Source organism: Lysinibacillus sp. GbtcB16, from assembly GCF_019091145.1.
Lineage (GTDB): Bacteria > Bacillota > Bacilli > Bacillales_A > Planococcaceae > Lysinibacillus > Lysinibacillus fusiformis.
On sequence record NZ_JAGXJV010000001.1, the window covers coordinates 288358 to 346028 of the forward strand.

63 protein-coding genes (2 of these 63 only partly in view) are annotated in these 57671 nt (G+C 37.8%); 43 read left to right on the forward strand and 20 right to left on the reverse strand.

From position 1 onward, the window contains the following. The 5 genes from pdhA to KVT27_RS01425 form a co-directional block, all read left to right on the forward strand. Positions 1-463: the final stretch of a pyruvate dehydrogenase (acetyl-transferring) E1 component subunit alpha gene (pdhA, locus tag KVT27_RS01405; protein WP_036123664.1), read on the forward strand. 653 nt of this gene lie to the left of the window's left edge; only the last 463 of its 1116 coding nucleotides appear in the window; its start codon lies off the left edge, out of view; its stop codon occupies positions 461-463. Positions 464-466: 3 nt separating this feature from the next. Further along, positions 467-1444 (forward strand): alpha-ketoacid dehydrogenase subunit beta, encoded by a 978-nt coding sequence (locus KVT27_RS01410; protein WP_008174017.1) that lies wholly within the window; start codon positions 467-469, stop codon positions 1442-1444. Positions 1445-1491: 47 nt separating this feature from the next. After that, positions 1492-2829, forward strand: a complete 1338-nt coding sequence (locus tag KVT27_RS01415; protein WP_036123666.1) for a dihydrolipoamide acetyltransferase family protein — start codon at positions 1492-1494, stop codon at positions 2827-2829. 4 nt (positions 2830-2833) lie between these two features. After that, positions 2834-4249, forward strand: coding sequence for a dihydrolipoyl dehydrogenase (lpdA, locus tag KVT27_RS01420; protein ID WP_036123668.1), 1416 nt, complete (start codon positions 2834-2836; stop codon positions 4247-4249). A 122-nt stretch (positions 4250-4371) separates the two neighbouring features. Then, positions 4372-5154: an SDR family NAD(P)-dependent oxidoreductase gene (locus tag KVT27_RS01425; RefSeq protein ID WP_036123669.1), complete on the forward strand. Its 783-nt coding sequence runs from the start codon at positions 4372-4374 to the stop codon at positions 5152-5154. 50 nt (positions 5155-5204) lie between these two features. Here KVT27_RS01425 and KVT27_RS01430 read toward each other — a convergent pair whose 3' ends face one another. The 5 genes from KVT27_RS01430 to KVT27_RS01450 form a co-directional block, all read right to left on the reverse strand. Next, positions 5205-6731, reverse strand: a complete 1527-nt coding sequence (locus KVT27_RS01430) for a tripartite tricarboxylate transporter permease (RefSeq protein WP_150908060.1) — start codon at positions 6729-6731, stop codon at positions 5205-5207. Between the two features lie 17 nt (positions 6732-6748). Further along, entirely contained in the window at positions 6749-7225 is a 477-nt protein-coding gene (locus KVT27_RS01435) for a tripartite tricarboxylate transporter TctB family protein (protein ID WP_217580544.1), read from the reverse strand. 93 nt (positions 7226-7318) lie between these two features. Continuing rightward, positions 7319-8338: a Bug family tripartite tricarboxylate transporter substrate binding protein gene (locus tag KVT27_RS01440; RefSeq protein WP_036226269.1), complete on the reverse strand. Its 1020-nt coding sequence runs from the start codon at positions 8336-8338 to the stop codon at positions 7319-7321. Positions 8339-8463: 125 nt separating this feature from the next. Continuing rightward, positions 8464-9153, reverse strand: coding sequence for a response regulator (locus tag KVT27_RS01445; RefSeq protein WP_217580547.1), 690 nt, complete (start codon positions 9151-9153; stop codon positions 8464-8466). Beyond that, positions 9146-10768, reverse strand: coding sequence for an ATP-binding protein (locus KVT27_RS01450; protein ID WP_217580549.1), 1623 nt, complete (start codon positions 10766-10768; stop codon positions 9146-9148). The genes KVT27_RS01445 and KVT27_RS01450 overlap by 8 nt, the downstream gene beginning before the upstream one ends. Positions 10769-11106: 338 nt before the next feature. Here KVT27_RS01450 and KVT27_RS01455 point away from each other — a divergent pair, with 338 nt between their 5' ends. Together KVT27_RS01455 and KVT27_RS01460 are read left to right on the forward strand one after the other, a co-directional pair. Beyond that, positions 11107-11553: a CidA/LrgA family protein gene (locus tag KVT27_RS01455; RefSeq protein ID WP_052059810.1), complete on the forward strand. Its 447-nt coding sequence runs from the start codon at positions 11107-11109 to the stop codon at positions 11551-11553. Further along, a complete protein-coding gene (locus KVT27_RS01460) occupies positions 11546-12223 on the forward strand; it encodes an LrgB family protein (protein ID WP_036123681.1) in 678 nt (225 codons plus the stop codon). Before KVT27_RS01455 ends, KVT27_RS01460 begins: the two co-directional genes overlap by 8 nt. 46 nt (positions 12224-12269) lie before the next feature. Here the strand turns inward: KVT27_RS01460 and KVT27_RS01465 are convergent, their stop codons facing one another. Together KVT27_RS01465 and KVT27_RS01470 are read right to left on the reverse strand one after the other, a co-directional pair. Then, a complete protein-coding gene (locus KVT27_RS01465) occupies positions 12270-12866 on the reverse strand; it encodes a class I SAM-dependent methyltransferase (protein ID WP_036123685.1) in 597 nt (198 codons plus the stop codon). A 436-nt stretch (positions 12867-13302) separates the two neighbouring features. Next, the gene (locus tag KVT27_RS01470) at positions 13303-14772 is read right to left on the reverse strand and encodes an aminotransferase class I/II-fold pyridoxal phosphate-dependent enzyme (RefSeq protein WP_036123694.1); all 1470 of its coding nucleotides are present in this window, start codon (positions 14770-14772) and stop codon (positions 13303-13305) included. Positions 14773-14916: 144 nt separating this feature from the next. Between KVT27_RS01470 and KVT27_RS01475 the strand changes: the two genes are divergently transcribed. Both KVT27_RS01475 and KVT27_RS01480 read left to right on the forward strand, forming a co-directional pair. Continuing rightward, a complete protein-coding gene (locus KVT27_RS01475) occupies positions 14917-15876 on the forward strand; it encodes an NAD(P)H-dependent flavin oxidoreductase (protein ID WP_036123697.1) in 960 nt (319 codons plus the stop codon). A 20-nt stretch (positions 15877-15896) separates the two neighbouring features. Then, entirely contained in the window at positions 15897-16184 is a 288-nt protein-coding gene (locus tag KVT27_RS01480) for a UPF0223 family protein (protein WP_036123700.1), read from the forward strand. A gap of 101 nt (positions 16185-16285) precedes the next feature. Here the strand turns inward: KVT27_RS01480 and KVT27_RS01485 are convergent, their stop codons facing one another. After that, positions 16286-16921 carry a YktB family protein gene (locus tag KVT27_RS01485; protein WP_217580551.1) on the reverse strand — a complete coding sequence of 212 codons (636 nt, stop codon included), beginning with the start codon at positions 16919-16921 and terminating at the stop codon, positions 16286-16288. A 125-nt stretch (positions 16922-17046) separates the two neighbouring features. On the opposite strand from KVT27_RS01485, the gene KVT27_RS01490 reads away from it, so the two are divergent. Continuing rightward, positions 17047-17244, forward strand: coding sequence for a hypothetical protein (locus tag KVT27_RS01490; protein ID WP_008173987.1), 198 nt, complete (start codon positions 17047-17049; stop codon positions 17242-17244). Positions 17245-17471: 227 nt separating this feature from the next. Beyond that, entirely contained in the window at positions 17472-18266 is a 795-nt protein-coding gene (locus KVT27_RS01495) for an inositol monophosphatase family protein (protein WP_008173986.1), read from the forward strand. 39 nt (positions 18267-18305) lie between these two features. On the opposite strand, the gene KVT27_RS01500 is transcribed toward KVT27_RS01495, so the two are convergent. Next, the gene (locus tag KVT27_RS01500; RefSeq protein ID WP_008173985.1) at positions 18306-18491 is read right to left on the reverse strand and encodes a DUF5325 family protein; all 186 of its coding nucleotides are present in this window, start codon (positions 18489-18491) and stop codon (positions 18306-18308) included. Between the two features lie 138 nt (positions 18492-18629). Between KVT27_RS01500 and typA the strand changes: the two genes are divergently transcribed. From typA to KVT27_RS01525, 5 genes are all read left to right on the forward strand, one after another. Continuing rightward, complete coding sequence (typA, locus tag KVT27_RS01505; RefSeq protein WP_036123708.1) at positions 18630-20474, forward strand: translational GTPase TypA; 1845 nt, start codon at positions 18630-18632, stop codon at positions 20472-20474. Between the two features lie 29 nt (positions 20475-20503). Then, a complete protein-coding gene (locus KVT27_RS01510) occupies positions 20504-20902 on the forward strand; it encodes a YlaH-like family protein (protein ID WP_025113802.1) in 399 nt (132 codons plus the stop codon). Between the two features lie 233 nt (positions 20903-21135). After that, positions 21136-22128, forward strand: coding sequence for an ABC transporter substrate-binding protein (locus KVT27_RS01515; protein WP_217580553.1), 993 nt, complete (start codon positions 21136-21138; stop codon positions 22126-22128). Between the two features lies 1 nt (position 22129). Then, entirely contained in the window at positions 22130-22897 is a 768-nt protein-coding gene (locus KVT27_RS01520) for an ABC transporter ATP-binding protein (protein ID WP_036123714.1), read from the forward strand. Next, positions 22890-23684 carry an ABC transporter permease gene (locus KVT27_RS01525; RefSeq protein ID WP_036123716.1) on the forward strand — a complete coding sequence of 265 codons (795 nt, stop codon included), beginning with the start codon at positions 22890-22892 and terminating at the stop codon, positions 23682-23684. Before KVT27_RS01520 ends, KVT27_RS01525 begins: the two co-directional genes overlap by 8 nt. Positions 23685-23737: 53 nt before the next feature. Here KVT27_RS01525 and KVT27_RS01530 read toward each other — a convergent pair whose 3' ends face one another. Both KVT27_RS01530 and KVT27_RS01535 read right to left on the reverse strand, forming a co-directional pair. After that, a complete protein-coding gene (locus tag KVT27_RS01530; protein WP_008173973.1) occupies positions 23738-23941 on the reverse strand; it encodes a YlaI family protein in 204 nt (67 codons plus the stop codon). An 11-nt stretch (positions 23942-23952) separates the two neighbouring features. Then, positions 23953-24453 carry a molybdopterin-binding protein gene (locus KVT27_RS01535; RefSeq protein WP_008173970.1) on the reverse strand — a complete coding sequence of 167 codons (501 nt, stop codon included), beginning with the start codon at positions 24451-24453 and terminating at the stop codon, positions 23953-23955. 182 nt (positions 24454-24635) lie between these two features. On the opposite strand from KVT27_RS01535, the gene KVT27_RS01540 reads away from it, so the two are divergent. The 5 genes from KVT27_RS01540 to KVT27_RS01560 all read left to right on the forward strand — a co-directional run bounded on the left by KVT27_RS01540 (position 24636) and on the right by KVT27_RS01560 (position 30542). After that, positions 24636-24917: an Fpa/YlaN family protein gene (locus KVT27_RS01540; protein ID WP_004224778.1), complete on the forward strand. Its 282-nt coding sequence runs from the start codon at positions 24636-24638 to the stop codon at positions 24915-24917. Between the two features lie 61 nt (positions 24918-24978). Beyond that, a complete protein-coding gene (locus tag KVT27_RS01545) occupies positions 24979-26160 on the forward strand; it encodes an FtsW/RodA/SpoVE family cell cycle protein (protein WP_008173966.1) in 1182 nt (393 codons plus the stop codon). A 12-nt stretch (positions 26161-26172) separates the two neighbouring features. Continuing rightward, a complete protein-coding gene (gene pyc / locus KVT27_RS01550; protein ID WP_036147346.1) occupies positions 26173-29607 on the forward strand; it encodes a pyruvate carboxylase in 3435 nt (1144 codons plus the stop codon). A gap of 133 nt (positions 29608-29740) precedes the next feature. Further along, positions 29741-30361: a TetR/AcrR family transcriptional regulator gene (locus tag KVT27_RS01555; protein ID WP_150908057.1), complete on the forward strand. Its 621-nt coding sequence runs from the start codon at positions 29741-29743 to the stop codon at positions 30359-30361. Further along, on the forward strand, positions 30354-30542 hold the full coding sequence (locus KVT27_RS01560) for a hypothetical protein (protein ID WP_036123725.1): 189 nt from the start codon (positions 30354-30356) through the stop codon (positions 30540-30542). Before KVT27_RS01555 ends, KVT27_RS01560 begins: the two co-directional genes overlap by 8 nt. A gap of 48 nt (positions 30543-30590) precedes the next feature. Here KVT27_RS01560 and KVT27_RS01565 read toward each other — a convergent pair whose 3' ends face one another. Continuing rightward, a complete protein-coding gene (locus tag KVT27_RS01565) occupies positions 30591-31514 on the reverse strand; it encodes a COX15/CtaA family protein (RefSeq protein ID WP_036123727.1) in 924 nt (307 codons plus the stop codon). Positions 31515-31850: 336 nt separating this feature from the next. Between KVT27_RS01565 and cyoE the strand changes: the two genes are divergently transcribed. The 7 genes from cyoE to KVT27_RS01600 all read left to right on the forward strand — a co-directional run bounded on the left by cyoE (position 31851) and on the right by KVT27_RS01600 (position 38460). After that, the gene (cyoE, locus tag KVT27_RS01570) at positions 31851-32768 is read left to right on the forward strand and encodes a heme o synthase (protein WP_150908056.1); all 918 of its coding nucleotides are present in this window, start codon (positions 31851-31853) and stop codon (positions 32766-32768) included. Between the two features lie 100 nt (positions 32769-32868). Beyond that, on the forward strand, positions 32869-33957 hold the full coding sequence (coxB, locus tag KVT27_RS01575) for a cytochrome c oxidase subunit II (protein ID WP_036123730.1): 1089 nt from the start codon (positions 32869-32871) through the stop codon (positions 33955-33957). Between the two features lie 41 nt (positions 33958-33998). After that, positions 33999-35882 (forward strand): cytochrome c oxidase subunit I, encoded by a 1884-nt coding sequence (gene ctaD, locus KVT27_RS01580; RefSeq protein ID WP_008173953.1) that lies wholly within the window; start codon positions 33999-34001, stop codon positions 35880-35882. After that, the gene (locus KVT27_RS01585) at positions 35882-36508 is read left to right on the forward strand and encodes a cytochrome c oxidase subunit 3 (RefSeq protein ID WP_008173951.1); all 627 of its coding nucleotides are present in this window, start codon (positions 35882-35884) and stop codon (positions 36506-36508) included. The genes ctaD and KVT27_RS01585 overlap by 1 nt, the downstream gene beginning before the upstream one ends. Further along, on the forward strand, positions 36508-36852 hold the full coding sequence (locus KVT27_RS01590) for a cytochrome C oxidase subunit IV family protein (protein ID WP_012293127.1): 345 nt from the start codon (positions 36508-36510) through the stop codon (positions 36850-36852). The genes KVT27_RS01585 and KVT27_RS01590 overlap by 1 nt, the downstream gene beginning before the upstream one ends. Before the next feature lie 182 nt (positions 36853-37034). Further along, positions 37035-37958: a cytochrome c oxidase assembly factor CtaG gene (gene ctaG, locus KVT27_RS01595; protein ID WP_036123734.1), complete on the forward strand. Its 924-nt coding sequence runs from the start codon at positions 37035-37037 to the stop codon at positions 37956-37958. A 40-nt stretch (positions 37959-37998) separates the two neighbouring features. Next, positions 37999-38460, forward strand: coding sequence for a DUF420 domain-containing protein (locus KVT27_RS01600; RefSeq protein WP_008173945.1), 462 nt, complete (start codon positions 37999-38001; stop codon positions 38458-38460). A gap of 15 nt (positions 38461-38475) precedes the next feature. Here KVT27_RS01600 and ytvI read toward each other — a convergent pair whose 3' ends face one another. Next, the gene (gene ytvI / locus KVT27_RS01605) at positions 38476-39534 is read right to left on the reverse strand and encodes a sporulation integral membrane protein YtvI (RefSeq protein WP_225316250.1); all 1059 of its coding nucleotides are present in this window, start codon (positions 39532-39534) and stop codon (positions 38476-38478) included. Between the two features lie 151 nt (positions 39535-39685). Beyond that, positions 39686-40087, reverse strand: a complete 402-nt coding sequence (locus KVT27_RS01610) for a YugN family protein (protein WP_042737480.1) — start codon at positions 40085-40087, stop codon at positions 39686-39688. A 146-nt stretch (positions 40088-40233) separates the two neighbouring features. Between KVT27_RS01610 and KVT27_RS01615 the strand changes: the two genes are divergently transcribed. Then, positions 40234-41373, forward strand: coding sequence for a CAP domain-containing protein (locus KVT27_RS01615; protein ID WP_036123736.1), 1140 nt, complete (start codon positions 40234-40236; stop codon positions 41371-41373). 149 nt (positions 41374-41522) lie between these two features. Further along, positions 41523-42992, forward strand: coding sequence for a UDP-N-acetylmuramoyl-L-alanyl-D-glutamate--2,6-diaminopimelate ligase (locus KVT27_RS01620; RefSeq protein WP_036147351.1), 1470 nt, complete (start codon positions 41523-41525; stop codon positions 42990-42992). Here the strand turns inward: KVT27_RS01620 and KVT27_RS01625 are convergent. Then, positions 42976-43470: a PaaI family thioesterase gene (locus tag KVT27_RS01625; protein ID WP_191967770.1), complete on the reverse strand. Its 495-nt coding sequence runs from the start codon at positions 43468-43470 to the stop codon at positions 42976-42978. The genes KVT27_RS01620 and KVT27_RS01625 overlap by 17 nt on opposite strands. A 91-nt stretch (positions 43471-43561) precedes the next feature. On the opposite strand from KVT27_RS01625, the gene KVT27_RS01630 reads away from it, so the two are divergent. Beyond that, positions 43562-44008 carry a YlbF/YmcA family competence regulator gene (locus KVT27_RS01630; RefSeq protein WP_025113823.1) on the forward strand — a complete coding sequence of 149 codons (447 nt, stop codon included), beginning with the start codon at positions 43562-43564 and terminating at the stop codon, positions 44006-44008. A 129-nt stretch (positions 44009-44137) separates the two neighbouring features. Here KVT27_RS01630 and KVT27_RS01635 read toward each other — a convergent pair whose 3' ends face one another. Together KVT27_RS01635 and KVT27_RS01640 are read right to left on the reverse strand one after the other, a co-directional pair. Then, positions 44138-44560, reverse strand: a complete 423-nt coding sequence (locus tag KVT27_RS01635) for a helix-turn-helix domain-containing protein (protein WP_042737479.1) — start codon at positions 44558-44560, stop codon at positions 44138-44140. Between the two features lie 107 nt (positions 44561-44667). Continuing rightward, on the reverse strand, positions 44668-45576 hold the full coding sequence (locus KVT27_RS01640) for a glycerophosphodiester phosphodiesterase family protein (protein WP_036123748.1): 909 nt from the start codon (positions 45574-45576) through the stop codon (positions 44668-44670). 363 nt (positions 45577-45939) lie between these two features. On the opposite strand from KVT27_RS01640, the gene KVT27_RS01645 reads away from it, so the two are divergent. Beyond that, positions 45940-46212, forward strand: a complete 273-nt coding sequence (locus tag KVT27_RS01645) for a YlbG family protein (RefSeq protein ID WP_036123750.1) — start codon at positions 45940-45942, stop codon at positions 46210-46212. Between the two features lie 2 nt (positions 46213-46214). Here the strand turns inward: KVT27_RS01645 and KVT27_RS01650 are convergent, their stop codons facing one another. Beyond that, complete coding sequence (locus tag KVT27_RS01650; protein ID WP_036123752.1) at positions 46215-46604, reverse strand: DUF7147 family protein; 390 nt, start codon at positions 46602-46604, stop codon at positions 46215-46217. Between the two features lie 56 nt (positions 46605-46660). Between KVT27_RS01650 and KVT27_RS01655 the strand changes: the two genes are divergently transcribed. From KVT27_RS01655 to coaD, 3 genes are all read left to right on the forward strand, one after another. Further along, positions 46661-48082 carry an RNA polymerase II gene (locus KVT27_RS01655; protein WP_208704607.1) on the forward strand — a complete coding sequence of 474 codons (1422 nt, stop codon included), beginning with the start codon at positions 46661-46663 and terminating at the stop codon, positions 48080-48082. A gap of 71 nt (positions 48083-48153) precedes the next feature. Beyond that, complete coding sequence (gene rsmD, locus KVT27_RS01660) at positions 48154-48720, forward strand: 16S rRNA (guanine(966)-N(2))-methyltransferase RsmD (RefSeq protein ID WP_036127671.1); 567 nt, start codon at positions 48154-48156, stop codon at positions 48718-48720. Position 48721: 1 nt separating this feature from the next. Then, entirely contained in the window at positions 48722-49213 is a 492-nt protein-coding gene (gene coaD / locus KVT27_RS01665; RefSeq protein ID WP_036123757.1) for a pantetheine-phosphate adenylyltransferase, read from the forward strand. A gap of 61 nt (positions 49214-49274) precedes the next feature. On the opposite strand, the gene KVT27_RS01670 is transcribed toward coaD, so the two are convergent. Beyond that, positions 49275-50174, reverse strand: coding sequence for a hypothetical protein (locus KVT27_RS01670; RefSeq protein WP_230584838.1), 900 nt, complete (start codon positions 50172-50174; stop codon positions 49275-49277). Between the two features lie 119 nt (positions 50175-50293). On the opposite strand from KVT27_RS01670, the gene KVT27_RS01675 reads away from it, so the two are divergent. Then, positions 50294-51340 (forward strand): SepM family pheromone-processing serine protease, encoded by a 1047-nt coding sequence (locus KVT27_RS01675; protein WP_217580555.1) that lies wholly within the window; start codon positions 50294-50296, stop codon positions 51338-51340. A gap of 48 nt (positions 51341-51388) precedes the next feature. Here the strand turns inward: KVT27_RS01675 and KVT27_RS01680 are convergent, their stop codons facing one another. Further along, complete coding sequence (locus KVT27_RS01680) at positions 51389-52600, reverse strand: nucleotidyltransferase (RefSeq protein ID WP_217580557.1); 1212 nt, start codon at positions 52598-52600, stop codon at positions 51389-51391. A gap of 166 nt (positions 52601-52766) precedes the next feature. On the opposite strand from KVT27_RS01680, the gene KVT27_RS01685 reads away from it, so the two are divergent. The 7 genes from KVT27_RS01685 to bshC form a co-directional block, all read left to right on the forward strand. After that, a complete protein-coding gene (locus tag KVT27_RS01685; RefSeq protein WP_008173911.1) occupies positions 52767-53300 on the forward strand; it encodes a YceD family protein in 534 nt (177 codons plus the stop codon). A 24-nt stretch (positions 53301-53324) separates the two neighbouring features. Next, positions 53325-53498: a 50S ribosomal protein L32 gene (rpmF, locus tag KVT27_RS01690; RefSeq protein WP_004224819.1), complete on the forward strand. Its 174-nt coding sequence runs from the start codon at positions 53325-53327 to the stop codon at positions 53496-53498. Between the two features lie 163 nt (positions 53499-53661). Then, positions 53662-54429, forward strand: coding sequence for an enoyl-CoA hydratase/isomerase family protein (locus KVT27_RS01695; RefSeq protein ID WP_036123765.1), 768 nt, complete (start codon positions 53662-53664; stop codon positions 54427-54429). 110 nt (positions 54430-54539) lie between these two features. Then, on the forward strand, positions 54540-54917 hold the full coding sequence (locus KVT27_RS01700) for a transcriptional regulator (protein ID WP_036123766.1): 378 nt from the start codon (positions 54540-54542) through the stop codon (positions 54915-54917). A 186-nt stretch (positions 54918-55103) separates the two neighbouring features. Beyond that, positions 55104-56009, forward strand: a complete 906-nt coding sequence (locus tag KVT27_RS01705; protein ID WP_082011569.1) for a ketopantoate reductase family protein — start codon at positions 55104-55106, stop codon at positions 56007-56009. Further along, on the forward strand, positions 56006-56401 hold the full coding sequence (locus KVT27_RS01710; protein WP_217580559.1) for a DUF3397 domain-containing protein: 396 nt from the start codon (positions 56006-56008) through the stop codon (positions 56399-56401). Before KVT27_RS01705 ends, KVT27_RS01710 begins: the two co-directional genes overlap by 4 nt. Positions 56402-56675: 274 nt before the next feature. Next, positions 56676-57671, forward strand: the 5' portion of a protein-coding gene (gene bshC, locus KVT27_RS01715) for a bacillithiol biosynthesis cysteine-adding enzyme BshC (protein WP_036123770.1). The gene runs 621 nt beyond the window's last position; only the first 996 of its 1617 coding nucleotides appear in the window; the start codon lies at positions 56676-56678; its stop codon lies off the right edge, out of view.

The window sequence follows — 57671 nt, forward strand, 5'->3', positions numbered from 1 at the left end:
AAAAACAATCGCTCAAAAAGGTGTAGCAGCAGGTTTACCAAGTATTTTAGTAGATGGAATGGATGCGCTTGCAGTTTACGTAGCAACTCGTGATGCACGTGAGCGAGCTGTTAATGGTGAAGGTCCAACGTTAATTGAAACAATGTGTTACCGTTATGGCCCACATACAATGGCTGGGGATGACCCAACGCGTTACCGTACTTCTGATACAGATACTGAATGGGCTCAAAAAGACCCTCTTGTTCGCTTCCGTAAATACCTAGAAGCAAAAGGCTTATGGGATGAGAAGAAAGAAGAAGCAGTCATTGAGCGTGCTAAAGAAGAAATTAAAGAAGCCATCAAAAAAGCTGATGCTGCTCCAAAACAAAAAGTAACAGAGCTGATGGAAAACATGTATAAAGGCGAAATGCCATCTAATTTAAAAGAACAGTATGAAATCTATAAAGAGAAGGAGTCGAAATAACCTATGGCACAAATGACGATGATTCAAGCAATTACAGATGCACTTCGCACAGAATTAAAGAATGATGAAAACGTTCTTGTATTCGGGGAAGATGTAGGTGTCAACGGTGGGGTATTCCGCGCGACAGAAGGCCTACAAAAAGAATTCGGAGTTGACCGCGTTTTTGATACGCCGTTAGCAGAATCAGGTATTGGTGGCTTAGCAATCGGTCTTTCTCTACAAGGATTCCGTCCAGTTCCTGAAATTCAATTCTTCGGCTTCGTTTATGAAGTAATGGATTCAATCAGTGGTCAATTAGCACGTATGAGCTACCGTAGTGGCGGCGTATACAACGCACCAGTAACAATCCGTTCACCATTCGGTGGTGGAGTGCATACTCCTGAGATGCACTCAGATAGCTTAGAAAGCCTAATGACTGCACAACCAGGTTTAACGGTAGTTGTACCATCAACACCTTACGATGCAAAAGGTTTACTAATTTCATCTATTCGCAACGACAACCCAGTTATTTTCTTAGAACATTTAAAACTTTACCGTTCGTTCCGTGAAGAAGTACCAGAAGAAGCATACGAAATTCCACTAGGAAAAGCGGATGTAAAACGTGAAGGTAAAGATTTAACAATTGTTGCTTACGGTTTAATGGTTCATGAAAGCTTAAAGGCTGCAGAAGAACTTGAAAAAGAAGGCCACTCTGTTGAAGTAATTGATTTACGTACAATTCAACCAATTGATATCGAAACAATTATTGCGTCTGTAGAAAAAACAGGTCGTGCAATCGTTGTACAAGAAGCACAAAAACAAGCAGGTATCGCGGCAAATGTAGTAGCAGAAATTACTGAGCGCGCAATTTTAAGCTTAGAAGCACCTGTACTTCGTGTGGCTGCACCAGATACTGTGTACCCATTCCCACAAGCTGAAGGTGTTTGGTTACCAAACTACAAAGATGTAATGGAAACAGCGAAAAAAGTTTTAACATTCTAATGAAGCTTCTAAACTTGAACATCAGTAAATAGAAAGGATGGGTACACATGGCATTTGAATTCAGATTACCGGATATTGGCGAGGGAATTCACGAAGGCGAAATCGTGAAATGGTTCGTCAAGGCTGGAGATACAGTAAAAGAAGACGATATTCTTTGTGAAGTACAAAATGATAAAGCAGTAGTAGAAATTCCTTCACCAGTTGAAGGAACAGTAGAGGAAGTTTTAGTAGGAGAAGGAACAGTTGCCGTTGTAGGCGATGTTTTAATCCGATTGGATGCACCTGGCTATGAAGACTTAAAGCTAAAAGGTGATAGTCACGCTGAAGAGAAAACTGAAGCACAAGTTCAAGCAACTGCTGAATCTGGTCAGAGCGTAGAAAAAGCTCCTGTAAAAGAGGAGAAAGCGCCCGAGCAAGCACCTGAAAAAGCTGAAACAGTTGTTGATGAAACAAAACGTGTGATTGCGATGCCTTCTGTCCGCAAATTTGCACGCGATAACGACGTAAACATCCGTGAAGTAAAAGGTTCAGGCAAAAATGGTCGTATTTTGAAAGAAGATATTACAAACTTCTTAAATGGTGGAGGAACTGTTGACACTGAATCAGCAACTGGAGTGACAGTTGAAGAAGCGGTTCAACAAGAAACGACTACATCAGCAGCACCAGTTGTTCTTGAAGGGGAATTCCCAGAAACTCGTGAGAAAATGTCTGGTATTCGAAAAGCGATTGCGAAAGCAATGGTACACTCGAAACAAACGGCTCCTCATGTTACACTAATGGATGAAGTCGATGTAACAGCTCTTGTAGCGCATCGAAAAAAATTCAAAGATATCGCAGCTGAAAAAGGTGTTAAATTAACATACTTACCTTATGTAGTGAAAGCACTTATCTCAACATTACGCGAATTCCCAGAATTTAATCGCTCATTAGATGATGCAACACAAGAAATTATCCAAAAGCATTACTACAATATTGGTATTGCAGCGGATACTGAAAAAGGTTTACTTGTCCCAGTTATCAAGCATGCAGATCGCAAGTCTGTATTTGCAGTGTCAAATGAAATCAATGAGTTAGCGACTAAAGCCCGTGAAAGTAAACTTGCGCCACATGAAATGAAAGGTGCATCTATGTCTATTACGAATATTGGTTCTGCAGGAGGTCAATGGTTTACTCCAGTAATTAACCATCCTGAAGTAGCAATTCTAGGTATTGGTCGAATTTCAGAAAAACCTGTAATAAAAAATGGTGAAATTGTAGCCGCACCTGTGTTAGCATTATCATTGAGCTTTGATCATCGTATGATCGATGGAGCCACTGCGCAAAATGCTTTAAATCACTTGAAGCGTTTGTTAAGTGAGCCAGAATTATTATTAATGGAGGCGTAACAAAATGGTAGTAGGAGATTTCCCAATCGAAACAGATACTCTTGTCATTGGTTCAGGTCCTGGAGGATATGTAGCAGCAATTCGTGCAGCTCAAACTGGCCAAAAAGTAACAATCGTTGAAAAAAATGTACTTGGTGGTGTGTGCTTAAACGTAGGTTGTATTCCATCAAAAGCATTAATTTCAGTAGGTCACCGTTTTGAGCAAGCTAAACATTCAGATGACATGGGAATCATCGCTTCTGATGTGAAATTAGACTTCTCAAAAGCACAAGCATTTAAAGACAGCGTTGTTAAAAAATTAACTGGCGGTGTTGAAGGCTTACTTAAAGGGAACAAAGTTGAAATTGTACAAGGTGAAGCTTATTTCGTTGACGCTCATTCAGTGCGTATCATCAATGGTGAATCTGCTCAAACTTACACATTTAACAATGTCATTATTGCAACAGGTTCTCGTCCAGTTGAAATTCCTACATTCAAATTCACTGAGCGCGTACTAAATTCTACTGGTGCACTTTCTTTACAAGAAGTACCTGGTAAATTAGTAGTAATTGGTGGAGGTTACATTGGTACAGAGTTAGGATCTGCTTATGCAAACCTTGGCTCACAAGTAACAATTATTGAAGGCGGAAAAGATATTTTAGCTGGCTTCGAAAAACAAATGACTCAAATCGTGAAAAAAGGCCTTAAAAAGAAAGGCGTTGAAATCGAAGTAAACGCATCTGCAAAAGGCGTTGAAGAAACAGAAAACGGCGTAGTTGTAACTTATGAAGTTGGCGGAGAAGAGAAAAAAGTTGAAGCTGATTATGTATTAGTTACTGTAGGTCGTCGTCCAAATACTGATGAAATGGGCCTTGCTGAAATCGGTGTTGAATTCGGTGAACGCGGTCTAATCAATGTTGATAAACAATGTCGTACAAATATTTCAAATATCTATGCAATCGGTGATATCGTAGCTGGTCCTCAGCTTGCACATAAAGCTTCTTACGAGGGTAAAGTTGCTGCTGAAGCAATTGCTGGTGAAAAATCAGTTGTTGATTATCTTGCTGTACCTGCTGTATGTTTCACAGATCCAGAAATGGCGACAGTTGGTTACAACGAAGAACAAGCAAAAGCAGAAGGTATCGAGTACACTGCAGCGAAATTCCCGTTCGCAGCAAATGGTCGTGCTCTTGCATTAAACCAATCAGAAGGTTTTGTGAAGCTTGTTGCTCGTAAAGAAGATGGCTTACTAATCGGTGCTCAAATTGTAGGTGCTGGTGCATCTGATATGATCGCTGAAATGGGCTTAGCAATTGAAGGCGGAATGACAGCTGAAGACATCGCATTAACAATTCATGCTCACCCAACATTAGGGGAAATTACAATGGAAGCTGCTGAAGTATTACTTGGCAACCCAATTCACATTGTAGCAAAAAAATAATGTAAAACCGTTTAAACGGCTATAAAGCGAAATGCTTTGTAGCCGTTTTTTGTATATTATCTATAATTTTGTTAAAGTAAATATATTGTTACGAATATTCGAAAATATTTGGGGTGATCATAATGGAACTAGGCTTAAAGGGGAAAGTAGCAATTATAACAGGATCGAGTAAAGGCATTGGCTATTATACGGCCATGCAACTTGTTAAAGAGGGTGCACAGGTTGTACTTTGTGCACGTGGAGAAAAACAGCTACAGGTGGCCGCTGGGTGTATTAAAAACGAAACAGGTGTAGATGTTTTAATTGTTCCAACAGATATTACTAAGGAAAAAGATTGTAAGAATCTAATTGAGCGTACGGTCGAACATTTTGGACACGTTGATATTCTCATTAATAATGCTGGGACAGCATCAGCAAATCCTTTTGAATCGGTGAGTAGTGAGCTGTGGCAAGCAGATTTAGATTTAAAGGTATTTGGCGCTATACATTGCTCAAAATATGCAGCACCATATATGCGTAAGGCTGGTGGGGGTGCAATCGTGAATGTGACTGCGGTGATGGCTAAGACGCCTCCTGCTAGCTCGCTTCCTACGACTGTCAGCCGTGCTGCGGGACTTGCTTTGACTAAAGCGATGAGCAAGGATTTAGGAAAGGATAATATCCGCGTAAATTCCGTATGTATTGGGCTTATTCGAAGTGATCAAATCGAAAAGAAATGGAAAAAGGAAGATCCAAGTTTATCGTGGGAAGACTATTCTCGTAAAGTAGGGCAAGCTATTCCACTTGGTCGTGTAGGTGATACGCAAGAAGCGGCCAACGTTATTACATTTTTAGTATCTGATGCAGCAAGTTATGTTACGGGGACTTCATTGAATATTGATGGTGGCTCTGGTCACGCATTATAGAGAAAAATCCACTATACTTCCATTGATAGAATGTGTAGTGGATTTTATGATTATCCTTCTTCATTAATCAGAACATTTTTACCACGCATTTTCATGAGCAGCGGTATAAGTAACCACGAAATAGCAGCTACTAAAAATAGTAATGATAATGGCTTTGCTACAAAAATAGAAAAGTCACCATTGGATATAGTTAATGCACGGCGCATATTATTTTCAATCATTGGCCCTAGCACAAGTGCAAGTACTAAAGGTGCCACTGGATAGTCATTTTTGGCAAATAGATAGCCGAGCACACCACAAGCTAATAACAAAAATAAATCAAAAGTGGCGAATTGTACGGCATACACACCAAAAATTGAAATTGCGACAATAATGGGCAATAAATATTTTTTCGGTGTTTCTATGATTTTTGCAAAAATACGAACGAGAGGCATGTTTAATGCTAATAACATTAAATTTCCTATAAACATACTGGCAATTAATCCCCAAGCGACTTGAGGATGCTCATCAAATAATAATGGACCTGGCTGAATATTATACATAATAAGTGCACCCATTAAAATAGCCGTTGTACCTGAACCGGGAATGCCTAATGTTAGCAAGGGAATCATTGCACCGCCTGATGCAGCATTGTTCGCTGATTCAGGTCCTGCAACACCTGCAATATGACCTTTTCCAAATTTCTCAGGTGTTTTACTGAATTTCTTTTCGGTAATATAAGAAAAGAATGAGGCAAGTGTTGCGCCTGCACCAGGTAATACGCCAATAAAAAATCCTAGTAGTGAACCGCGAGCAATAGGAATAGCGCTTTCCTTTAAATCCTGCTTTGTTGGTAATACACGATTAATCTTTGCTAATTGACCATCTTCTTCATCTCTTTCGAGTATCGTTTTAAATACTTCCCCTAACGCGAATAAACCAACAGCAATTGTTAAAAATTCAATACCCGAGAATAGCATAGGCTGACCAAATGTAAAGCGTTCGATACCAGATACGGCATCGATACCAACTGTCCCGAGCATCAGCCCTAAGGCTGTCATAATTAAAGCTTTTGTAATTGAGCGGCCTGCAAGTCCACTTACTGCAGCAAGCCCTAGTAGCATTAATGAAAAGTATTCTGCTGGTCCAAATTTAAGTGCTAATTTTGATAATGGATTCGCTAATAGTATTAGTCCAAGTAATGCTATAACACCAGCACAAAATGAACCAATGGCTGCAATGGAAAGAGCACTTCCAGCACGGCCTTGCTTAGCCATTTGGTAGCCATCCAATGTTGTAACAACTGATGAGGATTCACCAGGTGTATTTAATAGAATCGAAGTTGTTGAACCGCCATACATGGCTCCGTAATAAACGCCTGCAAGTAAGATAATTGAGCTTGTAGCGGCTGCCTCCGTAGGTAATCCCGCTGTAATGGTTGCTGTTACTGGGATTAATAAAGCAACGCCGCTCATTGGACCTATGCCAGGAAGGACACCAACCGCTGTTCCAATTATGACACCGACAAGAGCGAATAATAGATTTTGCCATTGAAAAGCAATAGCAAATCCATCCGCTAAAAATTGCAATGTCGACATATGTTCACTCCTTTACATTAAAAAGTTGGGAAGCTAGGCAATGAACCGCCTAGTAAACTTGTAAATAAATAATAGACACCAAGTGAAAATCCAGCGGCAATAATAATTGAATAAATAAGCTTTGCTCGTTCCATCGTTTGGAAGCTAATACATAAAAATAAAAACGTTGTGATCACATAGCCTATTTTTTCTAAGAAGAATACATAGGCAATCGCACTACCAAAAATGATTAAAAATTTTTTGAGCTCAGTAGAGGAGGTTTTAGAAGGTGCAGTGGGTCCTCCTGTGATTCTCTCCCTTACAGCATTTTTCCATGATTCATAAAATAATTGAAGACTTAATAAACCTAAAATAATACCTAAACCTAGTGGAAATATTTTAGGGCCGACTGTAGATCCATAAGCACTATCAGAAATTTGCGTTGCTTGAAAGATAAATAAAATGCTAACAGCTAATAGGATAATGCTAAATGTTTTATCAAATATGTAATTCAATCGTTTACACCTCCGTTGATAATAAATGTAGGTTGCACAAGTAGATCTTATAGGAAGGAAATACTTGTGCTCTTTTTCAACACAGTCAATTCTTTATTTTTGCATACCAAGAGCTGTCAGTAGTTCTACGATGATTTTATTTTGATTGTCTAAATATGTTGTAAATTCCTCTGCATTGCGATATTCAGCTTGCCAGCCATTACGTGTCACCTCAGCTTGCCATTCTTCTGATTCAGACATTGCTTGTAATTTTTCGGACCAGTAAGTAACCGCATCTTCACTCATATTTTTGGGGCCAAAAATACCACGCCATATAGTAAATTCTTCATCAATACCAGCCTCTTTAAATGTAGGAACTTCTGCTAACTCACCTTCTAATCGTTCAGAGGAACTTACGGCTAATACGCGCACATCTCCTGATTTAACATAAGTAGCGATTGTGGAAGCATCTGTTGCAATGACATCAGCGTTGCCGCCTAGTAATGCGGTTACAGCTTCACCACCACCATCGTAAGAAACGTATTTAATTGTTTTTAAGTCTATACCGGCTTTATAGGCGGGGATAATCCCTACTAGATGATCCATAGAGCCTGGTGCAGAGCCACCTGCTAACGTAACATCTTTTGGGGAATCTTTTAGGGCCATTAATACATCTTCAAGCGTTTGGAATGGCGAATCCATTTTAACAACGATTGCACCATAGTCACGCGTTAATTGTGCTAAAGGCGTAGTATCCTTGTAGCCAAATTTACTATTTCCTTCAGCTTTTTCATGATTAATAAGAATTGGCGGTGATTTAACCATTAACATATAATTATTACTTGCTTCCTTTGTAGCAAATGTTGCCATAAAGGCAGCGCCACCACCACCAGGCTTGTTTTCGACTTGAATCGATTTATTAATTAAACCTGTATCATTCATTGTTTTTGCTACTGCACGAGCTGTTAAATCCCAACCACCGCCCGCACCTGAAGGAGCAACAATGGTGATATTACTTTTCGGATAATTACTTGCTTGCTTTCCATCAGCTGTTTCTCCATTTGATGAAGAACAACCAACTAAACTAGTAAATAGTAAGCCAGCTATCATAACTTTTGAAATCTTCCTCCACATAAAAATCCCCCTTAAAAATAAAATGATAGCGCTATCAATCGAGCGCTATCATAACTATAACTTATATCAGAATTGTTAAAATATTGTGGTGATATTGTGGATTAACGTCATTTTGTTCATAAAGTTTATGGGAAAATAAAGTATCGTCGTTCAGGGCGACCAACTGTGCCATAAGTTAGCTCAATATAGGCCTGCTTTTGTGTGACTAAAAATTCTAAATAACGGCGAGCAGTGGAACGACTTACACCAATATTTTTCCCTAACAGTTCAGCTGTACTACCACCTTTCATTGTACTTAAATAGTTGATGACATGATTCATCGTTGTTAAATCAATGCCTTTTGGTAATAGTAGCTGTGTATCTTCAGAGATGGATGAAGTCACTTTTGGCCAAAGGTATTGAAGCTTTTCTTGTGTAAATTTCTCATTATTTTGGAGTAGCAGATGTTTGTAACGGAATTTTTCTATACTTTCTTTTAATTGATCAAATGTAAATGGCTTCAAAATATAGTCTGTAACATTTTTCCGATACGCTTTTTGTACAATGTGAGCCTCTGTGGCAGCGGTAATCAAAATAATGCTACTGATTGGACTAATTGTATTGATTTTATCAATTAAATCCACGCCTAATATATCTGGTAAAAATACATCGAGTAATATTAGCTGTGGTGAAAATGATTGTAGCCAATCTAAAGCTTCTTCTCCAGTGTTTGCACAAGCAATTACTGTAAATCCTTCAATTTTATCTAAAAAACGACGATGTACGTCTGCTACACGTACATCGTCTTCAATTACTAGTACTTCAATATTAGTCATTGTTAAAAATCCCCCTTTTACTAATAGATACGATAAATAGGGCACCTCCTAAATCGCCTTCCCCAAGAGCGAGTGTGCCATTTAAATCCTGGATGCTGGAAATTACTTTCCTTAACCCATAGCCTCGATGCTTCCTATCTTTTGTAGAAATATTTTCTGAAAACAATACATCTAGTTTTTCTTGCGCGATGCCATTGCCAGAATCCTCGACCTCAAAAATGATTTCTTCTCCATTATCAAATATAAAAAGCCTTACTATAGGCCGTTGCTCTTTATTTCTTTCGACCTCCTCAAAAGCATTGGTTAGTAAATTACCCATAATCGAAATAATAAGACCTTTTTCTATATTTTCAGGAAAGATATCTAAATAACTATCCTCATCAAATATCAGCTGAACCTTTAATTCACGCGCACGATTAAAAAATCCGATAATTAAACCATTTAAAAATGGGTCTTTAACACGATTTGTAATAAATTGTGTTAAAGAGGAATGTCCTTGTACCTCTTTGTGAATAATTGTTAAAGCCTCATCGGATGCATTTAATTGAATAAGGCCAGAAATGGTATAAAGGATATTATTAAACTCATGTGTTTGTGCACGTAAAGCTTCTGTATATTGTTTAACTTGTGATAATTCAATCGCCATTTGCTCAATTTCTGATTGTAGCCGGAAACTTGCTACAGCACCGACAATTTTACCCTTCACCTTCATAGGAACACGGTTGACAATAATTTCATCACCGTTGACAATCATCAATTTATCAAGCTGTTTTTCACCATTCATCAATACATTCAGTAGATGTGTATTTGGGATATGTTGCTTAATATTCTCGCCAATAATAGAAGCAGCATCGGGTAAATTTAAGATATTGGCGGCGGCGTTGTTTAGCGTTGTAATTTCACCTTTATCATTGACCGTAATAATAGCTTCCCGCACGGATTCTATTAAAGTATTTTTTTCAGTTAATAGATTGGCAATTTCATTTGGCTCCAAATTAAAAATTTGCTTTTTAATATTCCGAGATAAAACAATGGAGCCGATAATACCGATGATGAGTGCAATAATGATCGTATAAAAAATATTATCCAAATATAAAAAATATAAGTTATCTAATTCACTCGTTAAATAACCAATGGACACAACGCCTAAAATGGCTCCATTCGTATCAAAGATAGGCGCTTTCCCACGAATAGATTGTCCCATTGAACCATCGGCAATTGAAACATAAGATTCACCGTTGATCAATGCTTTGTCGTTATCATCACCAACCATCGATTTGCCAATACGATCGGCGAGAGGGTGGGTGTAGCGAATGCCATTTTTATCACCGATTACAACATACGTGGCTTTTGCAGCGTCCATAATCTCATCGCTAATTGTTTGCAGACTTTTTGATGGGTTGTCAGTGTGAAAGGCTTCTATAACGTCGCCCCTACTAGCAGTTGTTTCCGCCAAGTATAGTGCTCGGTTACCAATTTGTGTTTGCAGTGCATCAGAAATGGTTACGTAAAAGAGTAAACCAGCTAAAGTGACGATAAGAAAAATTAAAAAGCTACTGTAATAAGCAAAGCGAGTTTGGAGTTTTAATGTTTTAAGGATAATAGAAGATCCCACCTTATTGTGTATTATGGAAATTATAGTATTATTTGAAAAATGAGTATCTTTTGTAATTTCAGATTATATATAAAATTTCTGAAATTTGCTAGCTAGTGATGAAAAATTTAAAAGCGATAGGTAGTGGATATTCATTTTAGGGAAAGAACGCTATTTGAATAGTCCGAGTGATAAATTACCCTAAATATCGATGAAAACACTATATATGTATACATGTGATTTTTGGGAATATGGAACTTAGCTCTTTTTGATGCTGATTATTATTTTTCTAAAATTACAATAGACAGAAAATTCCTACAGATGTAGAATGAACGATATAGGGGGTGAAAAGTAGCGAAATGTTGAACGAAAATTTTGCTGCACTGTTGTTGCGAGTTGTTCGGATTATTGTTCAAATTGGCATACTGACCATTTTTTATTATATGGGAGTAGGAATTGTTACTTATTTACACATACCGCTTCCAGGGAGTGTCATTGGATTACTGTTACTAGTACTTTCACTCATTTTTAGAATCATTAAGGTTGAATATATTCAAGATGGAGCAAGTTTTTTAATTGGCGTTTTAACGTTGTTTTTCATACCAGCAACAGTGGGCGTTATTGATTACCCAGAACTCATGTCAATTACTGGCTTGCTTATCATTCTAGCCGTTATTGCTAGTACATTAATCTCTATTTATGTCACAGGTTTACTGACGCAACTAATTGAGAAGAAAGAATTAAAGAAAAAGGAAGAAACGGAGTCTATTGTTGAAGAGGGAAAGGGTGAGTTAACGGTTGATTGAAGCAATTGTTGTCCTGAGCACCATCATGATGTTCATATTATTTACGAAGCTTTATCAGCGATTTCCGCATCCTATTATGATTCCTTTAGTCACGACTACTGTTGTTAGTGCAGTGATTTTACTAGTATTTAATATTCCATATTCTACATATATGGTGGGTGGAGAATGGCTTCAGAAAATGCTTGGGCCAGCTGTAGTCGCACTTGCCTATCCTCTTTATAATCAACGAGCTATTATTATCAAATATAAATATTCTATTTTATCAGGACTATTCATCGGCATGGTGACAGGATTAGTGACCATTTTCGTGCTGTTAAAATGGATTGGTGTAAAATCTAGTTGGATGTTGACAGCCTTGCCTAAATCTTTAACGACCCCTGTTGGAATGCAGGTCAGCGAAACAATAGGGGGTATTCCGCCACTAACAGCTGTTTTTGTCATGATAGCAGGGTTTGTAGGAGCTATTATTGGTCCTTTAGTTATTAAGTATGGCAAAATCGACTCGGCCGTTAGTAGAGGAGTGGCAGTGGGCAGTGCCTCGCATGGTGTAGGACTTGTAAAATTAAGGGAATACGGAGAACAGGAATTATCAGTTGGTTCATTATCAATGGGATTAACAGCTATAATAGGGGCATTTTTCTGCCCATTATTTGTGTATTTATTTTTATGAAAATTTTCACTTTAGGAGTTGTCTCAACTGGTTAGAGACAACTCATTTATTTTTTTTCAATAATGAATTGAATGGTATGGGCTAGTCCAGTGTGTAACGCTCCTTCATGGCGTATTTGCTCACCTGTAAAGAAATGGATAATTTTGTGTGACTCACACCATTGCAGGACATCTTTTGGATCATATAAAAAATCAAGCTGCTGTGGACCACCAGACGCATAGGGGAGCTGATAAATAGAATATAATTCCATCATAATCCGTCCGCCTTGCTTCACTGAATCGATAATCTTTTGGATGACTGCCTGCTGTTGTTGCAATGGAAAATGACCAAAAATCATAATAGCCGCATCATATTTCTCCACAGGAAGCTCATCCAGTAGTAAATCGGTTAGCCTAGTTTGAACTGTTACATGCTGTTTCTGGGCTAATTGCTCTGTTTTCGCAAGACCACTTTGTGCATAGTCATAGGCAGTAACAGTATGGCCCCTAGAGGCTAAAAAAACAGCATTGCGCCCTTCACCTTCAGCATAGGCTGCGATATTAGGGCATTCTTTCAAAAAAGATACATATTCTTTAATAAAGGTATTTGGTTGTTCACCATAAACGTATTCAGATTCTAGAAAACGTTGATTCCATGTATTCATGAATCATTCCTCCTTTTCTCTATTGTAGATAATGTGCATTTGTTATTCTAACTTTTAGCTTATAAAATCAACTAATAAATGCTCGTTGCATATTTAATTGCGATCTATTTTGTAATAAATAATACGGATGATTTTGAAAACCGTTTAAAGAAATTAAGGGAACAGCATCACTATACTCAGAATGAAGTGGTAGAGTATTTAAATATTTAACGACAGGCTGTGTCTTAATGGGAATTAGGAAAAGGTTATCCTGATATAGATAATTTCATTAAATGGGAAAGGGAAATTTTCTAAAGTAGCTACGGTTTCCGTTAAAACAGTTGGAGATTTTTTATGGCAATATGGGTAGTTAGCTTTTCCAAATTTATTGATATTAACCTCTGCTTCTTATAAATAATGAAAAAGCTAGCTCTTCAAGAAGAGCTAGCTTTTAAGATTAAATAATAGGTTTTCGTTCTTTAATAACACGAATCGTTTTTAATGTTGAATCCTCTGGTCCCTGAACGGGTAAACCCGCCTCAATATTCATTTGAATATAATGAATATTTTCTTGAGTAATTATTTCCCCGGGAATAAAAATTGGGATTCCAGGAGGATATACCATAATAAATTCTGCACAAATACAGTTATCTGCTTCAGCAAGTGGAACTACCTCAGTATCAGCATAAAATGCATCACGGGGTGACATAGCTAGCGCTGGAATATCTGGGACATTCACGACAGCTTCTGTGATAGCCGCTTCCGAATCAAACGCTTTTGACATACGAGATAATGCATTTACTAAAAGATTAATTTCTTTTTTCGTATCTCCTAATGTCACTAAACATAAAATATTGTAAAGGTCAGACAATTCTACTTCGATATTGGCATTATAACGTAACCATTCCTCAGCTCTATGCCCAGAAATACCCAAATCCTTGACGCTAATAAGAAGTTTTAAAGGGTCCATATCATAAGTAGCGGATGAATGTAGTTTTTCCTTGCCTGCACATTTTAAATGTGGGATTTGGTTGATTCGTTTACGTGCATCCTTTGCTAAACGTAATGCATCGTCAATTAAATCATATCCGTGAATCGCTAATTGACGTCGAGCTGTGTCAAGGGAAGCGAGCAATGGATAAGATGTAGATGTCGTTGTTAGCATAGAAAAAACAGCTTGTACACGTTTTGCTGAAACAAGTCCTTCACGAACATTTAAAATGGATGTTTGTGTCATAGAACCACCAAGCTTATGAACACTTGTAGCAGCCATGTCGGCACCTGCCTCCATTGCTGAATAGGGAAGGTCATCATGGAATTTAATGTGTACACCATGTGCTTCATCTACTACTACAGGAATATCACGGCTATGAGTGATTTCGACAATGCGTTTTAAATCTGCTGTGAAGCCATAATAAGTCGGATTAATAACTAGCACAGCTTTTGTATCAGGATAAGCATTTAATGCTTTTTCGACAGCCTCAGGGGATATGCCATGAGAAATCCCGTATTCACTATCGACTTCAGGATGAATAAAAATTGGAATTGCACCAGCGAAAACTATCGCCGACATAATAGATTTATGGACATTCCGCGGCACTAGAATCTTATCACCTGGACCAACGACGGTCAGAATCATCGTCATGATGGCGCCACTAGTACCTTGAACGGAAAAGAATGTATGATCAGCACCAAAAGCTTCTGCTGCAAGATTTTGCGCTTCTTTAATAGCACCCTTTGGTGAATGTAAATCGTCTAGTGGAGCAATATTAATTAAATCAATTGATAAAACGTTGTCGCCGACGAATTCTCGGAAAGCAGGGTCCATCCCTTGCCCTTTCTTATGGCCTGGAATATGGAACTGAATAGGATGTCTGTTCCGATGTTTAAGTAATACGTCGAACAATGGAGTCTCTAGTTGTGACAACGCAGGTACCACCTCACTTTAAATTATCTAAGAAAACAAATGAATTATAGCACCTAACGACACGAAAAAATAGACTTTTCATAAAAAATAAAAGGATTTTTTAAGGATATCGAGAAATTAATACCGAATGAAAGGGGAGGTATTATGAGTTGGAATACACGGGTGACAGAGCTTTTACAAGTGAAATACCCAATTATTCAAGGCGGTTTAGCGTATTTAGCCTATGCTGATTTAGCGGCGGCTGTGTCGAATGCTGGAGGGTTAGGTCAAATCACAGCTATGAGTTTACGAAACCCTGACTTATTGCGAGCGGAGATTCATAAAGTACGAACATTAACAGATAAGCCTTTTGGCGTAAACTTTGCTATAGGTATGCATGGTACAGGCTATGAGGAAATGGTTCGCGTTGCAGTGGAAGAAGAGGTACCTGTTGTGACGATGACAGGTGGTAATCCTGCACCCATTTTTGATTTATTAGCAGGCACAGATATTAAAAAATTAGTACTTGTAGCTGCACGTAGACAAGCGCAAAAAGCTGAACAGCTTGGAGCAGATGCTGTAATGGTTGTTGGACAAGAGGGTGGCGGACATCTTGGTAGGGATGATGTAGGTACGATGGTGCTCGTCCCACAGGTTGTTGATAGTGTGAAAATCCCAGTGATTGCTTCAGGTGGAATTGGCGATGGCAGAGGCTGGATGGCTGCCCATGCACTGGGAGCTGAAGGAATTGAAATGGGTACTCGTTTTATTGCAACAAAGGAATGTGTTGATGCTTCTGCAGCTTATAAAGAGGCACTAATAGCAAGCACAGAGGCTGATACGACGATCATAAAACGTTCTATCGGTGCACCAGCTCGAGCTTTACGTAATGAGTTTACGGCAAAAATTTTAGAAATTGAAGAAAAAGAGCCATCCTATGAAGCGTTAAAGGAATATATAAGTGGTTCAGCGAATAAGCGTTTTATTTATGATGGTGAACAAGAACAAGGTTTTGGTTGGGCTGGACAAGTGACAGGGATGATTCATGATATTCCTACTGTTGAGGAATTAATCAATCGAATGGTTGCAGAAGCGGAAAGTATCCGGTTAAAATGGGGGCAATAATGTAAAGGTGGTTTTGTCGAATGGAATATTCTTATCCGTTTTCAACAGATTGGTCTACAGAGGAGATTGTGGATGTTGTTCAATTTTTTGAAGGAATTGAACAAGCTCATGAAAAGGGCATCAAGCGTGAGGTCATGATGGCTAAATATCGTCGTTTTAAGGAAATTGTTCCTTCACAAGCAGAGGAAAAAACAATATTTCGTGAATTTGAAGAAGCGAGTGGCTATATAAGCTATCCTGTTGTTAAACAAACAAAAGAAGCCGCAGATGGTACAATGATAAAAATAGCCCCTAAAAAAAATCGATAAAAAAGTGGATGTGAGAACAACTCACATCCGCTTTTTATTTTGTTGTGTTAAAAAACGACATTCTGCATACACTACTTCAACAAATAACATGAGGTTAAAGCTTATTTTAAATCTTTACCAACAATGACGTTGTAAAAAGGTAGTAAGCTGTTGAATGTTTGCTCGGTTAACTGGTGGAATTCACTGGCTGATAATTTTATTGCTTGCTCTTTTGGGATATGACGACCAATTAAAAACTCACCTTTTTTTACATCTCGCAGACGTAAAAGTAGTGCCTCAAGCTTGTCTTCTTTCGATTCTTCAAGTGAAATGGCCTCTGGGGACATATGGTCACCTGACACAATAAAGTCACCAGATAGCTGCTCAAATAAGGATTGATGAGCGAGTAAACGTTCAGCCATCACATTTTTTTGAGGAGCTTCATAAATAATAGCTAAGACGATGAATAAATGTGAGTGCCATAGACCAATCTGAAAGTGAGGCAATGATTTATAACCTCTTTTATATGGTGCAAAGGCAACCCAACTATCTTTTGGAGGGTTGACAGTTCTTCTAGCGTGTTTGGCAACATGAGAGAAGAATTCTTCACCTAGCTGGCTTGAGAAATAGGCAGCAAAATCAACACCAAGCTGATGGAATTTTGGGCGTACATGATCGTTTAATGCATCCATTCTTTGTTCTAAACCGTCTATTTTAAAAACATTAAAATCTTTGTTTGTCCACTTTATTTTTGGCAATTTTATTTTGCTCCTTTCGTTTTATAAGGTTTATTTTACGCTGATTTTGGGAAAAAATCTTATAACAAGAACTTTATCAAATATGAGAAGTTTTTGTAAAAAAAATAAAAAAAGGAAGTGTTTTTATGAAACCAATCGTAAAAATTATACGTAAAGTTGACATTGAAAAGCAATATGAACACATTTTACAATTAGAATTAGATTATGAATTAGCTTCGCTTTTTGCAGCGATGAATGAAAAAAATGATATTGAAATTGAAAAAAGTAAAAAACGTCTTGGAGAAATCCAGATGGAACTTGAAAGCTTCCACGCCTATGCGTAATCAAAATCTTATACCCATTTAAAAAATCACTTGCTGAATATTCCGACAGCAGGTGATTTTTATTGTGACAAAGGGTAAAATAGATACTATATCATAGCGTAAAGAATTTCAGTATTTCTTGAAGTTCATGTTGTATATCGCAATAAAGACAATGGACAAGGTAAAATTTATGAATAAAGCGTGAGGAAAGTAAAGGCTTTTTCTTATATTCGAAGGGTGGGTTTTAATTGGATTTACAACAAATGGATGAATTTGCGAAAAGTATAATCTTTGAAGCTGGAAGGCGTATTCGAGAAGCCTTTTCGTATAATTTAGTGATCGAGACAAAATCAGGTGCCAATGACCTGGTAACAAATATTGACCGAGAGACCGAGTTATTTTTTATCGACCAAATTAAAGCTTTTAATCCAGCCCACAAAATTTTAGGCGAAGAAGGAATGGGGGAAAAGGTAGAGTCATTAGATGGTGTAGTTTGGATTATTGACCCTATAGACGGCACGATGAATTTTGTTAAACAGCATCGTCACTTTATGATTTCTATTGGTATTTTTATTAATGGGGTAGGTAAGTTAGGGTACATATTTGATGTCATGCGCGAGGATTTATTTTATGCGATTGAAGGCCAAGGCGCATGGTATAACGATTCTCCACTGCGGAAGCTTCAATCTGTTACGATGGAGGAATCAGTCATTGGTATCAATGCACATTGGGTAGCTCCTAATCGACATATTCATCACGAAAAGGTCATTGAGATGGTCCGCAAAGTTCGGGGCACACGTTCCTATGGCTCGGCTTGCATGGAAATCGCATTTGTTGTTAGTGGTAAGTTGGATGCCTATGTTTCCATGCGTCTATCACCGTGGGATATAGCAGGTGGTACCATTATTGCTCAAGAGGTCGGGGCCATTGCCACAAACTTGCACGGAGAAGGCTTTGACTTCTTACATCAAGATACTTTTATTATCGCCAATCCTTCCATTCATAAAGAATTATTGGAAAAATATATTGTACCTTATGAATAAAAAGGAGCCGTCTATTTACTAGACAGCTCCTTTTTTTAACTACAGTAACCCTTGCATACGTAGTTTACGCTTCATTTTAAAGGCTGTCATGAAAATGACACAAGTAGCCACAATACCCGCTATTGCACCAAATACACTACTAGCCGCCACAGAATAGCCAATTGAGCACATTGCTAATACAGCTGCTAATGCATAAATAGCCATTACGAATTTTGCACGATTCATAGCCTAGCCTCCTATATAAAAAATTTATAAATGATATATATTTTTTAGAATGATGTAAATTCTAATAAGGACATTTCTATCCTTCTTGTGCTATAATATCACAGTTAAACATTCGAAAAAAGAATATGGAGTGGAATAATGACAAACTTACGTCAAGATCTTCGCAATATCGCAATAATCGCCCACGTTGACCATGGTAAAACTACCTTAGTCGACCAATTACTAAAACAATCAGGTACATTCCGTTCAAACGAACGTGTTGAAGAACGTGCAATGGACTCTAATGATATTGAACGCGAACGTGGTATTACGATTTTAGCTAAAAATACAGCAGTAAACTATGAAGGAACTCGTATCAACATCCTTGATACGCCTGGACACGCTGACTTCGGTGGTGAGGTAGAACGTATTTTAAAAATGGTAGACGGCGTTTTACTAGTTGTCGATGCGTATGAAGGTTGTATGCCTCAAACACGTTTCGTATTGAAAAAAGCATTGGAACAACGTCTAACACCAATCGTAGTCGTAAATAAAGTAGACAAAGATTCAGCTCGTCCGCTAGAAGTAGTAGATGAAGTACTTGAATTATTTATCGAGTTAGGTGCAGATGACGATCAATTAGACTTCCCTGTTGTTTATGCTTCAGGTGTAAATGGTACAGCTTCTTTGGACGCTGATCCATCTAAACAAGAAGAAAATATGAAATGTCTATTTGAAAAAGTTATTGAATCTATCCCAGCACCAGTTGATAACTCAGAAGACCCATTACAATTCCAAGTAGCTTTACTTGACTATAATGACTTCGTTGGACGTATCGGAATTGGTCGCGTATTCCGTGGAACAATTTCTGTAGGTCAACAAGTTGCACTGATGAAGTTAGACGGTACAGTGAAAAACTTCCGTGTAACAAAAATCTTTGGTTTCTTCGGTTTAAAACGTGAAGAAGTAGAGACAGCAAAAGCTGGTGATTTAATCGCCGTTTCAGGTATGGAAGATATCAATGTAGGTGAAACAGTTTGTCCTGTTGAGCACCAAGAAGCGCTTACACCATTACGTATCGATGAACCAACTTTACAAATGACGTTCTTAGTAAACAACTCTCCATTCGCTGGTCGTGAAGGGAAATGGGTTACTTCTCGTAAAGTAGAAGAGCGTTTACGTGCTCAATTACAAACGGACGTATCTTTACGTGTTGAAGATACTGATTCTCCAGATGCTTGGACAGTTTCAGGTCGTGGTGAGCTTCACCTTTCAATCCTTATTGAAAATATGCGCCGTGAAGGTTTCGAATTACAAGTATCTAAACCTCAAGTAATCGTGCGTGAAATCGATGGCGTAAAATGTGAACCATTCGAACGCGTTCAAATCGATGTACCGGAAGATAATGTTGGTTCAATTATTGAATCAATTGGTACACGTAAAGGTGAAATGCTTGATATGGTAAATAACGGCAGTGGCCAAGTTCGTTTAACGTTCTTAGTACCAGCTCGTGGTTTGATCGGTTATACGACTGAATTCATGTCGATGACAAAAGGTTTTGGTATTATCAACCATACGTTTGATTGCTACCAACCATTACTACCAGGTAAAATTGGTGGACGTCACCAAGGTGTACTAGTTTCTATGGAAACTGGTAAATCAACAACTTATGGTATGATGCAAATTGAAGATCGTGGTACACTGTTCTTAGAGCCAGGTACAGATATTTACGAAGGTATGATCGTTGGAGAAAATACTCGTGACGCTGATATCACTGTAAACATCACAAAAATGAAACAAAAAACAAACATTCGTTCAGCAAATAAAGACCAAACGAATGTTATTAAAAAACCACGTATTTTATCTTTAGAAGAAGCACTTGAATACCTAGGTGATGATGAGTATTTAGAAATCACACCAGAATCTATTCGTCTGCGTAAAAAAATTCTAGATAAAAATGAACGTGAGAAAGCAGCGAAAAAATTACGTAACGCAGAACAATAATTTTCGCTGACATGAAAGGAAGAGGAGTCTTGGATATTAAGTCCGCTTTATTGGGTGAACTAAATGTTATTCAAGTTGCTGCACAGACAAGTTCCGAGGAAACAACAAGAGTTTTTGGAAGAATGGCGGGTATAACGAGATTTTTATATGAAAATTTACCAAGCTATGAAATTGCAGGCTATGTTGTATTTCTTCTTGTATTTGCACTTTCTGCCATTGTCTATAAGCTAGGCTTTGCCAAGAAATTAAAACTATCTCAAAACATTATTATTTATGCGTTCCTCTTTGTAGGTTGTATCATGCTAACATTCTTTGCTCTATTCTTGCCAATGATTGAAGGATTGATTGTAGCCGCCTTAATTTTAATAGTTTATAAAACAAGATTATGGCGTGAAAAAAGAGAAGAGCAACAAGCTGCCAATCAATAAAAGGTAGTACGTATTTTATAATAAGAACTTTTATCGTTTATCAAACAGCCTTAGCGCAATAGTCGCTAAGGCTGTTTTCTTATATAACTAAAAAACTTTTTCAAAAATCCTATTTGGCATAGCTGATCCTACACAATTGTAAAATCAACATAAATTGGTTGGCACCGAATTCTTCTGATGTGAATAAGTTAATGTCGATAGGCTTATTTTCATCACATCAAGGAGGAAAGGGAATGCGTTGGCTTACAAAAGGTTTTCTATTAGGTGTCATTGCTTTGTTACTCCTTTCTTTGACGGCATGTAATAAAGCAGAGCTAGAAAAAGTCAAAGTTGGAGAAGTAACTCGTTCGATATTTTATGCGCCTCAATATGTAGCGCTTGAAAAAGGATTCTTCGAGGATGAAGGTCTTTCTGTAGAGCTACAAACGATAGCGGGTGGCGATAAAACCATGACGGCATTGCTGTCAGATGGTATTGATATTGCTTTAGTTGGTTCGGAAACTTCAATCTACGTCACACTACAAGGGGCGAATGATCCCATTCAGAATTTTGCTCAGTTAACTCAAACTGACGGTACTTTTTTAGTTGCAAGGGAAAAAATGGATAATTTTTCATGGGATCAATTGAAGGGCTCTACATTTTTAGGGCAGCGTAAAGGTGGGATGCCGCAAATGGCAGGTGAATTTGTGCTGAAGAAGCACGGCATAGACCCTGTTCATGATTTAACCCTTATTCAAAATATTGATTTTGCAAATATAGCCACTGCTTTTGCTTCAGGTACTGGTGATTATGTACAGTTATTTGAACCAACAGCTAGTGTATTTGAAAAAGAGGGGAAAGGCTATATTGTAGCATCTTTCGGTACAGAGTCTGGTAATTTGCCTTACACATCCTATATGGCGAAAAGCAGTTATTTAAAGGATGATGAGAAGACAGTTCAAGCCTTTACAAATGCCTTACAACGGGCACAAAATTTTGTACAGAATGAAAGTACCGCAGAAGTGGCAAAAATTATTCAACCTTATTTTGAGAATGTAGATGTTGCGGTTATCGAAACAGTAATCGAGCGTTATAAAGCACAAGGCTCCTATGCATCAGACCCTATCCTCGATGAGGGGGAGTGGGATAACTTGCAAACAATTATGGAGGAAGCAGGTGAACTTTCTCAACGCGTGGAGTATGAAAAACTTGTGAACACAACCTTTGCTAAAAAGGCTGCTGAGTAATATGGAATTTTTACAGCTAGAAAATATTCACCATAGTTATTTTTCAAGCACACAGGCAAAGGAAGTATTACGTGATATTAGTTTAGCCATTCGTGAAGGAGAATTCGTGTCGTTTATCGGGCCTAGTGGCTGTGGGAAAACGACCTTATTATCAATAATCGCTGGTTTGTTTCCATCAACTGAAGGCAAGGTCTATATTGATGGTGATGAACTAGCAGCACATAATCAATCAAGCATTGGCTATATGCTTCAGCAGGACTATTTATTTCCATGGAAAACCATTGAAGAAAACGTCACGATTGGTTTAAAAATTATGGAGCGGAGCAATAATTCACATAAAGTAACGGCCAATGCTCTTTTGCAAGAAGTAGGATTACCACATGTAGGGAACAACTATCCACGAGAATTATCAGGAGGTATGAGACAACGTGTGGCACTTGCTCGTACTTTAGCGGTAAATCCTAAAATTTTATTGTTAGATGAACCATTTTCAGCTCTTGATTATCAATCGAAATTAAAGCTTGAGGATTTAGTGGTAGAAACATTAAAGACCTATAGAAAGACAGCAGTTCTTGTGACGCATGATATTGGAGAGGCAATAGCTATGAGTGAGCGTGTCTTTTTATTTTCTGCTAATCCAGGGACATTGCATAAAGTGTTTGAAATACCTGAGGCACTTCGTGAATTATCACCGTTTGATGTAAGACAGCATCCTACCTATGCAGATGTATTCCAAATGATTTGGAAGGAGCTGGAGAGCCTTGGATAATACATTATTTAAACAATATCAGCAAATGTTAAAAAAAGAAAAACGCTTTGTACGGCTGTATCAGCTTATTATTCTGCTTCTGTTCTTTGGAGGATGGGAGCTGCTTTCTAGATTAGAATGGATAGACCGTTTAATTTTTAGTTCACCCACACAAGTCTGGCATACATTTATCGAAAAAGTAACTGATGGAACTTTAACTTTGCATGTTGGTGTGACATTAATGGAGACGGTGATTGGCTTTATTGCGGGTACTTTACTAGGGACGTTCATCGCTATCCTTTTGTGGTGGTCACCATTTCTGTCGAAGGTACTGGACCCTTATTTAGTTATTTTAAATGCGATGCCAAAAGTTGCGTTAGGGCCTATTCTTATTGTTGCACTAGGGCCAGGTTATTTTTCCATTATTGCAATGGGAGCTTTAATTTCTATCATTATTACGACCATCGTGGTATATACGGCTTTTAAAGGTGTCGATCCGAATTATAGTAAGGTCTTACAAACATTTGGTGCATCTAGGTGGCAAATCTTTCGTGAAGTCATCTTACCTGCATCTTTTCCGACTATCATTTCAACATTAAAGGTGAATGTAGGATTATCGTGGGTTGGGGTTATTGTAGGTGAGTTTTTAGTGGCCTCAAAAGGTCTTGGCTATTTAATCATCTATGGCTTCCAAGTGTTTAATTTTAACCTTGTGCTCATGTCCTTGCTCATCATTGCATTTTTTGCAACAATCATGTATCAGGTGGTTGAGTTGATAGAAAAGTCGGTTATTAAAAATAACGGCTAATAAATAAAAGAGGTGTCTCCCGATGGAGGCACCTCTTTTGTGTTCATTAAATATTAAAATTCTTTATCCATTTGTGGTGAAGTTCTATAAAAACGGAAATTCCCTGTTTCTAATCGTGCAACCGTGTTTTCTTTAATACGATCATGGCAATTTTCACACATATAAGTATGGATTGGACGATTACGTAATTTTTTTGCTAAAGGTAAATTATCGTCTATACTTTGAATCGTATCGCAAATTACGCATTTAACGCGCATTGCATTCCCCCCTATTCAGCGCGAATGGCTATTACGTTTTTAATAGGATTATCAATATTTGAACCATCTCTCATTAATACATGAATGGGACCGTCCTCTAAGAGTGGCTTGCCATCTTGGCTATATTTTAAAATAAGTGTAGATGCTTCTTCAATAGAAAAAGGATATTCCTGACCAGTTTCACATTCAAAGATAATTTTTGTTGCTTCAGGTTTAATTTCAGCATTTTTCAAAAAATGACCTAATTCGATACCAAATGTCCCTGTTTCCATTCCTTTACGGTCAAACTTACGCTCTGATTTTAATGTAGGTGGGAATGTAGCTCCCTCCATAATCTCACGAGACCAGTGAGCACCAACCTCACGCATATATTTGATGTCTGAATCTTCCTTAACATCTTGTGTCGTGAAATATGTTTTTAAATCTAATTTACGATCATCGAAAATCCAAACAGTGGGATCTAATGTTAATTGATATGTTACTGCGCCCTTGATAGGAATTATTGTTTCCATGATAGAAATCCTCCTCAAATCTTGTATATCCATGACATAGTATAACGCTAATGCCCAAAAATAATAAAGAAATAAAATTGGAATTCGGTATTTTCCAATGAAGACACTTGCAATTTTAACGACTAGAAGATAAACTTTATTAAGATAGAATCGAAGAAATATCAGATAATGGGGGCGTCCTCATGGATACGAAATCACAAACTTCTTTTCAAGAAAAGGCTTTGGAGCTTTTAGTTGCTGATGCAGATAAGATTGCTCGCCTTATTCGAGTACAAATGGATCATTTAACAATGCCACAATGCCCTTTATATGAGGAAGTATTAGATACACAAATGTTCGGCCTGTCTCGTGAAATTGACTTTGCTGTGAAGCTAGGTCTGATTGAACGTGAAAAAGGCAAGGAAATTCTCGATTCACTCGAGAAAGAGCTTTCTGTACTACACGATGCGTATACAGACAAATAAAAAGAAAAACTCAAACGCTTTTTTGCGCTTTGAGTTTTTTTACTAGAACGAGGTTTTTCAGATGAAACAATACTTAAAACGATATGCACAAAATTTTGATTACCCTTTATTTTTTACTGTCCTATTATTGAGCTTATTTGGATTAATCATGATTTATAGTTCAAGTATGATGGTCGCTATTGCACGAGAAGGAGAAGCACCTGATTATTTTTATCGAAAGCAAATCACCAATTTAATAGTGGCCTTTTTAGGTTTTATTGTGGCAGCATTTTTCCCTTATAAGCATTATGCGAATAAGAATATTATGATGTTGCTAACCATCGTATTAGCTGTTCTATTTACTTGGCTAAAGATAGCAGGGCATGGTGCAGAAGATGTAGGGTCACAAAGTTGGATACACGTGCCTGGTTTAGGGAACTTTCAGCCATCTGAATATGCAAAGCTATTTATAATTTTATATTTTGCAGCTGCATTTTATCGAAAATCACAGAAATATACATTTGAAAAACTTCAACCGACAGAAATTTTTTATCCCATTTTTCTATGGATCCTAGTAGTTGCTGGTGTTGCATTCGAAACAGATTTAGGGGCAGTAATCATTTTATGTGGAATTGCCGTATCTGTCGTTGCTTCCAGTGGCATTCCTTTTAAGACGTTTTGGAAATTTTTTGGTGTGTTAGCAGCATTCGGCGCAGCGATTCTTGGTATACTTTTGTTATTCAAGGGAGAACTATTAACGGAGAACCGAAAAGGGCGGATTTTATCTTATTTAAATCCGTTCGAGTATGAAAATGGTAGTGGTCACCAAGTGGCCAATAGTTATTATGCAATTGGCGGAGGCGGATTAGAAGGTAGAGGACTTGGTCAATCCATTCAAAAATTAGGATATTTACCTGAACCACAAACAGACTTTATTATGGCTATAATTATGGAAGAATTAGGTATATGGGGAGTTATCATCGTCCTGACTGGTTTAGGGTTTATTGTATATAAAGGCTTTTCAATTGCATTGCGAACAAAGGATCCAATGGCACGCATGATTGCGGCCGGTATTGCGAGCTGGATAGGCTGGCAATCGTTTATCAATCTTGGGGGTGTAACCGGGTTAATCCCGTTAACCGGTGTAACGTTACCTTTTATAAGCTATGGCGGTACATCTATAATCATTCTATCTTTAGCGATGGGAATATTAATCAATGTTTCTATGTTTGAAAAGGTAGAGAGGAAAAAAACAGAATCATAAAGGGGGATACCTATGGAATCAATCAACAAAATCCTTGTAGCCAATCGAGGAGAAATTGCAATTCGTATTTTCCGTGCTTGTACGGAGCTGAATATCCAAACTGTTGCTATCTATTCAAGAGAAGATAGTGGTGCTTTTCATCGCTTTAAAGCCGATGAAGCTTATTTAGTGGGAGCGGGCAAGAAACCAATTGATGCTTACTTAGATATTGAAGGTATTATTGCCATCGCAAAAGATGCAGATGTTGATGCGATTCACCCAGGGTATGGTTTTTTATCAGAAAACGTGGAATTTGCACGTCGCTGTGAAGAAGAGGGTATTATCTTCATCGGACCAACTTCTCAGCATTTAGATATGTTTGGGGATAAGGTTAAAGCACGTTCGCAGGCGATTGCGGCTGACATTCCTGTTATTCCTGGTACAGATGGCCCTGTAGCCAATTTAGCAGAGGTAGAAGCGTTTGCTAGCACTGTTGGCTATCCAGTTATGATTAAGGCAGCGCTTGGCGGCGGTGGTCGTGGTATGCGTCTTGTGCATGCAGCTGAGGAGCTTGCATCAGCCTATGAACGCGCAAAATCAGAAGCAAAAGCTGCTTTCGGCTCTGATGAGGTGTATGTAGAAAAGGCCATTATCAAACCTAAGCATATTGAAGTACAAATTATTGGTGACCAGCAAGGCAATATTGTGCATTTATATGAACGTGATTGTTCAATCCAACGTCGTCACCAAAAGGTAGTTGAGATTGCTCCTTCTCATTCGATTTCCGAAGAGTTAAGAAATCGTATTTGTACTGCTGCTGTGAAAATAATGAAGAATGTCTCGTACATAAATGCAGGGACAGTGGAATTTTTAGTCGCAGGGAACGATTTTTATTTCATCGAGGTAAACCCTCGCATTCAAGTAGAACATACGATTACAGAAATGATTACAGGTGTAGATATTGTCCATACCCAAATTAAGGTAGCAGCAGGTTATGATCTGTTTAGCGAAGAAATTCATATGCCGAAGCAAGAAGATATGCCAATGATTGGCTATGCGATTCAGGCACGTGTAACAACAGAGGACCCTGCTAACGACTTTATGCCGGATACAGGAAAGTTAATGGTTTATCGCTCTAGTGGTGGCTTTGGAGTCCGTTTAGATGCCGGCAATGGTTTCCAAGGTGCTGTTGTTACACCATACTACGATTCCTTACTCGTAAAAATCTCTACATCTGGCATGAACTTTAAAGAAGCTGCTGCGAAAATGGACCGAAATTTAAAAGAATTCCGTATTCGCGGTGTCAAAACGAATATTCCGTTTTTAAATAATGTTGTGACACATGAGAAATTTTTATCTGGTGCTTTTGATACAAGCTTTATTGACACTACACCAGAGCTGTTCCATTTCCCAGTACGTCAGGACCGAGGGACAAAGCTGTTAAGCTATATCGGTAATGTGACGCTAAACGGATTCCCTGGCGTGGAAAAGCAATCAAAGCCAATTTTTGTTCAACCAAATATTCCTAAAATAGACCGGTTAATTGTGCCACCAGCTGGTACAAAACAAATTTTAGATACCGAGGGTGCAGACGGCTTAGTGCAATGGATCTTAGCCCAAGATGATGTGCTTTTAACAGATACGACTTTCCGTGATGCTCACCAATCACTTCTCGCTACTCGAGTACGCTCGCATGATATGTATCAAATTGCAGATGCAACAGCTCGTATGATGCATCAATTATTCTCATTGGAAATGTGGGGCGGTGCTACGTTTGATGTGGCGTATCGCTTCTTAAAGGAGGACCCATGGGAGCGTTTAGCAAAGCTACGTGAGCAAGTGCCAAACGTGTTATTCCAAATGCTATTGCGTGGTGCTAATGCTGTAGGTTACACGAACTATCCTGATAATTTAATCCGTGAATTTATCGCAGAATCAGCTGCATCAGGTATTGATGTATTCCGTATTTTCGATAGCCTGAACTGGATTAAGGGAATGGAAGTAGCTATAGATGCAGCCCGTCAATCAGGAAAAATTGCGGAAGCGGCAATCTGTTATACAGGCGACATTTTGGATGATACTCGTGCGAAATATTCTGTGCAATATTACAAAGACATGGCCAAAGAACTGGAGGCATCTGGTGCCCATATTCTAGCTATTAAAGATATGGCTGGTTTATTGAAGCCTGAAGCAGCGTATCGTTTAATTTCCGAGTTAAAAGAGACGACAAGTCTGCCAATCCATTTGCATACCCATGACACTAGTGGTAATGGAATTTACTTATATGCGAAAGCCATTGAGGCAGGTGTTGATATCATTGATACAGCATTAGGGTCCATGGCGGGTCTCACATCTCAACCAAGTGCAAATTCACTTTACTATGCCATGAAGGGTAGTAAGCGTGAGCTACGTGCAGACATCGATGCATTGGAAAGATTGTCTTATTATTGGGAAGATGTGCGTAAATACTATAAGGATTTCGAAAGTGGCATGATCAGCCCGCATTCTGAAATTTATGTACATGAAATGCCTGGTGGACAATATAGTAACCTACAACAACAAGCAAAAGCTGTTGGCCTTGGTGATCGCTGGGAAGAAGTCAAACGTATGTATTCCCGTGTGAACCTATTATTTGGGGACATTGTTAAAGTAACACCTTCCTCAAAGGTAGTAGGGGATATGGCACTCTTTATGGTACAAAATGATTTAGATGAAAACACTGTATTAACAAGGGGCCAAACGATTGATTTCCCAGACTCTGTTATTGAATTATTCCAAGGCTATCTAGGACAGCCACACGGTGGGTTCCCTGAGGCATTGCAACAAGTAGTGCTGAAAGACCGTAAAGCTATTACGGTTCGACCTGGTGAGTTATTAGAGCCTATTCAATTTGAACAATTGGAGGCAGTGCTAGAGGAAAAATTAAATCGTCCGGTGTCGAAAAAGGATGTATTGGCATATGCCCTTTATCCAAAAGTTTTTGAAGAGTATGCGAAAACGGCAGAATCCTTTGGCAATATTTCAGTTCTTGATACGCCAACATTCCTTTATGGCTTAAAGCTTGGCGAAATCATTGAAGTCGAAATAGAAAAAGGAAAAACGCTCATTATTAAACTAGTTTCTATCGGCGAACCACAACACAATGGAACGCGTGTCCTGTACTTTGAGCTAAATGGTCAATCCCGTGAATTGGTCATTCAAGATATGACAGTAGAGGTAGATGGAAATCTATCATTAAAGGCAGATCCAAGTAATCCAAATCAAATTGGTGCTACAATGCCTGGTACTGTATTGAAGGTCGTTGTGTCCAAAGGAAGCCCTGTCAAACGTGGTGATCACCTATTGATCACAGAGGCAATGAAAATGGAAACGACTGTTCAAGCGCCAAAGGATGGTATTATAAAAGAGGTTTATGCTAGTGCAGGAGATGCTATTTCAACAGGTGATTTGCTGATTGAAATTGAATAACTGGTAGTGAAAAAAAGGTATGTAGATGTATTTTTAACATCTACATGCCTTTTTTTATTGTGGAAATGAGAAAAAATGCGTAAAATTTGATTGGGTGATCAAAAAAATGTTTGAGTAATCAAAGGGAGAGTTTATGGAAACTAATAAAAGTACCTTTATTCAGGAAGCAAGGAAACAGCAAATAATTGATGCGACCATTAGGACTTTAAGTGATATTGGCTATGTGAAGTCGAGTTTAGCTCAAATTGCAAAACGAGCTTCCATCAGCACAGCTTTAATTTCGTATCATTTCGCAGATCGACAAGATTTAATTGAACAAAGTCTGCAAGCACTGATTGAGCAATCCGCTACATATATTTTGACGAAAACATATGCTGAGGATGAACCAGCTTCGCAATTAGCTAAATTTATTGAGGCGAGTATTGCTTATCAAGCAACACACCCAGAAGAAAATATAGCGCTACTAGAAATTATTTTTAATGCTCGTACTGCAGATGACATTCCTTTTTATAAATTGCCAGATGATGGAGAGGATCCTTTGTTAAAAGCCTTGAGCAACATATTAACGAAGGGAAAGGAACAAGGGAAATTTACTATCACTTCCGTCTATGTAATGGCAAAGGTTATTCAAGGAGCTATTGGGGAGTACATGTTGATTGGGGGACCACTCTCTAGAGAAGTAGAACAATATAGTGCAGAGGTCATCAACATCATCTGGTCAGCCATGAAAGTAGAGGAAACTAACAATGCTTAAAGCTTTATTTAATTGGATGTTTGTCATTGGTTTACTATTATTAGGCGGCCGTCTTGTAACGGCAATTTGTCGATATTTTGACATTCCATTTACAACATTCTTTAAAGACTACGCCCTAGTATCTATGATTATTTTAATAGTAGGAATTATAGGAACTGAATCTATGAAGAAACAACGATAAGCATAAAAAAGATTCGTTACAATCATGTAACGAATCTTTTTTATTAGATTATTTCATTTTTTCATTGTAGTTACTACGAGCAACGAGCATGATCATGTAACATAATAGACCGAACAATAGAGAAATTAATAATGAATGCATTAAAGCGACTGTTAAGTTCAGCTTCGTTAGGACTACTAACATACCAGCAATCACTTGTAAAAATACTATAGTAAAAGCAATAATCCAACCATAGTAAACCACACGTTGGTTCTTATATTCTTTCACAGCGTGCCAAGTTATGTATGCAATCCAAATGAAAATAATAAGAACTGCTAAACGATGTCCCATTTGCACCCATTCGTACATGTTATTAGGTGATGCTAACGGTGTTTCGTTATAGCAAAATGGCCAGTCTGGACAAATTAAGCTCGAATCTGTATGTCGAACTAACGCGCCAGTATAAACGACCAAATAAGAATAAATTGTGACAGCAATTGTATGCCAACGTAACTTTTTACCAATAAATACTTTATCGGCATCAAATTTCCGATCGACTTCAAATACAATCATAGAGAGAAGCAGAACCGCGGCAAAGGAAATAAGAGAAATACCAAAATGAAGTGCTAAGATGAAGTCACCTTGCCCCCATAGTACTTGTGCAGCTCCAATAAGAGCCTGCGCAATTAAGAAAAACATTGCTAAGAAACCTAAAAGCTTTACTTCGCGAATATGTCCGAGCTTACGCCATGTCCAAACTGTTAACACAAGAATTGAAATTGATACGACTCCAGTAACAAGACGATGTGAGAATTCAATAAGGACTTCCGGTGTAATCTCCTTTGGAATAAGAGATCCATTACAATCAGGCCAGTTTCGACCACAGCCTAAGCCACTATCTGTTTTCGTAACGAGAGCTCCACCTAGTAATATAAGGAGCATCCCTAGCGTAGCGGCAACAGCAAACCACTTCAAATATCTGTTGTGTTGCATAAAATGAGTCACCTACTTTATCTATCAACATTACAAGAAAGTAATGTTTCTGCTACTAGATAATATCGAAAATACGTTTAAAAAACAACTTGTAAAGGGAAGGGAGTACTAGATGTCGATTCCATTTCACAAATTGTTCATAATTTCGTGCTTTAACCTTCACAATTCATTTTAGAAAATGTTTTACTATAGATATGTTGTTTTTAATTATATTTCTAGACAAAACTAATTTTTACAACTTCATCTAAATTTCACTTAATGTCTAGAAATCAATCGCAAATTTCGCTATAGTTATTGTTAGCGGAATATGCTTACAAAAATGAAAGGAGAGGTAGTATGTCAAACGGTCGTACACTGGCGGCTACTAGAAATACTGGTCCAGAAACAACATCAGTTGTAAAAGATTTCTTAGCACTAATAAAAATCGGTATTGTAAACTCGAATCTTGTCACAACGTTTACAGGGATGTGGCTGGCTTTTCAATTTACTAGTAGACACTTCTTGCAAGAGCTAGATGTCATCTTATTCACCATGCTGGGTGCGGCATTAATCATTGGTGGCTCAGGTGCAATGAATAACTTTATTGATCAAGATATAGATCCGATCATGAAAAGAACGAAGGCAAGACCGACAGTGACTGGCAGATTCAAGCCAAATTTTGTATTGACCATTGCCCTCTCATTTTTAATTGTAGGTGAAATTTTGTTATTTGCGGCATCGTTTGCAGCCGGCATGTGGGGACTAGCAGGAATATTTGCTTATGTCGTTCTGTATTCAATGTGGTCAAAGAGAAAGCATGTTAGTAACACGGTTGTAGGAAGCATTTCAGGGGCTATTCCTCCTATTATTGGATTTGCAGCAGTCGAGCCTGCTTTAGGTCCAGGAGCACTTGCCTTATTCCTAATTATGTTTGCATGGCAACCACCACATTTCTATGCGCTTGCTATGAAACGTACGGAGGAATATCGTGCGGCTAAAATACCAATGCTACCTGTTGTAAAGGGATTTAAACGTACAAAGTACTCAATGTTATTCTGGATTCTTTTATTATTACCGTTACCTTTCCTTTTACCGGAGCTTGGAATTGGCTTTTTAACTCTTGCTACTACATTGAACTTGGGTTGGTTAATACTAGCTCTGAAAGGCTTTACAGCAAAAGATGATATGAAATGGGCAAATAGAATGTTTATTTATTCATTGAATCATATGACCATACTATTTGTAGCCATCATAATATTTGCGGTGTTTAGCTAAATTTAGGAATTCTTTCTTTTTCTAAAGAATTCATATAGACAGAACTAATGTCCTATGTACACATGAAAATACAACAAAGAAAGAGGGGTTTAATTAAGCTATGATGAAAGGGCTTAAAAAATGGCGTCTTTTTTCACTTCTAGCAGTGATGATGGTTTTCCTTTCAGGTTGTGGTGAAGATTATCTTTCTACACTAAAACCATCTGGAGAAGTAGGTAAACAACAATTAAATTTATTACTGTTAACTACTGTAATTATGACGCTAGTAGTGGTAATAGTATCCGTTATTTATTTACTTGCATTCTTGAAATACCGTCGTTCACGCGTTGGTGAAAACGTTATCCCTAAGCAAGTAGAGGGTAGTCATACGTTAGAAGTGATTTGGACAGTTATACCAATTATTTTATTATTAATTATTGCTGTACCAGTTGTTACAACTACTTATAAATTTGCAGATGTTGCTGCAATGGATGAGGTAGATGAAGAGGGGAATAAAACTGCCCTAACAATCAATGTAACAGCTAAATTGTACTGGTGGGAGTTCGAATATCCTAACCAAGGTATTATAACGGCTCAAGAGCTAGTAGTACCAACAGGTGAAAAGGTTTACTTTAATTTAAAAGCTGCCGATGTTAAGCACTCATTCTGGATTCCTGCTGTAGGCGGTAAAATGGATACAAACGTAGAAAACTTAAATAAATTCTACTTAGTATTTGATAAAGAATCGAAAGATCTAAAAGATGGCGTATTTTATGGTAAATGTGCTGAATTATGTGGACCTTCACATGCTTTAATGGACTTTAAAGTAAAAGCTTTAAGCCCAGATGCATTTGACGCTTGGGTTGATGCAATGAAAGCGACAGAAGGTCAAACTGCTGACAAAGCTTCAACGGATCTTGGCGAAGCAACTTTTGCTAACAGCTGCTTAGGCTGTCATGCTATCTCTGGTTCAGGAGCAGGCGGTACACCAGGTCCAAACTTAACTACGTTTGGTGACCGTAACCGTGTTGCTGGTTTCTTAGAACACAATGAAGAAAACTTACAAGCTTGGATTAAAAACCCTGAGGAATTTAAACCAGGTAACTTAATGATGAATGCTGAGGGTACTGCACCTATATACGGCGATTTATCTGACGAAGAAATTGAAGCTCTTGCAACTTACATCATGGGCTTATCAGTTGAAAAATAATTTCCGTTCTATGTAACAAATTTTTGAGGGAGGTAAAAGTTGTGAGCTCATACACACAGAAAAAGGGCTTTGGAGCAACTGTCTGGGATTACATTACTACTGTTGACCATAAAAAGTTAGCAGTCATGTATTTATTAGCCGGTACATTGTTCTTCGCTATCGCTGGTTTTGAAGCGTTATTAATGCGTATTCAGTTAATGAAACCAAATAACGATTTCGTGTCAGCTGGTTTTTTCAATGAATTATTAACAATGCACGGAACAACAATGTTATTCCTAGCTGCTACTCCATTACTATTCGCATTTATGAACATGCTTGTACCATTACAAATTGGTGCACGTGACGTTGCATTCCCGTTCCTTAACTCGTTAGGGTTCTGGTTATTCTTCCTAGGTGCAGTATTCCTTCACCTGTCATTCTTTATGGGTGGCGCTCCTGATGCGGGCTGGACTTCTTATGCATCATTATCTTTATATTCTCCAGGACATGGTATCGACTTCTATGTTCTTGGTTTACAAATTTCAGGGGCAGGTACTTTAATTTCGGGACTTAACTTCATCGTTACGATTATCACGATGCGTGCTCCTGGTATGACATTCATGCGTATGCCATTATTCACATGGACAGCTCTTGTATCAAGTGCATTAATTTTATTCGCATTCCCTCCATTAACAATTGGTTTATTAATGATGTTATTTGACCGTATGTTCGGTGGTAACTTCTTTGACCATACAATGGGTGGTAACACAGTTATTTGGGAACACTTATTCTGGATCTTCGGACACCCAGAAGTTTATATCTTAGTATTACCTGCGTTCGGATTATTCTCTGAGATTATCCCTGCGTTCTCTCGTAAACGTTTATTCGGATACTCTTCAATGGTATTCGCAACAATTTTAATCGGTTTCTTAGGGTTCATGGTTTGGGCCCATCACATGTTTACAGTTGGTCTTGGGCCAACAGCAAACGCTATCTTCGCTGTTGCTACAATGGCAATTGCCGTTCCAACAGGTATGAAGGTATTTAACTGGATCCTAACAATTTGGGGCGGATCTATTAAAGTTACAACGCCAATGCTTTATGCACTTGGTTTCATCCCGTCATTCGTTGCGGGTGGTGTTACAGGGGTTATGCAAGCATCTGCACCTCTTGACTATCAATTACATGATTCTTACTTTATCGTAGCTCACTTCCACTATGTAATCGTTGGTGGTATCGTTACTGCATTATTTGGTTCAGCACATTTCTACTGGCCAATTTTCTTCAACCGTATGTTAAACGAAACGCTTGGTAAAATTACGTTCTGGGTATTCTTTATCGGATTCCATTTAACGTTCTTCGTTCAACACTTCCTTGGTTTAATGGGTATGCCACGTCGTGTATTCACTTACATGGAAGGTCAAGGTTGGGATCAATTCAACTATATCTCTACAATCGGTGCATTAATGATGGGTGTAGGGGTTATCTTAATGGTAATCAACTGCTTAATGTCTATCAAAGGCAAACCAGCAGGTCGCGATCCATGGGGCGATGGACGTACATTAGAATGGTCAATTCCACAACCAATTCCATTCTACAACTTCCGTCAAACACCTCTTGTTCGTGGTTTAGATCCATGGTGGATTGAGAAACAAGAAGGCAACAAAGAAGTTACATTTGCTGAGCCACTAGGCGATATTCATATGCCAAATAACTCAGCGATTCCATTCGTTATTTCATTAGGTATGTTTATTGCAGCATTCGGTGCGCTTTACAACCCTGATGCAGATAAACCTTGGTCAATCTATATTTTAATTGCTGGTCTTGCAATTACATTTGGTGCAATGATTGTCCGTTCTGTTAAAGATGATCACGGCTTCCATTTACACAAAGAAGAAATTATTGAAATTGAAGAACAACTTTATGGCAAAGGAGGAAATAAATAATGGATTTCAATACTAAATTTACTCCTCATACTTGGCCAGATCATCCTGAACAAGCAACGCTGGAAGGTAAAAACAAAGTCGTTGGTTTCTGGATTTTCCTTGCCTGTGAAGTTGTACTTTTCGCAAGTTTATTCGCTACTTACTTAGCGCTTAAGAACAAAGGGCCAGCTGGCATGGAGTTCACAACTCAAGGGTTATTTGAATTACCATTAGCATTTGCTATGACGATGTTACTTTTAACATCTTCACTAACATCTGTTTATGCAATTTACCATATGCGTAACTTTAACTTTAAAGGGATGCAAACTTGGTTAGCCATTACTTTAGCTTTAGGTCTTGGTTTCTTAGCACTTGAAATTTATGAGTTCCAACACTATGTGCATCTTGGTTTTACATTTAACCAATCTGCATTCGCAACTGCATTCTATTCTTTAGTTGGTACACATGGTTTCCACGTAACTTTAGGACTTGTATGGATCGCAACTTTAATGATTCGTAATGCTAAACGTGGTTTAAACTTGTACAATGCACCTAAATTCTTCGTAGCTGCTTTATATTGGCACTTTATCGATGTTGTTTGGGTATTCATCTTTACAGTAGTTTACTTGATGGGAGTGATCGGATAATGTCTTCACACGATACACCTATAGTTGCTAAATCACAGGCACAATATGAGTATGATCGTCATCATAATGCCGTTCATATGCGTAAACAAGTACTCAACTTTGCGATTATGATTTTCTTTACTTTTATCGCTTTCGCAGTAGTTGCAGCTGATTTTTCTAAATACTTAATTATGCCATTCGTTTTATTATTAGCGGGTGTTCAAGTTGTACTTCAACTGTATTCTTTCATGCACTTAGAAGACAAAAAAACACACTTCGGTGGAGTTATTGGATTCTTCATGTGGATGGGGATTTTAATTGCATTTACATTCTTCTTAGCATTCTTAACAATTATTTGGTGGTAATCACCAATAAAAGCACGTTCGTCACTTTGTACGAACGTGCTTTTTGTATTTTAAATTTTAGTGATGGTTGCAAAAAGAAGCAAACACTGGCAAACTTAACATTTGTTCACCTTTCGTTCATTGCAGTATAGCTGTAAGCGTTTTATAATAGGAGTACTGAAGTTTAAAGGAGTGCGTTCTATATGCCACTTAGTATATTTGGTTTCCAAGCGTTATGGAGCCCATATTTAATAGGGGTTCTTGTTTTTATAACAATCGTCTATTTTTTAGTCACAGTAAAGTGGCGTCAGGATTTTAAAGAAAGCGAACCTTTAAAAAAGGGACAAGCGATTTATTTTGTATTAGCGATGATTACCATATATATCATTAAAGGGTCTCCAGTTGATTTAATGGCTCATATTATGTTTACGATGCATATGGTTCAAATGGCTATTTTATTATTGCTTGTACCGATTTTCTTAATTAAAGGAATACCTTGGTGGGTTTGGAAGGTTGCGATTGAAGCACCAGTTGTTAGAACGATATTTAAAGTACTAACATTACCAGTAGTTGCAGTGTTTGTGTTTATTGGTCTATTTTCCTTCTATCACTTACCGGATGTATTAGATTATATTAAGTTAAATGAAACACTACATGGTACCTATACATTTGTCTTATTTCTATCAGCTGTTTTCATGTACTGGCCTTTAATTCAAAATATGCCAGGTAAAGAACAAATGAAGCCCTTGCATAAATTAGGCTATATTATTGCCAATGCCGTTTTAATAACTCCCGCTTGTGGATTAATCATTTTTGCACCTAATGCTATGTATGAAACGTATACGAATGGTGATGCTTGGTTAAAGGCAATGGAGCTTTGTGTTCCAGCCTCTACGTTGTCGGGACTATCATTATCAGGACCTGAGCTATTTACGGATATGAAACCTGTTGCTGACCAGCAGTTAGGCGGCGTGCTTATGAAAATTATACAAGAGCTGATTTTTGGTATATTATTAGGTGCAATCTTTACCAAATGGTATCGTGCTGAACAAAAAGATCCAGATAAAATTACTGCTGATGCATTAGCAGCCCATCAAAAAAAATGGGAAAGTCAACAGCAACATTAATTATAAAATAGAAATTTACTTTGTATAAGGGGTTTTGATAATGGAATTACAAATTTTGCCTACTATTAGTACATCGTTTATTGTTATTAGTGCTGTACTAGTAGCAATAGGTTGGGGCTTAATTATAAAAAGAAATGTAGAAGGGCATAAAAAAGTAATGCTTGCTGCAGGTGTTGCTGCACTGATCTTCTTTATTATTTATGCTTCCCGTACAGTGTTTATTGGAAATACTGCCTTTGGTGGTGGAGAACATTTAAAACCTTATTATACGTTCTTCTTGATTTTCCATATTATTTTGGCAACTTCTGGGGCCGTATTTGGGATAGTTAGTATAGTTTCAGGTCTTAAAACGAATTTAAAATTACACCGTCGTATTGGACCGATTACAAGTATTATTTGGTTCTTCGTCGCTATAACAGGTGTCCTTGTTTATTTATTATTGTATATTTTATTTGAACCGGGCGAAACAACATCGGTTATTAAAGCCATTTTAGGCATATAACAAAAATCTCCCACCTTATTTTTCAGTAGGTGGGAGGTTTTTTGTTGTTGGCTGAATTAATGAGAGAACTACTACAAAAAGTAATGGGCCAATTAAAATACCAGAAAATCCAAAAATTTTAAATCCGATAAACATCGCAATAAAGGTTGAAAGAGAAGAAAGCCCAATTTTATCACCTATTATTTTTGGCTCAATCATACGACGAACTAAAAATTGACCTACTGTTAATACAATTAACACAGCGGCGTAAATATAATCCCCAGCAAAAACTTGATAGATTGCCCATGGGACTAATAAAATAAATGAGTCAAGAAAAGGAATAAAGTCTAAGACGACAAGCAACAATGCTAATAATAGAGGAAATGGCGTTTTGAGAAAATAAAAGGCTGCGATAGCTAAAGCAAAAATACCTAATCCGACAAGCAATTGTGCTTTCAAAAATCCAAATAAGGCTAATTTAACTCGTTCACCAATAAACACAATTTTCTGATGGTAGTGGAAAGGGACGGGCATTAAAATTTTTTGATTGATGGTTGGCAATTCCAAAAGCAACATATACAAGACAATCCAATAGACAAAAATATCAAATAATCGTGTAGGGATATACGTTAATAAGGCAGACCAGACATCGATGTTTGTTAAGGAATGTGCAAATTTTTCAGTGGAAGCTAAAGCCCTTGCAATCATGGATTGAATTTGTGAAACTAGTTCTACAGGTAAATGATAGGTGTGGTTACTTAGTTTAGATTGCATTTGAATCCATAGTGCAGAAAGTTGATTCAAATAATCTGGAATATCAATAATAAATGATGAAAATTGTTTCCAGCTTACATAAATAATAAGCGTACATAATAATAAAGAGATACTTAGGAAGAATAAAAAAAAGATGGAAACCACTATTTTACGCTTTTTTCGAAAACGTTTGCTCATCCGAACTATAATAGGTTCTAAAAGTAAGGCAGTTAAGTAGGCAAGTAAGATCGGCAATGATATTGAAATAAACCAGAGGAGAAAAATCCCAATCGCGATAACAATAATGGGATGACGAAAAAAAGGACGATTAAAAAATGACAACAATTTTCTCACCTACATCTTGTTCTAGATATAGGTAGTATGAGAAGAAATCTAATTTTTACTCAAAATAAAAAAGACTGGACTACCAGTCTTTTCGTAACAATGAAGCTATTTAATGCTATACTTGCTATCACTTTTTAATGAATAAAGATTAGCGTGCGTTAACAGGTTCAAAGTTATTTTTATTTGTAGGCTCGATTGAGAATTGATCTAATTCTAATTTAACCTTTTTTAAGATTTCTTCACATTTTTTCACAATATGTGCTGGGAAAACTTCATCTTCTCCATATTCAACACCATGTGGATAATAGTACTTACCAAGTGCTGGTTTCATTAATGTAAGGATGGCATCATGAGCACCAACATCACCAGAAATGGCATATGCGAAAACGCGTAGGTAATAACGACCTTCACGAGTATCGAAACGTTTATCGAATGTCATACGTTCATAATCCCAACCGCCATCACATTCTAAACCATGTTTTTTCATAATGCTGACAATTAGCTCTTGATCAGCGGTTAAATTTTCAAGGTTAGTATTTTCAAAATACATGTATAATCCTCCTTTAGGTTCTCGTACAAAGTATACGCTCATTTTTATAATAGAGCATATTCGACATTGTTGCAATGACAACATTGTGTCAACCCAATTACAATTGATATAATAACTTACAATAATGGTGATGAAAGGAGTCCTATATGAAAGCTTTATTCCGCATATTAATGATTTGTGGTGCAATCGCATTAATCGGCTTTATGTTTTTTAATACCCCTAAGGAAAATGAACCACTAGAAGGCCCAAATACCAATTCTAATATAATCCCTCAAACGGAGCTAAAACAGCCCGATATAGGAGCAATGACACGTCCACAAACGGGTATTTCAACATTAATAGGGAAAGGCACACAAACCGTTTTGGAGCAATATGGGGAACCTGGACGGAAGGAACCCTCCTCTTTTGGGTATGATTGGTGGGTCTATAATAAAGATGTGTCTACCTTTTTTATGATTGGCGTTGAAAATAACGTCGTCACGCAAGTTTACATAGCAGGGCAAAATATCAATGCATTTCCTTTTAAAGTTGGGCAAAAACGAGATGAAATTTATCGCATGACGATTATTGATTATGAGGTAGCCGCAAATGTTGGTGATAATATTTACATATTCTCCATGAATGAAGAAGATATGCAAACAAGATTACTGATCAAATTTGATGGACTATACGCGCAGCTTTATATTGACCGGGAAACGAGTGAATTACAAGGGATACGATATACCAACAGTAAAACACTTGTCCTTCATCAGCCATATGAAATGAGTTACCAAGGAGAGCTTGTTAGACGTACCCCGCCTTCTTCATTTTTACAGCAGGAAATTGATAGGGCGAATGCCAAACAGCTCGATGATTTACTAAATGTAACGCGGGAGCATCATGGGTTGCCGCCTGTAGAGATGAATGAATCATTGGAAAATACAGCGAGAATGCATAGCGAAGATATGAAGGTGCAAAATTTTTTATCACATGAATCTCCCACATATGGAGATCTTAAAAAGAGGTTACAAGCGCAGAGCATTGACTATAGCGATGCGAATGAAAATCTAGCAACTGCCTATCTTGATGCGATTGAGGCAATGCATGGCTGGACAAATTCTCCCGAACACCGGAAAGTTCTATTAAATGATAAATATTCACAAGTTGGTTCAGGTGTTTTCGTCGATTATTATACACAAATTTATATAGAACCTGCTTCACTGAAGATGGATAATGAAGATTCAAATAATGAAGAGTCTGAAAGTGAAGAACCTGTAGAGCAAGAGAAAACCGATCAATCGCCATAACATAATAAATTTACATGAAGACAAGCATTCGCTGAATGGACTTGTCTTCATTTTTTTTGTGCTTCCACTTGCCCCAAGCGGCTTCTACATTTTTCGTCACACCGTTACAAAGGCCGTCATATGATAGAGAACTGAAAGGGGGAAGAGGCTTGCAATTAGCTGAGTTATTGAAAGACTGGCCATGTAGCGTAACCGGAGGATCGATTCGAACAGAAATTACAGGCGTAGAGGATTATGCACAGGCCGTACAACCTGGCGACATATTTATTGTACGAAAAGGCAAAAAAACTTCAGGAAGTCGTTTTGTCAAAGAAGCATTGGCCCGTGGAGCAGCAGCAATAGTCTCGGAGGAAAGTATTTCCTTACCAATTATTGATAAAGAAATTCCTTTTGTATGGGTTCCTAATACAGCCTTATTCCTATCGTATGCAAGCGCGAAGTTAGCAGCTTTTCCAGCAGAAGCATTAAGTGTTATTGCAATAACGGGGACAAACGGAAAGACGACAGTGAGTCATTTTGTCAGTCAGCTTTTAAACGCTCTACATAAAAAAGCGGCGGTTATAGGAACAATTGGGTTTTATCTTGATGGCGAAAAGCAACAAACTTCTTACGAGGAACTTACCACATTGCAGGCGAAGGAATTGCACCCGATATTAAAACAATGTGTACGCAAAGGTGTGTCACATGTAGTATTAGAAGCATCTTCAATGGGGTTACAGCAACATAGACTCGATCATTGTGACATTGATTGCGGCGTGTTTTTAAACCTATCTGAAGATCATTTAGAGGATCATGGAGGATTAGAAGCCTATAAACGGGCGAAGAAAAGATTAGCTGATTTATCTAAAAAGCTAGTATTAAATGGCGATGATAACTTTTGCCGTTCTGTTGGAATTTATGATAAGAAAAAATCCTGCTCATTTGGCTTTGATAATCACAATGATTTACATATCCAAATTGTCAGTGAAACAGTTGGCAAAACAGTGCTCTGCTTACAAACATCCGCGAGTGAGCATATTGTAGAAATTCCTTTTGTAGGGAAGTACCATGTGCAAAATACGGTTGCAGCATTGATGGCAGTATGGCGCTTAGGAATTCCAATGGATGATATAGTCGAACATATGTGGTCCTTAAGGCTTCCTGAAGGTAGGCTCGAGAAGATTGATAACCCAGTAGGAATTGATGTGTATGTAGATTATGCCCATACGGCTGAAGCCCTCCAAGCTGTGTTACAAACATTCGATCGCTCGAAAACGATTTATCTTGTCTTTAGTTGTGGTGGAAATCGGGATAAAGCGAAACGTTTTGCTATGGGCGCTGTAGCAAGTAAATATGCAGACGTTATCTATTTAACAACGGATAATCCTCGAGATGAAGATCCGATCATTATAAACGAAAGTATTATTGCTGGTTTTACAGAGCAACAATACTATGAAATCTATTTAGACCGTAAAGTTGCAATCCATCAAGCATTAGCGAAGGCGAAAAAAGGGGACATTGTCCTTGTTGCCGGAAAAGGGCATGAACAAACACAACAAATTAAAAATCAAAAATTCCCTTTTTCCGATCAACAATGTATTAAGGACTATTTTACAGGTCTACTTACCGACGCTGAATAACAAAAAATGATCCTGTAGCAATGGCTAGCTTGCGCCCTGTCTCATCTTCGATATCACATTCCATTACTAGTGTTTGCCGCCCTTTATGGACAAAACGACCACGCGCAATTAATTCTTTATTCGTTGTTGTGGCAATATACGTGACATTCATATTGGTAGTTACTACATTAAATCCTTCTGGTACAGAACGGGAAGCAAGTCCCCCCATTGCCGCATCGGCTATCGTCGCAATGATGCCCCCGTGTGGCACCTTAATTGTGTTGTGAATTATTGGTGTAATTGGAATGCGTACCTCACTGACTTCAGGCTCAAACTTGCCAACCATATGTAAGGCTGCGTTAATATAGCGACGGTGAATACCTTGCTGTTTTTCTCGGAGCCCGGTTAAAAGATGTAAAAGAACTTCTTCATCTTCCTCCGTACTATCTTGTAAAATTGCCCCTAATAATAGTTCGATTTTTTCTTTGGGTGTTGTCATCAATTGGAAAAACCTCTTTCATTAATAATCTCAATAATGTAAAATTACCATAAAATCTGTTATGATGGGTAAGAGATTGGGGGAATTAAAAATGATGATGACCTCTGACTGGGTATTCATTTTAGATGAGGCGGAAGCGCTTTGTGAGATGATTCTTTCCTCAGAACCAGCGATGGCGCTTCAGCAAGCGTATGATGCCGTTTATAGTGATACACAAATTGTAGAAGCTATTTACGCGTTTAATCGCATGAAAGAACAGTACGAAGATGTACAACGTTTCGGAAAATATCATCCGGACTACCATACAATTATGAAGTCGATTCGCCAACAGAAAAGGGCGCTCGACTTAAATGAAAAGGTTTCAGCTTTAAAAATTGCTGAAAACGATTTTCAGGACTTGCTTGATGAGATTAGCCTACTTGTAGGGAAAACAGTCTCTGAAGCGGTAAAAGTCCCTGTAAGCAATCCATTCTTTGCATCTGGCTCATCTTGCGGAGGAGGATGTGGCTCGGGCGGTTCATGCTCTTGCTCAGCGTAAATTAAGATGTGTTTAAACACATCTCTACGAGACTGTACACAACTCAAAGGTAAAACTGAGTTTGTTTACAGTCTTTTTCTATACAATTATTAAAGGAGGCAACATACATGAAAACATATCGGATTGCAGTCATACCAAGGGATGGAATAGGGCCTCAACAGATCCTTCAGCTGGTGTTGATTTCGTTGTTCTTTTTGTCTCTTTTTTCATAGATGGATGCCCCTTTTTTTTAGAAACAAGAGCATCATAACCACCAACTTCAAACTTTAACTTCCAATTCCGAATCATGCCAGGAGATGAAATAATGAATAGTGCAGCTGTGTCTCTCGAAGATGTACCTGTCTCGTTCATATAATTAAGTACATTCAATTTATAGTCAGCTGAATATTTTGTATAGAACTTTAAGAAAGTCTCTACGCCATTTTTTTGATTACGGCGAACCCATTCACTGACAACCTGAGCTGTCACACCGATATCTTTCGCAATTTCGATCATAGGTTCATTTCCATGTAAATATCGTTGAACTGCTTGAATACGTTGTTCAACACCCATAAAAAAAACCCCCGTAAAAGTTAGATTGATGTCTAACTTTTACGGGGTAGTTCAAGTAGGTGGGAAGGTACTTATTTAGAGCATTGACCCTTCCATGGACTTACTTATTAAGACTCTTGCGTTTGAAATAGCTCTACGGCTATATCTGGGCGGTCCGTGATAATTCCTTTAGCGCCGTTATTAATTAATTTTTTCATTGTGTCTAAGTCATTGATTGTCCAATAATGGACAGGAATGTTGAGATTATTTAAAAACTGAATAAACTTTGGAGAATCTAAAGCGATAACCCCTGATTTAGGAGGAATTTGGAACACATCTACTTTTGGATGATACAAATGTCCGAATTGACTGGAGAAGGAAGCAAATGCTTTTCTCACATCTGATTCTCCTGCACCAAGCGCTACCTGATTTTGAGCATATAAGTTAAAGCGATCTATTTGCTCCCCGTAAAAGCTTGTTACAACGACACGATCCTCTGCGCCTAGTTCTTCAATTAAACGCCAAAGCTTAGAAGGCATTAGACTTCCTTCATAAGTTTCAGGGGCATCTTTAATATCAATATTGATCAACATTTGTGGATACGCCTCAAGTAGCTCTCGTAATGTTACAACTTGTATTTTATCCTCACGGTATGGGAAGGCCCCATCTAAATTTTCAAAATGATAGCCGTGATTTAAGGCATTGATTTCTGCCAATGTCATATCAGCTATAAGGCCATAGCCGTCTGTTGTTCGTTCAACTGTATCATCGTGGAAAACAATAATTTCTTCGTCTTTTGTTAAACGTACGTCTATTTCAAATCCATCAACGCCTAGCTGCGCTGCTTTGTCAAAGGCGATCATAGTATGTTCAGGTGCTAAATGAGCTCCGCCTCGGTGTGCAAGAATGATTGTGCGATCAAATTGTAATGCTTGTTTACCTTCACGTTGCTGTGGTTTAGAAATAGCTTTACTACCTGCCCAAGCTGCCGCACTTGCAGCTGCGATTGCAATTGCTATTTTAGTTTTCTTCCCCATATTCGTCCTCCTTAACAATTTTTTACCTATTAAAGTAAATGGTGAATTCATTGTGTAATGACTAGCTCCCACTTCCGTCCGAGAGCTTTATAAAACTAGTAATTAGGTTAAGTGAATGATGATTCTTTCATGCTTCCTATGGTGGAGGTATGAGGCATTATCATCCTTCAGCAAAATGTACATTCATTCCGTGGAAAAATAATCATGTAAGCTATTTAAAACAACTGATTCGAATTCCTACGATGTTTAACGTAGTATGCTTTTCCATTATAACGGAAAATCGAGTGTTCTGTCAGCTAAACTCTGTTGCTATCATTTTCTGGTCTATGGTATTCTTTTAGGTAAGAAATGAGGGAATCCAATATGAACGAACGACAAGGGCTAATCGTTTACGTCCATCAATTAAAACATGCGAAGTCTCTTCGGAAATATGGTCATGTTCTTTATATTTCTAGAAGACAAAAATACGTAGTGCTATATTGTAATCGTGAGGATATTGAAATGTTGACAACAAAACTACAACGCCTTCCTTTTGTGAAAGACGTTGTGGAATCTTATCGTCCATTTGTCAAAACTGAATATGAAAATGCAAAGCCGGATAAAGCAAAGGAATATGACTATAAAGTAGGTCTATAATATTATGCTAATGCAGGTATATAGTTATTTAGTCTTAATATGCCGATTAAGTATTGATAAAATAGTTTTGATTCCGAAAATATAGATGAGTGCTTTATTTCTACAACAACTGCTTTTCGGTCTAGTTGTTCTATTTGTGCTTCAAACATTTTTTGTCGCTTAGTTGGTTCCTCATCATGATAAGGGATGCCTTCACGACAAATATATATGGGCATGAATTTACTTTCGCCAACTGGTTTGAAGGCAACGGCTAAGGAGATTACCTTTTTATCTCCTTTTGTAGATGTTAGTAAAAAGGCCTGATGAAAGCGTTCCTGATTGGTTTTAATAATTTCAAGTAGCTCGTATACATCACCATAGCCTTCTCCTAATTCTATAAATTGTTGTGGCATAATAACTGCACATCCTTTCCAATACTCATAGTATCATGCTGCGGGAGGTCAAGCACATGAAATTTGCATTAAGCTTTTTTTCTATTTTAGTACTTATTATTTCAGGGACGTTATTTTTCCAGTATCATGCATACTCATCTGATTTAGAAACCGGCATAGGGGATTTTCATTACTCTCAGGAAATAGAGATTGTTTATCGTGAAAATAGCTTAGATATTCGTCAGCATTTTAAAAATTTACCCAATCAAAAGGTAAAAATTAAATGGCCTGAAAAGGCAACAAACCCTAGTTGCTTTATTGAGAATGAAAAAAGCTGTGATCGATTATCAGATGAGGTCTCTTATTTTGCAAAAGGGGAAACAAAATCACAATCTGTGTCATACATAATTCCGATTGAGGGTGGCTTGAAAAATAAGATGCTCCTTCAAGATGTTTTTGCTACACTAATAAATGGTGAAGCGTCCTATTCAATTGTTCATATTTCTACAGATAGTAAAATTAATGGACAATGGATTACAGGTTTGCCATTAGTAGGTCAACAACAGCTATCACTCGTTAACTATACGATGTTTAGAGGTAACGGGACTGTTCATGACCTTTATTGGCAAGCAGGCAAACTCAAAGTACAAGAACAAACGCCTATATTATCGATTTATGCACAACAGGCTATTCCGAATGATTTCCTAAAATCATTAGAGAATTTACAGTTTTTAAATGATGAACATATTGCAATTATTCAAGAGAAAAGTCCTGTCCCAATTCATGATGAAAGATTGTTATTTTTACCAACACTTACAGCACAAGCTGTTGAACAGGAAGTCATTTTGTCCCAAATAAAATCGCAATATACATTTGTAGACTCCCCAGAATGGTTGCTTGAAGTTATGGCATCCTATTTAGTAAACGATCCAATTGGTGGAGACAAGGCAAAGAAAATTGTAAAGACATTAAATGATTACATGACAGATAGTCAACAGCAGGCTTGGCAGGATAAGTTGAAAAAACTTGGAGATGATCCTCTATCACCAAAAACAATGGATGAGTATTTATCACAAGTGTTAGATGCTAAAACATCTTACTTTACGTTAAATGCAGCCCAGAAAGAAGGAACGTACCCATTATTATTTGAGGATTCTCGTGATGTGTATGTAAATGATGTATTGAAGGAAGACGTTCATGTTATTCTATATGAAGGACAAGCGTTATATACGGCAGATACGTTATTACCTTATCTTGGGTATACAGTTGGAGAAGGGAAGAACGGCTATTATGTAAATAGCGAGCATCGCACATTCCGATTCCCTAAAGAACCTGGTTTCTATGTATTTAATCAGCGAAGATATTCAACTATTTCAGAGCCAATTATTAAAATTGCTAATCAATATTATGTGGAAGAGGCTTGGTTACAACGTTTATTCTTAGTTGAATTACAAAAGAAAGAGGAACGTATTCAAGTATTAACACAAGAGCAACAATAACTTTTGCAGCGGAGGGCTTTCCTTTCGCTGCAAAAATATTTTATATGGATGAAAGTACGGTGATAGCTTATATGAGAGTTGTAGCAGGAGAGCGTAAAGGAATGCCGCTAAAGGCGATAGCTGGGAATACGACGAGACCTACAACTGATAAGGTGAAGGAATCGATTTTTAATATTATTGGTCCTTTTTTTGATGGAGGTACTGCACTTGATTTGTTTGCAGGAAGCGGTGGTTTAGGTATTGAATCGCTAAGTCGTGGGGCAGAGCGTGCTATTTTTATTGAAAAAGATGCAAAAGCCTTTCAGGTGCTACAAGAAAATATTAAAAAATGCCGTTACGAAGAACATACTGAGCTGTTTCGCATTGATGCAAAGCGTGCTGTGAAAGCGCTATTAAAGCGTGATATTACGTTTTCATTAGTTTTTTTAGATCCGCCTTATCATCAAAAGGAATATTATGACTTAGTGCAATTACTCGTTGATAATGAAAAAATTCAACAAAATGGTATTATTTTATGTGAACATGCAAAAGAAATAACATTACCTCAAAGTTTTGGTGAGTTTGTTTTAAAAAGACAAGAAACATATGGCGGAACAATTATTTCTGTTTATCGCTGTACAGAGGAAGAGGGAGAATAAGTTGTCAGAGAAAATTGCTGTAGTTCCTGGAAGTTTTGACCCTGTGACATTTGGCCATTTAGATATTATTAAACGTGCAGCCGATGTGTTCGATATCGTCTATGTAGCCGTATTAAACAATTCAGCAAAAAATCCGTTGTTTTCTGTAGAGGAGCGTATGGCTTTAATGGCTGAAGTAACAAAAGCGATTCCTAATGTTCGGATAGAAAGTTCTTCAGGTCTTCTTATAGACTATGCTAAAGAAAAGAAAGCTAAGGCCATTGTACGTGGCTTACGAGCAGTTTCAGATTTTGAATATGAAATGCAAATTACTTCTATGAACCGTTTCCTAGATGAAACAATCGAAACATTCTTCATTATGACGAAGAATCAATACTCATTCCTAAGTTCCAGCATTGTAAAAGAGGTTGCGAAATATGGAAGTGATGTCAATGAGTTAGTTCCAGATTGTGTTGTACAAGCTCTAAAAGAAAAATATGGTTTTACCCAATAGTGGTTGAAGAGGATGTCGGTAATATACGCTGAACATCCTCTTTTTTATCGGTGAAAACTAATTATTTCAGAAAAAATAGAGCATAAATAGTTGGTACAATGATTATGCTAAGGAGGCGAAATTTTAGATAAGGTCTCACAGAAAGTTTGGCGGATTTAGCAATCACAAAAATTTGTAAATGAATACTTATACTTTGCATCGTTAACAAAATGACGACTAGTAAAGAGGTATACGGGAAATCAGGGAATGCCGTAACGGTCATTTTAAGACCATTTGTCACTTCTAGGATGGCGGCTAAGGAAAGTTCAATCGTATAAGGTAGCTTCGGTATTAATTGATCTAAGCCCTGTTGCACGATAGTCTGAATGGTTGTGAAAAAGATAATGGTTGTACCCACTAATAAAATGGTTGGGGCAGTTTCTTTAATACTTTCTGAAAAGGGAGCTGTGTACAGTGTAGTGTTGTGTACAGTGATGGTTGGTGAATCCGTTTTGCGGTATAAAAAGTAACCAGTTACTAAGCAACAAATATTAAACATATGTAGTAAACATAAAAACAACCATCCAAACGTATTACTGTGTAGTAAATCAAGGCTTACAAAGCCTAACACGAATAATGGACTTGGTGCATGACAAACGGCTAGTAGAAAATTTGCTTCCTTAGGATGTAATTGTCCACTGTTTTTTAAATAAACAATAGTGGTCGCTCCAGTAGGATAGCCTCCAAGTGCGCTAATAATGTAGGCTTGTACGTATAAAGAAGCTCTTTTTGTTTTGGTACGCATAGGGGCTGTTAAACGCAGGAGCCATTGTGTTAACACTAAATACGGTAGTAAATACGGAAATAGCGCCTCCATGAAAAGAGATAAGCCTAAATCAGTACCACTATGAGCGGTTTGTGGGAATAACAAGAGTAAGAGAATTAGAATTACGCAGAGCGCTATTTGAATTGTAGCAAACATATGATCATCTCGTTTCAACTTTTTGTCATTCACATAGGCAAATGCTAAAATTAATATATGTGTGAAAGGCAAAAACATGAACGTATGGTTTTTGCAAGCGTCCTAGGAGGTGTATTCAAGTGAAGAGAAAAATTGGCATTTATGCGGTGTTAATAGTCGTGATTTGTTCTATGATGTTATACCGACTAGACGCGTATATTATGAAACCTGGTAGTGCCTATGATGTCAGTAAATTTGTTACGGTCGATAGCAAGGAGGCAGATAGTTTAGGGTCTATGAGTTTGATGACGGTCGCTATGCAGCAAGCTACACCGTTTTCATATTTATGGGCTAAAACTCAAAAGTATCAAAAGCTCATGGATATTGAACAAGTCCGAAATCCATTAGAGGATGATGAGGAATATAATGTTCGACAGTTAAAATTAATGTCGGATTCCCAATTTAATGCTAAATATGTAGCTTTCCAAAGAGCGGGATTAGAGACAAAAGTTCATTTTAATGGTGTCTTTATCTTAAATGTATTGGATGGTGGCGCTTCAGATGGCATCTTAAAAGCCGGGGATGAAATAATTGAAGTAGATGGACAAAAAATAACTAATCAGCAGATGCTTGTTGAGCTTTTACAGCCTAAACAGCTCGGGGATCAGGTATCGATTCAATTTATACGTAATGAAGAACAGCAGAAGGCAACAATTACATTGAAAGAAATACCAAATGCACAGGAGCATAGAGCCGGTTTAGGGATTTCTTATACAGAAAGCAAATCGATAGAAACTAATCCACAGGTGACAATGAAGACAGAGGATATTGGTGGTCCTTCTGCAGGATTGATGTTTACACTTGAAATATTAGATCAACTTCTGGATGAGGATTTAACGAAAGGTTATGCCATCGCGGGTACCGGAGAAATGCTAGTTGATGGATCTGTTGGCCGAATTGGCGGAATTGACTATAAGATTATAGCGGCTGATCGTGATGATATGGAAATCTTTTTTGCCCCTGATGATGATATTTCACCAGAGATGAAGGCAAAGTATCCAGAGTTAGAATCCAATTATACGACTGCTTTAAAAACAGCGAAGGAGATTGGGACAAAGATGAAAATTGTACCTGTGAAAAACGTGGACGATGCCATCCATTATTTAAAGCAGCTACAACCAAAATAAAAGACGATAAAGGGATGCTAGAACCCATCTAGCATCCCTTTTATGCCTTTAATAACGGATTGGTGGTGTTTGATAATCTTTTGGAAGACTTAGCGCTGTAACGCCTTGCTCTATACTTAAATTGTATAGCTCTGCAGCATGAATATCGATGGCCAGCATAGCATCTTTTGCAGCTGCAACACGGCTTATTAAAGGTAATTCGATATCTTTTTTCCGCTTTCCTAAATAAGCTTGGCCAGTTTCGCTCATACCTAGTAAACGGATAAATGATGGAGCTTCAAAGCTGTGTAGCTGTTCCTTTGTAAATCCTGTATAAATATGTGTAATCATACGTTGAAGGCGTGTCCAGGTATAACGTTTAGATTTTATTTTTTCCATAAAGCTATTAAAGGATGAGCTGTTTTTGGCTGCTTTCATAATAGCATTCTCAATCCCCTCAGTTACTTCTGCATAACGAGTGAGCTCAGAAGGCGTGTGTCTCATAATCGTGAACTGTAATAGTGGCCAAAATGATTCCCAGCTAGCAAATTTTTTATAGTGTCTATGCCAGTCTGCCAAATAATCAAAAGATGCCTCCGGAACAACCTTTTGAATACTCTGTAAAGAACTTGTAGTTGCTAGGGCCTTACGTATTCCCGTAGCACTTGCGATGGATGCGTCCTCTTTAAGTGCATCATGATAGCCTGCTGCAATACGAGGGATGGTAAGTGGCTGGATGTTACTGTTCAGCGTTCTCGCAGCCTCTAGATAATGAAAGCCAAGAATATTATTGGGTTGTGCAAGATCAATGTATGGAGCAGGGAACTTCTGAGTAAGCTGTTCATAGGCGTAATATAGGCTTTTAGGATAGCTAGTGCCTGTTTTAAGGCTGTCTTTAATAAGTGCGTCATACTCTGTACGATTATTGTCGATCAGCTCAAAAGTGTTCAAGAACGGTTGGATAGAGCCATCCTCACTACCAAAAGCGAACGAGTCGCAGCCAACAGCAGTTAATAATGAAATCGCACCCTTGGCGAAATCAGTAGCAGGAGCTGTACTATAGACATAAGGAAGCTCAATGACAATGTCTACACCACCTGCGAGTGCCATTTTTGTACGTGTCCATTTATCAACCATAGCTGGTTCACCGCGTTGTAAAAATGTTCCACTCATAACAGCGATGACAATATCTGCTTTCGCTACTTTTTTTGCCTGTGTTAAATGATAGGCATGCCCGTTGTGAAAAGGATTATATTCAACAACAACTCCAACTGCTTTCATGCTTTCCCTCCTGATCATTTATGTTTTATGGTAAGCTGTTTAGAGCAAATATACTTCTTATAGTATATAATTATAGGTAGGTTTTAAAGAGGTGACAAGAAATTATCTTGACATCTATTTTTACACATTATATAATCAACATTGTTGTCTCGAGGTGATTAAACGAATGAAATGGTCAATTCATCAATTATCTAAATACCGCCAAAACGGGATGCCAATCGATGCCTTTGTCCAACTGGACGAAGTGATGGAGCGAAACCAGGATATTCGAGCAATTTCGCCCGTTCATGTAAAAGGGCTATGTACTTTTGGTGCATCGCAAATGACATGTCAGTTAACTGTGACAGCGACGTTAACGCTACCATGTGCTCGCACGTGGGAGGATGTTGAGTTTCCTATCGATGTTGAGACAGTTGAAATTTTCAGCTGGATTGACGAAGATCAACGAGGAGACGATGACGGAGACATTCACTATATTGACGGTGAAGTCATCGACATGAAACCAGTTCTTGAGGAGCTAGTGCTGCTCGAGGTACCTATGCAAGTGTTCAAGGAAAATACCGAAGGACAAGTGCAAGGCGGTAAAAGCTGGTCTTATGCAACAGATGAAGACGTAGAGCTACACAAAAAAGCTGACGAACAAAAAGTGGATCCAAGACTAGCTGCTTTAGCTAAGTATTTTGATCAAACAGACGAATAGACGATCTGTAAGGAGGTGCCATCAATGGCTGTACCATTTAGAAGAACTTCTAAAACTGCAAAAAGAAAGCGTCGTACGCATTTCAAATTATCTGTACCTGGTATGGTAACTTGCCCTAACTGTGGTGAGGCTAAATTATCACACCGTGTTTGCAAAGCTTGCGGACAATACAAAGGTAAAGAAGTAGTAAGCAAATAATACAGTGTTTGCTCACTTAAAAGGCTAGTAGAGAGACCATGGCTCTTTACTAGCCTTTTTTCGATGTCTTAAAAACAGAATATTGCGTTGATTGCGAAGTTTAATATAATAGTGAAATAATTGTATGATACAATTTGTTCATGGAGACAAAGGGGGTAATAATGTGAGTTATACGATCGACAATTATGATGGTGTTATGACTTTTACGATTAATCGAGAAGAGAAGCGCAATGCTGTCAATGATGAGGTTATGAATGGTCTTCAGGAAATCATTACGTATATTCGAAAACATGAGGATGTTCGTTTTTTAGTAGTGACAGGAGCTGGAGAAAAATCATTTTGCTCTGGAGGGGATTTATCTGAGTTTCATTCACTGGAGACGGAGGATGAGGCATTTGGTATGTTAAGTAAGATGGGGAAAATATTATATGACCTTGCGACACTCCCCGTACCCACTATAGCGCTTATAAATGGTACCGCAGTTGGTGGAGGTTGTGAGATTGCCACAGCCTGTGATTTTCGTTTAGTGGCAAATCATGCGAAATGTGGTTTTATTCAAGGAACCTTAGCCATTACGAGTGGTTGGGGTGGTGGTACATATCTTTTTGAACGAGGATTACGTCATGACCGTGCATTAAAAATGCTTGTGGATGCGAAGCCGTATCCTGCGCAGTTGCTCTATGAAATTGGGTGGGCAATGCGAGTTTTTGAAGGCTCAAAGGATGAGGCGTTAAATGATTTTATTGAACATATGCGAAAAATTCATCCTTCTGTTCATAAAGCTTATAAGGAAATCGAGCTTCGGAAATGGCGAGAACGAAATATGTATGAGCGGGTGATGGAGGAAGTTCGTACGTGTGCAAAATTGTGGGAAAGCGAAGCGCATCATCTGGCTGTTAATAATTTCTTAACAAAGAAGAATAATAAGTGATGTATAAAGGCAGTGATGAAAGAAAAACATAATCACTGTCTTTTTTCATGCAATGATTCTATTTTGCTCGCTACTGCATATAGTAGTAAAAAATGCGAGGGTGATAGATTATGGAATTGAAAAAAAGAAAAGATCAATGGACAAAGGAAGACGATGAAAGACTAGCAGAAATTGTCTTGCATAATGTGCAAAATGGCAAAACGCAGTTGGAGGCTTTTGAAATGGCGGCTGTGGAACTGGGCCGTACAAAGCAGGCGTGTGGCTTCCGTTGGAATAAAACATTACGTGGTCAATATAGTCAGTCATTATTAGCTGTACGAAATCAACCCCAACAATCTATGCGAAGTCACTTGAAATTGGCATTGACAAGTTTTGACGAATTAACAGATGCTTATCAAACCCTTGAAATGAGACATCGAGAGTTGCAAAATGAACATGAGAAATTAGTGAAGTGGCTGCAGCAAGGTTATTCGTTAATGAAAGATTAAACTTCAGTAACTATGATGAGCATACAATATTTATCTTTCCTAGAGATAAAACCCTTTCTGTATATCGTCAATAATCAGCCAATCTTGTATAATAGAAGAACCTACTTAGGGGTGCCTTAGAATTTATTCTGAGGCACCTTATTCTTATAGTTTCAATAATGTAGAGAGGAAAGGGTGTAAAATAAAATGATGAAGGTAGCAGTTATTGGTGCTGGAGCGGTTGGACAATTAACAGCAAGCTTTTTAGCAGAGTCGGGAATGTCAGTATCATTAGTGACAAGAAAACAGAAGCAGGTAGAAGAGCTAACTACCAATCAATTAACGCGAATGAATGTTGATGGGACTAAAACTGTACAAAAAATTGCTTCTACAACAAATTTAATTGCATTACCACCTCAAGATTTAATTGTGATCGCTGTTAAATATGTCCATTTACAAAATCTCTATGACCAATTAGCATCACTACCAAATGAAATACCTTTGCTCTTTATGCAAAATGGCTTAGCTCATTTTGAGGAGGCACGAAGTTTACCTCAAAAAAACATCGCGTTTTGTTCCGTTTCTTTTGGTGCACAATTGCGGAATCAAACTACGGTTCAACATAGAGGAATTGGTCCTTGTAAAATAGCTATTGAACGAGGGGAAGCACCTGTTTTTCTAAAGTTATTACAATTACAAAAACCATTGTTTCCTGTTGAAATGGTCGATAATGCGGAGAAGATGCTATTTGAAAAAGCAATATTTAATAGCTTAATCAATCCATTAACTTATGTATTACAAATAAAGAACGGGGAACTAGTGACTAATACACGAGCGTATGCCCTTTTGAAGAATATTTATCAGGAGTTAACGATTGCGTTCGAAGATATTGAGCGCACTATATCTTTTGGAGATGTGGTAGACTTATGTAGGCAAACAGCCGAAAATACATCTTCCATGCTTGCAGATCGTATGCAGGGAAGAAAAAGTGAGATTGAAACAATTGTTGGTGCCATTTTGGATAAAGCTTTAACAAATGGTCATCATTTGCCTACTTTGCGTACTTTATATCTCCAAGTACTTGCGATAGAGGAGAGCGGTGAACAAAGTTGAAAGACCTTTTACATATTATTGTTAGTATCGTTATTTTTTGCCCAATTGTTCTTTTTATTATAGTCTATTTAATTAGCCGGAAAGTTAAAATACGTGGTACCCATGCATTTGGTGTGGCCTCTGATGTGACAACCTTCTGCTTGTTCTTTTCAGTCCCCTTAGGTATTGGAGTACTGTGGCAAGTAAATGCAGGGGTACTTTTAGTCATCCTTGCAATAATGATGGCTATGATTTTTACATATATTGAATGGCGGACAAAAAAAGAAATAGAAGTGAAGCCTTTATTAAAGAAAATTTGGCGTTTTTTATTTTTATTACTGAGCACCGCGTATGTTGTGATCTGCATAATCGGTGTCATTCAGTCCCTTGTAGACTATTTACAGGTTGCCTAAGCATTTTCTTTTCATGTTGGAGCTATAAGGGTTAAAATAATAGCATTATAAAGTAGATATAAAAAATCATTCTTTATGGATGGGAAACTGATTAAACGTCATAAAGCCTAGTGCTAGAAGAATAGTTCCGTAATATTGCGCAGTGCTATGTTCATGGTGGGGGAAATGCAATATGGGCTAAAAACATTTACAGCATCAAGTGCATAATATGTGAGGAATCAATTTCTCGTTATCAGTAAAATAATGATTGAGTGAGTAGAGGAGCTTATGTTAAATGAAACTGGAGTCTATCCAAGTACCTATAAAAAATAATGTGCTAGCCGATTACTGGTCGCCAAATACTGCCATTCATCAGTTTTTTGAATACGATTTTAATGATCAGGCTTTTGAGGAAAGAGCGAAGCATTTAGCACAACATGCCAGAGATCAAAAAGAGCTGACAGCCATCATCCGTCAATTTATGGAGCCACTAGGGCTATCACAAAAAGCGAATGAACATTTACAACAACTAGAACAAGGAGCTATGGTCATAATCGGTGGCCAACAAGCAGGTATCTTAACTGGCCCTCTTTACTCCGTTCATAAAGCGATTTCAGTCATTGTGTTAGCAAAAGAGCAAAGTGCGAAGCTTCAAAAATCTGTCGTACCTGTTTTTTGGATAGCTGGAGAAGATCATGATTTGGAAGAAATTAATCATACCTATACGGTGCATGGTGAGTTATTAAAAAAACGAGCATACAGTGAGCGCTCTAGACGTAAAACAATGGCCTCGGCAACGATGCTCAATAAAGAGTCGATGACACAATTTATTAATACCATTGTTAGAGATATTGGGGAAACCGAGTATACAGAGGCGCTTATTAAACAATTAGTAGATGTGCTAAACGAAAGTGAGACATTTACTGATTTCTTTGCGCGGTTAATGAATCAATTATTTAAAGATGAAGGGTTACTGTTCATTGATGCGGCGGATTATAATTTCCGTCAATATGAAAGTAACAATTTTGCACACATCATTCAGCATAGTGAAGAAATTGCTAGAGTTGTAACAGAAAAGGAAGAGCTGCTAGAGCAAACGGGCTACGGTAAACCTATTTTAGCGACAAGAGAGGCAGCTAATCTATTCTATGTAGAGGACGGAGAACGTCATCTTTTGGAAAGAAAAAATGATCTATTTATTAATTTAGCAGCAAACCTTAAGTTTACTCGTGAAGAGCTATTAGAGATTGCCGAGAAATATCCAGAGCGTTTGAGTAATAACGTAGTGTCC

Bases quoted from the DNA above. Each gene is read 5' to 3' on its own strand.
- KVT27_RS01410 (WP_008174017.1), top strand. From the start codon at position 467: ATGGCACAAATGACGATGATTCAAGCAATTACAGATGCACTTCGCACA.
- KVT27_RS01415 (WP_036123666.1), top strand. From the start codon at position 1,492: ATGGCATTTGAATTCAGATTACCGGATATTGGCGAGGGAATTCACGAA.
- lpdA (WP_036123668.1), top strand. From the start codon at position 2,834: ATGGTAGTAGGAGATTTCCCAATCGAAACAGATACTCTTGTCATTGGT.
- KVT27_RS01425 (WP_036123669.1), top strand. From the start codon at position 4,372: ATGGAACTAGGCTTAAAGGGGAAAGTAGCAATTATAACAGGATCGAGT.
- KVT27_RS01430 (WP_150908060.1), bottom strand. From the start codon at position 6,731: ATGTCGACATTGCAATTTTTAGCGGATGGATTTGCTATTGCTTTTCAA.
- KVT27_RS01440 (WP_036226269.1), bottom strand. From the start codon at position 8,338: ATGTGGAGGAAGATTTCAAAAGTTATGATAGCTGGCTTACTATTTACT.
- KVT27_RS01445 (WP_217580547.1), bottom strand. From the start codon at position 9,153: ATGACTAATATTGAAGTACTAGTAATTGAAGACGATGTACGTGTAGCA.
- KVT27_RS01455 (WP_052059810.1), top strand. From the start codon at position 11,107: ATGTTGAACGAAAATTTTGCTGCACTGTTGTTGCGAGTTGTTCGGATT.
- KVT27_RS01465 (WP_036123685.1), bottom strand. From the start codon at position 12,866: ATGAATACATGGAATCAACGTTTTCTAGAATCTGAATACGTTTATGGT.
- KVT27_RS01475 (WP_036123697.1), top strand. From the start codon at position 14,917: ATGAGTTGGAATACACGGGTGACAGAGCTTTTACAAGTGAAATACCCA.
- KVT27_RS01480 (WP_036123700.1), top strand. From the start codon at position 15,897: ATGGAATATTCTTATCCGTTTTCAACAGATTGGTCTACAGAGGAGATT.
- KVT27_RS01490 (WP_008173987.1), top strand. From the start codon at position 17,047: ATGAAACCAATCGTAAAAATTATACGTAAAGTTGACATTGAAAAGCAA.
- KVT27_RS01500 (WP_008173985.1), bottom strand. From the start codon at position 18,491: ATGAATCGTGCAAAATTCGTAATGGCTATTTATGCATTAGCAGCTGTA.
- typA (WP_036123708.1), top strand. From the start codon at position 18,630: ATGACAAACTTACGTCAAGATCTTCGCAATATCGCAATAATCGCCCAC.
- KVT27_RS01515 (WP_217580553.1), top strand. From the start codon at position 21,136: ATGCGTTGGCTTACAAAAGGTTTTCTATTAGGTGTCATTGCTTTGTTA.
- KVT27_RS01520 (WP_036123714.1), top strand. From the start codon at position 22,130: ATGGAATTTTTACAGCTAGAAAATATTCACCATAGTTATTTTTCAAGC.
- KVT27_RS01530 (WP_008173973.1), bottom strand. From the start codon at position 23,941: ATGCGCGTTAAATGCGTAATTTGCGATACGATTCAAAGTATAGACGAT.
- KVT27_RS01535 (WP_008173970.1), bottom strand. From the start codon at position 24,453: ATGGAAACAATAATTCCTATCAAGGGCGCAGTAACATATCAATTAACA.
- KVT27_RS01540 (WP_004224778.1), top strand. From the start codon at position 24,636: ATGGATACGAAATCACAAACTTCTTTTCAAGAAAAGGCTTTGGAGCTT.
- KVT27_RS01545 (WP_008173966.1), top strand. From the start codon at position 24,979: ATGAAACAATACTTAAAACGATATGCACAAAATTTTGATTACCCTTTA.
- pyc (WP_036147346.1), top strand. From the start codon at position 26,173: ATGGAATCAATCAACAAAATCCTTGTAGCCAATCGAGGAGAAATTGCA.
- KVT27_RS01555 (WP_150908057.1), top strand. From the start codon at position 29,741: ATGGAAACTAATAAAAGTACCTTTATTCAGGAAGCAAGGAAACAGCAA.
- KVT27_RS01560 (WP_036123725.1), top strand. From the start codon at position 30,354: ATGCTTAAAGCTTTATTTAATTGGATGTTTGTCATTGGTTTACTATTA.
- KVT27_RS01565 (WP_036123727.1), bottom strand. From the start codon at position 31,514: ATGCAACACAACAGATATTTGAAGTGGTTTGCTGTTGCCGCTACGCTA.
- cyoE (WP_150908056.1), top strand. From the start codon at position 31,851: ATGTCAAACGGTCGTACACTGGCGGCTACTAGAAATACTGGTCCAGAA.
- coxB (WP_036123730.1), top strand. From the start codon at position 32,869: ATGATGAAAGGGCTTAAAAAATGGCGTCTTTTTTCACTTCTAGCAGTG.
- KVT27_RS01585 (WP_008173951.1), top strand. From the start codon at position 35,882: ATGGATTTCAATACTAAATTTACTCCTCATACTTGGCCAGATCATCCT.
- KVT27_RS01590 (WP_012293127.1), top strand. From the start codon at position 36,508: ATGTCTTCACACGATACACCTATAGTTGCTAAATCACAGGCACAATAT.
- ctaG (WP_036123734.1), top strand. From the start codon at position 37,035: ATGCCACTTAGTATATTTGGTTTCCAAGCGTTATGGAGCCCATATTTA.
- KVT27_RS01600 (WP_008173945.1), top strand. From the start codon at position 37,999: ATGGAATTACAAATTTTGCCTACTATTAGTACATCGTTTATTGTTATT.
- KVT27_RS01610 (WP_042737480.1), bottom strand. From the start codon at position 40,087: ATGTATTTTGAAAATACTAACCTTGAAAATTTAACCGCTGATCAAGAG.
- KVT27_RS01615 (WP_036123736.1), top strand. From the start codon at position 40,234: ATGAAAGCTTTATTCCGCATATTAATGATTTGTGGTGCAATCGCATTA.
- KVT27_RS01625 (WP_191967770.1), bottom strand. From the start codon at position 43,470: ATGACAACACCCAAAGAAAAAATCGAACTATTATTAGGGGCAATTTTA.
- KVT27_RS01630 (WP_025113823.1), top strand. From the start codon at position 43,562: ATGATGATGACCTCTGACTGGGTATTCATTTTAGATGAGGCGGAAGCG.
- KVT27_RS01635 (WP_042737479.1), bottom strand. From the start codon at position 44,560: ATGGGTGTTGAACAACGTATTCAAGCAGTTCAACGATATTTACATGGA.
- KVT27_RS01640 (WP_036123748.1), bottom strand. From the start codon at position 45,576: ATGGGGAAGAAAACTAAAATAGCAATTGCAATCGCAGCTGCAAGTGCG.
- KVT27_RS01645 (WP_036123750.1), top strand. From the start codon at position 45,940: ATGAACGAACGACAAGGGCTAATCGTTTACGTCCATCAATTAAAACAT.
- KVT27_RS01650 (WP_036123752.1), bottom strand. From the start codon at position 46,604: ATGCCACAACAATTTATAGAATTAGGAGAAGGCTATGGTGATGTATAC.
- KVT27_RS01655 (WP_208704607.1), top strand. From the start codon at position 46,661: ATGAAATTTGCATTAAGCTTTTTTTCTATTTTAGTACTTATTATTTCA.
- rsmD (WP_036127671.1), top strand. From the start codon at position 48,154: ATGAGAGTTGTAGCAGGAGAGCGTAAAGGAATGCCGCTAAAGGCGATA.
- KVT27_RS01670 (WP_230584838.1), bottom strand. From the start codon at position 50,174: ATGTTTGCTACAATTCAAATAGCGCTCTGCGTAATTCTAATTCTCTTA.
- KVT27_RS01680 (WP_217580557.1), bottom strand. From the start codon at position 52,600: ATGAAAGCAGTTGGAGTTGTTGTTGAATATAATCCTTTTCACAACGGG.
- KVT27_RS01685 (WP_008173911.1), top strand. From the start codon at position 52,767: ATGAAATGGTCAATTCATCAATTATCTAAATACCGCCAAAACGGGATG.
- rpmF (WP_004224819.1), top strand. From the start codon at position 53,325: ATGGCTGTACCATTTAGAAGAACTTCTAAAACTGCAAAAAGAAAGCGT.
- KVT27_RS01700 (WP_036123766.1), top strand. From the start codon at position 54,540: ATGGAATTGAAAAAAAGAAAAGATCAATGGACAAAGGAAGACGATGAA.
- KVT27_RS01705 (WP_082011569.1), top strand. From the start codon at position 55,104: ATGATGAAGGTAGCAGTTATTGGTGCTGGAGCGGTTGGACAATTAACA.